A 57671-nucleotide genomic window follows, 5' to 3' on the forward strand; every position below is an offset into this window, starting at 1 on the left:
TACTGAGCGCGCTCCCTTCTTCAAGGCCGGCTTCGCGCACGTGACCGCATTGATAGGTGAAACTGAGGTTGCCTTCACGCAGCAAGTCGAGATAGACGTCGAAGTCAGCGGTTGATGAACGTGTGGCCCAGCGATTCAGGAGCGTGGCGGCGATTTCGGCGTCATACATTCTGCACCTCTCTGGACATGTGCCGTTTCTTGACTATAGCTGAAAAGTAAGCATTGTGCTGCACCGCACCATAGACTGTTCACACCATTCCTTTCTATGACACCTCGTGCTCCAAACCCTCATTCTCCGCGCATGTCTTGCGTCATCTGCGCGTATAACGAAGCGCCGCGCATCGGCACGGTGCTCGCGGTGGCCTGCGCCCACCCATTGCTTGGCGAGATCATCGTGGTGGACGACGGTTCGACCGACGGCACCGCTGAAATAGTCGAAAGCTTCGCATCCGTGCGGCTGATTCGATGCGCGGAAAACCGTGGCAAAAGCGCCGCTATGGCGACCGGCATCGCCGCGGCAACGGGCGAATGGCTCATGCTGCTCGATGCCGACCTGAAGGGCTTGACCGCCGAGTGCATCAGCGCGCTCGCCGTTCCCGTTTTGCAAGGCAAGGCGCAAGTCAGCCTGAGCCTGCGCCAGAACAGCCTGACGGTGTTTCGCGCCATCGGCCTCGATTTCGTCTCCGGCGAACGGGTGGTTAGAAAAGCGCTGCTAAGCGAAGTCCTGCAGGAGGTTCACGGCATGCCGCGCTTCGGGGTGGAAGTGTTCATGAACCGCCGCATCATCGAGCGCCGCCTGCCTATCGCCGTCACTCACTGGCCGCGCGTCACGCAGGCGCGCAAAACCGAGAAGCTCGGCTATTGGAAAGGCTTGCGCGCGGAATGGCGCATGATCGCGGACCTCTTCAAGGCTGTTTATCCGCTTGCGCTGATTTCACAGACCTTTCAATTGCTTTGCTTACGCATCGATCACGGCCCACGCGCGAGTTTCGCGGCACGCATGCGCAAAGTGCCCGATAGTCCACGCTGAAGCGTTCACGGAGCCGAGCCAGCCGCTCGTGCCCGCTTCGCAGCCGACTGCTCATTCCGCTGCCGGCAATGCGCTGCGCCCCCTCATTGCAAGCGCGACAAAACCCGCCGCGCCGAGCATCAATGGACAGTAGAGCGTCGCAAAGCGCCACAACACCAGTGCGGTCGCGATGCTCGCCCGGGGCACCCAGCTCGCGAACGCGGCAGCGAGCGCGATGTCGCCCGTGCCCCCTCCCGCGGGTACCCCGGTCCACAACGCGGCATGCAAGGCGACCGCCTGCACGGCCAGAACGAAACCCAAGGGCAGACGGTATCCGAGTTCGAGCAAAATATACCAAAGCGCGCCATAGCGAAGCAGCCACTGCAACGTGGTCAGCAGCAGCAGCGCGGCAAGCCGCCATTTCCGGCCGCCAATCAGTTCCCGCCATTGCCGGCCGACGCTCCGGCAAAAGCGCGACAACCTCGCCCGGCGCTCGTTCAGCCAACGGACACGCCGGCCCGTGGCGTCCAGCGCTGCCGCCACACGCTGACGGGTCAACCAGAAGACACCGGCCAGACACCCACCGCCTGCGAGTACAGCGAACACGAGCGGTGCGCTCGCGTGCGGCAGCAATTGCGTCAGCGGCCCAAAAGCGAACAGCAGGGAGACCGGCACGGCGGTCGCGAAGAACGCGAGATCGAGCGCCTGATCCGCACCGACGACCGTCGTCGCGAGCGACCAGGATGCCCCGGCGCGCTGAAGCAGGCCGATGTTCACGCCATAGCCCGCCGCACCTAGCGGCGAAGCCAGAAATGCAAAATCGGTCGCCAGCGTGATGGCGAAAGTGCGCAGAAAACTCACCTCGAATCCGAGCGCGGCCTGCATGAGATGCAGCTTGCCGGTCTTCGCCATCGCGCTGATTGCGGCGCTCACAGCAAGCGCGGCGAACACGTAGAGGGAGACATGACGCAACCCGGCGAACGCCGTGTGCGAATTGAGAACGAAAGGCGCGCCGGCGGCAAGGCCGATACCGGCAAGCGCCACCAACACTGCCGCTTTACGCGTATGAGATCTGATCAACAAAGGCCCCCGCAAGTGCAGCAAGGCCCTGCTTTCGCCGCGCAATGCAGCATGGAAGCGCTGTATCGCGTGTGAAATCGAGGCCGTCCGAGGCCTCATGATAACCACTCGACGCTGCGTTTTCGTGACTAGCGGCTAGCCACCAGCGGCGGTGGGGCGGGCGGAAACTGTCCCCATGCGGCCAGCACTTGCTGGATGCTTCTTGCATAGGCGTCGCGCTGCTTCGGCGATTCCGAGTGGTATGCGCCGATCGCGCGCCAGGTGTTGCCGTGTTTGACCATCTTCTGCTTCAGCAGCCAGGCGGCCACATAGACGTTCACGCACGGATCGGTCAACGCCCGATGCGGCACGCCCTCTCGCGCGAGGTCCCCGAAATGAATCGAATTGATCTGCAACTGGCCGACGTCGATCGAACCGTTCGCGTTCTGATGTATCGCGGTTGGGTCCCCCTTCGATTCGTACCATGCGACGGCGCGCAATACCCAGGGATTGACGCCCTGGTACGCGGCGGCCTGATTGAAGCAATCGTCCTCCGCGTGGGCCACAGCGGATATTGACAACCACGCCAGCGCAAAACAGAAGATTTTCAAGGACACGATTCATCCTTCCGCTTGATCACGATAAATCGCGATAAAAATTATTTGACCAGAGCCTGATCGATCTGCCTTTGCACGGAGTCGAGGTACGCATGCGAAGCATCGGACACGACGAGTCGGACGGGCGGCATTGGCGGCCCTCTGCGCTCCTGCATCTGGATCGGCACACGCGACTTCTTTCGATGCGTTGCCGGCCTCACCGGCAAGTCATCGTCCGCGCCGCTCGGCGGCGGCAGCATCGCGAGCGATGGCAACGGTGGATAAACCTTGTCCGCCGCGGCCGGGAGCGCCGCAGTAAGTGCACTGGCCGATTGCAGATCCGTTCCCGGCTGGCCCGCAAAGGCCGGCGCGGCCACCGTCAATAAGGTGGTCAACAAGGTGATCCGTAAGGTGATCCGTGAGCTGATTCGAAGCATCGCGATGGCCTCCTTCATTGCACCGTCCTGATCGACACGCTATAGGGCTGACCGAGGCCGGCGGTTCGATTTTCGAAGCTCACCTTCGACATGCGTTGCGCCGGTACGCCCTTCCATACCGCCTGGTTCACGTACGCGAAATCCTGCCCCAGCGCGGTGACCAGCACGACCGTGGACTGCTGCTGCGCGGCAGCCAATGCGCCTGCCCTGGCGAGCACGGCGGTGAGTTGCGGGTCGTGCGCGCCGAGCGCGTCCGGCGGAATCTCGAAGCTGATGACTTCGTTGGGCGCCTTGTCCGTGCGCGCGGCGTTCTGGGCAGGCATCTGTGCGCATCCGGCCAGCGCGAGAACGGCTACGAAAAACCACACCTGTCGCTTCACACCTGTCTCCAGTCAATCCCGTTGCTATAGCGGTGTTTTCGGCAAGCCAACGGGAAAGTTGATAGGCCGGAAACACGCCTGCGAAATTCAAAAAGAGTTACCTCAAGATCGGCGCAAACGATTGCTTCGGCGCTCGATGAAGCGTCGAACGAGGGGAAGTTGCCTCGCGTTTCGAGCGGTTTATTCGTAGGAGGATTGAGAGGCTGGAGACGCCGCGGAACACAATTCCGCGGGGGATGCGCGTATGAGATGGGCTGGCGGGCGTAGTGTGAGTCCACACCCCTTACTGTCTGTAAGCAAGCGGTTATCGGCTTACGTCGAAAGCGGCACGCGCTCCGGCTCGTCCGCATCGAACCACGCTGGATTGCGCTCGGCAATGGGACCGAGCGACACCAGAATCTCGCGCAGGTGGTTGCGCATCGCCTCTTCAGCGGCGCTCGGGTCATGCGCGCGAAGGCCGGCCAGAATCTTCGCATGCTGCCTGATCAGCAGATCGAGCGGCGAGACGTCAGGCAGGCTCAGATAGCGCACCCTATCCATCTGCGCCTTGATGTCCTGAATCGTTTCCCACGCCGCCGTGCAATCGATCGCCTGCGCAATCGCGTAATGGAACGCCTCGTCGAGCGCGAGGAAAGCAGCGGTGTCGTTCGATTTCGCCGCGAGCTTCTGGTCGCGAAGGTTGTCGGCGAGTGCTTGCAATTGCTCGTCGGAGATCGACACGGCGGCCTTGCGCACCACCGCCGTCTCGATCGCTTCGCGAATGAAGCGCCCTTCCCGCACCTGGCGCGGCGAAATGCGCTTCACAAAAGTGCCACGCTGCGGCAATACCTGAAGCACGCCCGCTTCGACCAACTTGATGAACGCCTCACGGACCGGCTGCCGCGACACCTGAAACATGTCGGACACTTCCTTCTCCGAGAGCGGCGTGCCCGGCACCATCTGACCGGCGAAAATCGCCTCGCGCAGCGCGCGGAAAATCTGTTTGCCGATCGGCTCGTGCGAGTCGAAAGAGACGCTAGCCGTCAGATCCGGAAGTTCGACGCGCGCGCCGGCCTGTACGCTCACGCGACGCCGTGTGCGAGGCGCGGCGAGTGCGGTATCGGAGGAGAGAGAAGACGCGTTGGCGCGGAGGTTCCTGGTCGGCATCGGGCAAAGCAGCGAATGAATAACAATGGAGTAGCGAGGGAAACGGCACACCGTGAATACTCACTCAGGTGCGCCGCACCATACTACCATGCACGTTTCATCTTCAACACCTCCACACGCGGCTCCCGAATCCACACCAGCGAACACACCGCGCCGAGCACGGCAATCGCACCCGCCAGCACGAATGCGCTGGTGTAATTACCATGCGTGGCTTCGACGATAAAGCCGGTCACCGCTGGTCCGATCACGCCGGCCAGATTCGCCAGCAAGTGTACAAAGCCACCCACGCCGCCGACGTGTTCGCGCGGCACGGTGTCCTGAATCACGGCCCAATACACCGCGCCCGTCACGTACAGGAAGAAGATCGACACCGACATCAGGGCGACCGCACTCTGCGTGCTGGCGACGCGCCCGGCCAACGCCACGCACACCGCCGCCGCGCCCAGACAGCTACCCAGCACGAGCTTGCGCGACAGCAGCGGCTTGCCGGTCAAGCGCAAGATGAAGTCCGAGATGAAGCCGCCCGCCGCGAGGCCGATACTGCCAAGCAACCACGGAATCACCGTGGCGAAACTCATATCGCGCAGACTCAGGTGATGCGCTTCGGTCAGATAGGTCGGGAACCACGACAGGAAGAAAAACAGTACGTAGTTGTATGAGAAGAACGCGAAGGCGGTCGCAAGAATGATTGGCTTGCGCAGGAAGTGCCGCAGGCCGAGCCTCTCGCCGTCGGCCGAATGCGCGATCGCCTGTTCGTCCGCCTGGCCGGCGCGGATGAGTTCGATCTCGTCAGGCGTGACGCGCGAATTTTCGTGCGGGTGTTCGGTCGTCGTTGCCGCCCAGAAGACGAGCCACAGAAGACCCAGCAGCATGATCGCGACAAAGGCCCAGCGCCAGCCGAACTGCACCGCCATGAAGCCGACCACCGGGCCCGCCAGCGCGCCGCCGAGCGGTGTGCCCGAACTGATCACGCCAATCGCGCTCGCGACTTCCTTGCGCGGGAACCAGTTGTTGACCATCTTGCTGTTCGACGAACTGAATGGACCTTCACCCATGCCGAACAACACGCGCAGCACGATCAGCGAACCGATGCCGCTTGCCAACGCGGTCGCGCCGCAGAATATCGACCACACGCCCATGGCGGTGCCGAATACGCGTTTCGCGCCGACCTTGTCCGACAGCACGCCGCCCACAAAATTGAACAGCGCATAGCCGATGAAAAAACTGCTGAACACAACGCCCATCTGCGCATGCGAGAAGTTCAGGTCTTTCTGGATCAGCGGTGCGGCAATCGACAGCGCCGCGCGGTCGAGGTAGTTGATGACGCCGGCCAGAAACAGCAGCGCGACAACAAACCAGCGTTGACTCTTGATCATCAGGTGTCTCCTTCGGGTCGCCTCTTGGCGGGCGTTCAAATAGCTCGAATAGTTTGATTGGTTTCGCCGGGCACTGCTGCCACGGCGGATATTCAGTCGAAAGTCAGATGCACCTTCATCGACTGAGAGCGGTCGAGCGCCACCTCGAACGCACAGTTCGCTTCGTTCATTGCGAACGCATGCGTCATCAGCGGCCTCAGGTCGACCTTGCCGGAGGCGATTTCATCGGCGGCGATGGCGTATTCATCCGTGAAGCGGAACGAGCCTTGATAGCGGAGTTCTTTCGACATCACCAGGTTCGCCGCCACCGGCGACTGGCCGGCCGGCAGATTACCCACCTGAATCACCGTGCCGCCCGCGCGCGCCGCACGCAACGCCGTATCGAGGCCGGCGGGACTGCCCGATGCCTCGATGACCACGTCGAACGTGCCGCGTTGTGCGTGCCATTGACCGACCGTCGAGCAGTCCACCGCGTTCACGGTCTGATCCGCGCCGAGTTGCCGCGCGACCTGCAACGCGCGATCCGAAAGATCCAGCGCAACCAGGCGATGCGCGCCGGCGCGGCGTGCCACGGTCAGCAAAATGCAGCCGATCGGCCCGCAACCCACCAGCAAGACGTTCGCGCCGACGAGCGAACCCGCCTGCTTCACCGCATGCAACGCGACGGCAAGCGGCTCGGCCATCGACGCCTGCGCAAAATCGACACCATCGGGCACAGGTATGCATTGCCGCGCCGCGACGACAATGTACTGACGGAACATGCCCTGCGTATGCGGGAACGTCGATGCACTGCCCATGAAGCGCATGCTCAGACAATGATTCGGCATCCCGACGATGCAAAAACGGCACGTCCCGCAAGCGAGTCCTGGATTCACGGCAACGCGCTGCCCAGGCGTCAGGCGGTGCTCCGCGCTCACACCCTCGCCGAGCGAATCGATCTCGCCGGCCACTTCATGTCCGAGGACGAACGGCTCGCGCACCGCGAAATCGCCGCTCCGGCCTTTGAAGTAGTACGACAGATCGGAACCGCAAATGCCGCCGGCACGCACGCGCACACGCACCTGGCCCGGACCGGGTTCGGGCGGATCGACTTCGTCGATGCGGATCAGTTTGGGTTCGTGAAGCACGGCTGCAAGCATGATGAACTCCGGTATGGCGAAGGTCGCGCGCTCAGTGCTGCGCAACGGAAGACGAAGATGAGGACGGGAACGCTTGCGCTGGGGTGCGCCCCTCCACCGGCTCGCCCCCGCTCCAGTCATGGAGATCGCCGCCGCGGCGCCGGGGCGCCGTTTCCGGCAAGGCAAAGAGCGAGGCGGCCGACACGATGCCGAGCACCGCCACGTAGAGGATCAACGCGAGCGAATTGCCATGCGTAGCCTGAATCAGTTTGACGGCCAGCAGCCCGAGCACGCCGCTGCCGAGCAACGAGCCGATTTGCCAGATCAGCGCGATACCACTGCAGCGCACGCGTGCCGGGAACAGTTCAGGGAACAGCGCCGCTTGCGGTGCATAGCAAAGACTGTGGCCCACACTAATGGCGAGAATCATCACGAGCTGGATTGCCGCGCGATTGCCGCTATCGATCGCCATGAAGAACGGCACCACCAGTGCCACGTGCAATAACGCGCCCGCAATGAAGGTTGGACGCCGCCCGATGCGATCGGACAACGCGCCAGCGAGCGGAATCGTCACAAGTTCGAGCGCCACCGCGACGATCACCGTTTCGAGCAGCATGCTTTGCGCGATGCCGTGTGCTTTGCCGTAGGCCAGCACGATCATCGTGTACATCGCAAAGGCGCAAGCCTCGATCAATTTGGCCCCGACACCTTTGACGATCGTCGGGCCGAACTGCCGCACTACTTCAACCACCGGGCGCGAAGCGACTGCCTTGGTCTGCTGGATCGTCGCAAAGATCGGCGACTCTTCGGTGCGCAAGCGGATATACAGGCCCACGGCGACCAGCAGCGCGCTGGCGAGAAACGGAATGCGCCAGCCCCAGTCGAGCAGTTGCGCCTGCGTCAAGGTTGCGCTCAGGAGCGCGAACAGACCCGAAGGAATCAGGAAACCGGCCGGCGCGCCGAGTTGCACGAGACTCGCGAAGAAGCCCCGCCGAGCAGGCGGTGCGTATTCCGCAGTGAGCAGCACCGCGCCCGCCTGCTCGCCGCCCACACCGAAGCCTTGCAGCACGCGAATCACGATCAGCGCGATCGGCGCCCAGATGCCGATCGACTGATAGTCCGGCAGCAAGCCGATCGCGAACGTCCCCAAACCGACAATCAGGATCGTCACGATCAAGGCCTTCTTTCGGCCGACGCGATCGCCGAAATGACCGAACACGATGCCGCCCAAGGGCCGCGCCAGAAAACCGACCGCGTAGGTGGCGAAGGCGGCAAGCGTGCCGATCAGCGGGTCGGCGGCGGGAAAGAATTTCTGGCCGAACACCAGCACGGCGGCGGTGCCGTAAACGAAGAAGTCGTAGTACTCAGCCGCGGTGCCAATGGTCGAGGCGAAGGCCACGCGGCGCAGCATGGCGGTGCTGGCCGGCGCGGCGGCTTGCGGACGTGCTGGGTTCACGCGTGTCTCCATGATTTTTTAGTAAGTTGGTTAAGGGTTGAGCGAAATCAGCTCACCAGTTCCACAGCGTCCCGTCTTCGAGACGCGCGACCGGCAGATAGGCCGGGTCGTAGGGATACCGCGCAGCCGCTGCTTCGTCGATATCGACGCCGTGGCCCGGGGCTTCGCCCGGATGCATCATGCCGCGATCGAAGCGCCATGCATGCGGGAATACGTCGAGTGCTTCCTGCGGGAAGCCCATGTATTCCTGCACGCCGAAATTCGGCACCCACAGATCGAAATGCAGCGCCGCGCCCATGCACACCGGCGACAGATCAGACGGCCCGTGGCAGCCGGTTCTCACCTGGTAGAGCGAAGCAAAATCCGCGATGCGCCGCAGATGCGTAATGCCGCCCGCGTGCGTCAAGGTTGCGCGGATATAGTCGATCAACTGCTCCTCGATCAACTGCTTGCAGTCCCAGATACTGTTGAAGACTTCGCCCACGGCGATCGGCGTCACGGTATGTTCACGAATCAGCCGGAAGCCGGCCTGGTTTTCGGCGGGCGTCGGGTCTTCCATCCAGAACAGACGATACGGTTCGACCGCTTTGCCCAAACGCGCGGCTTCGATCGGCGTCAAACGGTGATGGACGTCATGCAGCAAATGCGTATCGAAGCCGAACTTGTCGCGCACCGCATCGAAAAGCTTCGGCACGAAGTCGAGATACTTTTCCGACGACCAGCTCTGCTCCTCGACCGCGCCCTTGGTGGCCGGCTCGTACATGCCGCTGCCTTTCGACACGCCGTACACCGAGCGCATATTCGGCACGCCGCATTGAATGCGAATGGCCTGATAGCCGGCCTCGATGTGCTCGGCGTAACGGTCGAGCGCTTCGGGAATGTCGCGACCGGTGGCGTGGCCGTACACCATCACGCCGTCTCGTGAGGCGCCGCCGAGCAGCTTGTACAACGGCATACCCGTTACTTTGCCGAGAATGTCCCACAGCGCCATATCCACCGCGGCGATCGCCGTCATCGTGACCGGGCCGCGGCGCCAGTACGCGCCTTTGTAGAGGTATTGCCAGGTGTCTTCGATCCGGCCGGGATCGCGTCCGATCAGCAATGGGCAGACATGATCTTTCAGGTACGAAGCGACCGCCAGTTCGCGGCCGTTCAGCGTTGCATCGCCAATGCCGTGTACGCCCTCATCCGTGACGATTTTCAGCGTGACGAAATTGCGGCCCGGGCACGTGACGATCACATCGGCGCGAACGATCTTCATGACATCTTCCTTGCAGAAACAAGTTGTGAACCGCGTAAAACGGCGGCATGCGACTTGCTGTTTTTTCATGTCGGTTTCGAGCACGGGCTGAAGTTAAAAATCACCTTCATCGCCTGTCTCAAGCCGTTTGAACGATGCTACCATACAAGTATAGCGATACGTCAAATCAGGGTTTTCCCGCTGAACGGCGTCGTGCCGAAGCCTTTTTGGCTCTTTTCTTGTTACCTGGATTAGCTGGATTTCACGACATGATCTCTGCCGCCACCTTGCCCCGCCTCGTCCGCGAAGCACTGCCCACACTGCAAACCCATCTGCTGTCGCCGCAATGGCAGGAGCCGCGCATCGGTATCGTTCATCTGGGGATTGGCAACTTCCATCGCGCCCATCAGGCCCTCTATACGGAGGAGGCCATGATTGCCGCGGGCGGCGACTGGGGCATCTGTGGCGTCACACTGCAAGGCGACGTCGGCAAGCGCGACGCGCTGATGGAGCAGCAAGGGTTATATAGCGTGGTTGAACGTGGTCCGCATGGCGCCAGGGTGACGGTTGTGCGTGCGTTGCGCGAAGTGCTGGCCATGCCGCACGATCGCGCCGCCCTGTTCGCGCGCCTCGCGGATCCGCTAGTACGGATCGTCTCGTTGACCGTCACTGAAAAAGGCTATTGCCGCGACCCGAAAACCGGCGAGGTCGCGCTGGACGATCCCACCGTTGTGCACGATCTGACTAACCCGCTCGAACCGCGCACGGTGCCGGGCATTCTCGTCGCGGCATTGCGCGAGAGGCGCGACGGTGCGAACGGACAACCGTTCACGGTGCTCTCGTGCGACAACCTTTCCCATAACGGCGCCGCACTGCGCCAGGTAGTCTGTTCGTTCGCGCGGCAACTCGACCCTGAACTGGCCGACTGGATCGCCGCCAACGTTGCGTTTCCATCGACCATGGTCGACCGTATCGTGCCGGCCACCACCAGCGCCGAACGCGCCACCGTGGCCCACGCGATCGTTTATGAGGACGCCGCACCGGTGCCGTGCGAACCGTTCCGGCAATGGGTCATCGAAGATCGTTTTCCCGGGGGACGTCCTGCATGGGAAGCGGTTGGCGCGCAACTCGTCGACGATGTCACGCCGTTCGAACTGGCGAAGCTGCGCATGCTGAACGGCACGCACTCGACGCTGGCTTATCTGTCGATGCTCGGCGGCTTTGACACCGTCGACGCAGCGATCTCCCGCCCCACCATGCGCAATCTCATTCACGCGATGATGACGCAGGAAATCGCGCCGACGCTCACCATGCCCGCGTCATTCGACCTGCCCGCCTATCGGGACGCATTGCTCGAGCGCTATGCGAATCCGGCACTGAAACATCGCTGCGCGCAGATCGCGATGGACGGCAGCCAGAAGATTCCACCGCGCCTGCTCGCCACGATTGCGGCACGAATCGACGCGGGGCAATCGTTCACGCGTCTTGCGTTGGCGGTAGCGGCCTGGATGATGTTTTTGCGCGGCCATGCGGACGACGGCACGCGTTACGAAATCAGCGATCCGTTGGCCGCCAGATTGACGGTGCTCGCGGCATCCGCACAGGGCGAGCCGCAGGCGCTGATGGATGCATTGCTGTCGGTGCGCGACGTGTTTCCGGCCGATCTGGCTGCCCTTCCAGAGTTCAGAAAAACCCTTCGGCAGGCATTGCAGCTACTTCACGAAAACGGCGCACGGGGCGCCATTGCGGCCTCGCAATGACCGACTATTGTCGTGAGCGATTCAGGCCGTCGGCTCCGCCTCGCGGCCTTCCGTTGCCCCCTCGCTCGCCTGCTCCCGTTTCAGCTTGCGTGCTTCGATCACATCCCGATAGCGCAGATACGCACACCGTCCATCGGATTTGGCCGCATACATTGCTGCATCGGCATTGAGCAGCAGTTCTTCTGCCGTGGCGCCATCGTCCGGAAACTGGCTGATGCCGATGCTCGCGCCGACTGTCATGCTGTGTCCGTCGATCAGTAGTTCTTCGTTCAATGCGCCGATGATCCGCGAGGCAATCCCTGGTGCGGCCTCGGCGGAACGCGGCCCCTCGATCAACACGATGAACTCGTCACCGCCAAGGCGCGCGGCAACATCCGCCGAGCAAAGCACCTGCGTCAGCCGGTGCGCTACCGCGGCGAGCACTTTGTCCCCAATCGAATGGCCGAACTGATCGTTGATCTGCTTGAAGCGGTCGAGGTCGACGAACAGCACCGCCAGCCCTTCCTCACGCCGTGTCGCTTCCGCGATCGCCGCCTCGATTTTCTGCATGAACAACATGCGGTTCGGCAGGCCGGTCAGCCCGTCGTGAGTGGCGAGATGCACGAGCTCACGTTGCTTGTTATGCAGCACATCCATTTGCGACTTGATTTCGCGGCGCAGACGATCGAAACAGCGCGCGAGGATGCCGATCTCGTCGGTGCGTTTGAGCGGCAGCGTTTCCATCGCGTGCTCGGCGAACAGATGCGTCGCGGCGTACGCGAGAATGTGCAAAGGCTTGGTCAGGGCACGTGCGAACAGAATCGCCAGGAATAGCGCCAACACGCTGAAGATCAACACCATGCGGATGATTCTGTTGCCTAGCTGCGTGGCGCCGGATAGTACATCCTGGAGCGGTCTCGCGAGGCCAAGCACGATAAATCGGCTGCCCTCGGACGAGCCGAACGGCCTGCGCACGAAAGCGAGCACCTGGCCGGCCGCCTGCCCCGGCTGCACCAGACCGTTCAGCAGAACTTCACTTGTTGCCTGATCGAAGAGCGGCTTGGTGGCGGAAAAACTGTCCTGCATCAGAACGCGGCGCCCCTTGTCGAAACCGAACGTTTTCGAGGCGTCCGGATGGACCAGGAAATCGCCCCATTCGTTGGCGAGATAGAACCGATAGTCGCTCGGCAAATCGCTCTGCAACCGGTTGAGCAGGCCGGCCAGATCGATGTCGATAATGACGACGCCCACCACCGTTCCACTCGCGTCCGCGATCGGTGTGCCGAGCCGCAGTGTCGGTTTGCCCTCGGCGGCATGGGTACCGTACTCGTGATTCACCGTGATCGGCGAGGTGTAAATGCGCCCAGGCGAGAACGCCAGCGTGTCGAACACATACGCGAACTGCCCTTTTTCCTGCAGGCTGTTTCCCTCGACCCGCATCAGGCCGTCCGCGTCCCGGTCGAAACGGATCAGTTCGAGTCCGTAGTGCTTGCGGGTAATCAAGCGGATCTGCAGGTCCTCGGGGTGGTGAACCATGAAGCTGGCATACACCTGCGCCAGTTGTTCGCGCGGCGCATTTGCGCCAAGGCCGTTGTCGGTCTGCACGACGTTTGCCGTAGACGGCAGGCTCGCGAGCACCAGCGCGTCCGCGCCGACATCGTCGATCGCCGCGGAAAAGCGCTGGCCCAGCAGTTCCGTTGAAGTCAGCAAGCTTTGTCCGGCTTCGTTCACCAGCATCGTACGGTTGGCACGATACGTGTAATAACCGGTCGCGCCGGACGCGAGCACGCCAATGCATGCCAGCAGAATCGATAACTTGAAGGTCAAGCCGGGTCGTATCATCAAAAACGCTCCGACCTGTCGCCAGACACGATTCTGTTCCACAGTTCTTCGCGCCGTTGAATATCTTCCACCGGACCGATCCAGACGATGCGCGCCTTGTCGCCGTTTTCCGCCGGCGCCGTCAACGTGTTGGCGAGCCCCTGACGTTGCGTCAATAACGCGCTCACGTCCGGCTCCAGCATGTAATTGATCCACGCGAGTGCGAGCGGGCGATCTTTTGCGAAACGCGTCATCGACCAGCAGTCCAGCCAGGCGAGCACCCCTTCGTCGGGAATCACGTAGCCCACGTCGGCGCCGGCGCGACGCAACGATTCAACCTGCTGGGTGCCATAGTTGCCGAACATCAAGGCAACGTTATGCTGGATGAAGAACGCGGTCGCTTCTTCCGGCAGCGTGTAATAGGTCAGCAGGTTGCGGCGCAGATCGACGAGCTTGCGAGCGATCACGCGCATCTGCGTGGCATCGAGCTGGAACGGATGGGGATAGCCAAGCGCCAGCGCGGTGAACGAGAAATTATGCTGGGCGCTATCGAAGTCCAGAACCTTGCCGCGGTAACGCGGGTTCCACAATTCGCGCATCGAGCGCGGCGCAATAGCGATCTGCTTGCGGTCATAGATCAGTCCCATCGACGAATACGTGAATGGAATGGCGTACACATGACCTGCCGAGGTCAGCCCTTCAATCGACGACAGCGCCTGAAACCGCGGCAACTGTTTTTTCGTATTCGGCAAACTGGCAAGATCGAGCGGCGCCAGCAGATTCGCGCGGGTATAGCGCTCGATTTCAGCCGTATTCGCCGCGAGCACATCGAACTGCGGCGTACCCTGGGCATGCATCCGCGCCCATAGCGCCTCGTCGGAAGCGACCCACGTGACTTCGACCTTCGCGTTGTAGCGCGCTTCGAAAGTCTTGACGACATCGGCGTCCGCATAACCGGGCCATGCCAGTACGCGCAACACGTTGCCCGCTGCCACAACGGGTGCCGACGACAAAAGGCTGCAGCAGAAAACGGCGCTGATCAGCAGCGTCAAAAACCCGGAAACGCCGCGCCGGCGCAACGAATTCGCGCGTGTTGCCGCGACTGCAATTCGACGCGGGAGCGATGGTTTGAAACAGCGCATTTCATCTGCCATCGAAATCGTGTGCATATACAACACCACTTAGCAGAAGGCCATAAAGACGAACGCAAACAGGCGCGCGGTGATTAACCGTGCACGTCGTGCTCGATGACTTTGATCAGACAGATACGGATACGCCCGCCCGCTGCGAAGACAGGCATGCGGAGCGTAAATAATAGCGCCAAGCAATGCATTTTTGGTTCCGGCCCCGTCCCAATCGAGAAAAACAACTCGTCAGACCTGATTTAACAAATGCGCTCATCTGCATTTAACGGTAGTTCATGCGAAATCTTTAACTCATAGACAGCCAATTGAAACAATCGCGAACGTTGTAATAATCCGCAATAGGCGCTGGTAAATAGCGACATTTTCAATGCTGGTTTGGCCGCCACAACGCATCATGCGAAGTGCTGGGAAGTGCTGGGGCAAAAACGCCACCATTAGCCAACTTCATTACGACACCGTTACAAAGCAACAGGCAGCGTACCGGGGCCATGCAATCCGCATGACGGCGCCGTCGAATCCCCACCACATTCAAGCTTTAGAAGCTATTGCCATCCGCCATCCGGTGTTTCACTAGCTACCCAATCTTTTTGAACTGATAAGCTTGGCGCGCGCTGCTGGCCGCCCCGGCCGGCAGCTTCAACCCAAGCCTGGTCGTGAGTCGCGCCAGGTGTCCCGCAGCGGCACAACCGCATGCGGGAGTATTTGAACTACACCGAGGAGTTAAACAGTGAAAAAACTGCTAGCGGCTTTGACGGTTGCTCTGCTTGCCACCGTCTCGATTGGCGCACACGCTAAAGATTGGTCGACTATCCGTTTCGGCGTTGACGCCAGCTACCCCCCGTTTGAGTCGAAAGGCTCGGACGGCAAGCTCGCGGGCTTCGACATCGACCTCGGCAATGAAATCTGCACGCGCCTGAAGGCCAAGTGCGTGTGGGTCGAAAACGACTTCGACGGGATGATCCCGGCCCTGAAGGCGAAGAAGTTCGACGGCGTGCTGTCGTCGATGTCCATGACGCCGCAACGCGCAGAGCAGATCGCCTTCTCGGCGAAGCTGTTCAACACGCCGACGCGCCTCGTCGCGAAGAAGGGTTCGGGCATCCTGCCGACCGCCGATTCGCTCAAGGGCAAGTCGGTTGGCGTCGAGCAAGGCACGATCCAGGAAACGTACGCGAAGACCTACTGGGAACCGAAGGGCGCGAAGGTCGTGCCGTATCAGAACCAGGATCAGGTCTACGCAGACTTGCTGTCGGGCCGTCTGGACGCAGCACTGCAAGATGCGGTGCAAGCTGAAATCGGCTTCCTGAAGACGCCGCGCGGCGCGGGCTTCGACTTCGTCGGCAAGGACATCGACGATCCGAAGATCCTCGGCAACGGCGCAGGCATCGGCATGCGTAAGGAAGACACCGATCTGAAGGCGAAGGTCGACAAGGCAATCGCCGACATCATCAAGGACGGTACGTACAAGAAGCTCGAGAAGAAGTATTTCGACTTCGACGTGTACGGCAGCTAAGCCGGCGAGGCGCGTCTGACGGCGCGCTTGCGGGCTTGCAAAGAACGGGCTCCGCGTCATGCGGAGCCCGTTTCATTTGCGAAGCCGCTTTGCCGCGCCGCCCGGACGGCGATCGAACCGGACAGGACTGCCCGCGCGCCGCGCGCGATCTCCGACCTCCGATCACGCCGCATAAGACCACGCGCCGCCTCATATCGGCTAAGATCGTGCGACCGCGGCGCCGCGAACGAGCCCGCCAATGACCGGCCGTGAAGCACCCTTTCTCCCTGTAATCAACGACATAGCGTGGCACGCCCCACTTGCCCGCGAATTCGAAAACCATGCAAACCCAAACCCATCCGCTGATTGCCCCGACGCTCGGCACCGCCCGTAATCTGACGAGTTTTCACTATGGTCCTGGCGGCGGGCAGAAGATTTACATCCAGTCGTCGCTGCATGCCGACGAGTTGCCTGGCATGCTGGTCTCCTGGGCGTTGCGCCGCAAGCTCGCGGCGCTGGAAGCCGCCGGCAAGATGCGCGGCGAAGTCGTGATCGTGCCGGTGGCCAATCCGATCGGTCTGAACCAGCACTTTCTCGGCCATTTGACGGGCCGCTTCGAGACCAACAGCGCGCAGAACTTCAACCGCAATTTCTACGAACTGGCGGCGCTGATTCAGCCCGGCATCGAAGCGCGTCTGACCGACAACGTCGACGCCAATCGCACGGCCATCCGCGCGGCGATGCGTGAAGCGCTCGACGCGCAAAAGCCGGAAACCGAACTCGAATCGCAACGGCTGGCGCTGCAAAAGCTCTCCTATGACGCCGATGTCGTGCTCGACCTGCACTGCGACTGGGAAGCCGCGATGCACCTGTACACGAATCCGGACCTGTGGTCGGAAGTCGAGCCGCTCGCCTGCTATCTGGACGCCAAGGCGTCGCTGCTGGCGCTGAATTCGGTGGGCAATCCGTTCGACGAAATCCACAGCTTCTGCTGGTCGGATCTGCGCGGCCGTTACGGCGACCGTTTCCCGATTCCGAACGGTTCGATCTCGGTCACGATCGAACTGCGCGGTCAACGCGAAGTCTCGTACGAGTACGCCGAACACGACGCCCAGGCGATCATCGAGTACCTGACCATGCGTGGCGTGATCGACGGCACACCGGCGCCGCTGCCGGCGCTCGAATTCGCCGCGACGCCTCTGGCCGGCGCAGAGCCGATCGTCGCGCCGATCAGCGGCGTGCTGGTGTACCGCTGCGAAGTCGGCAGTTGGGTCGATGTCGGCCATGAGATCGCCGATATCGTCGATCCGTTGACCGATCGTGTCGTGACCCTGAAGAGCAGCGTGGCGGGCGTGCTGTACGCACGGCATTTGACGCGCTTCGCGACGGCCGGGCTGGAATTCGCGCGCATTGCCGGTGCGAAGGCGTTCAGAAGCGGGTCGTTGTTGAGCAACTAAGGAGCAGACGGCCGGCGCGTACAGCTTCGGCCTGAACGCCAACGACTTCGGCACGTCGGGCACGGCGAACAATTGGTGGGCGCCCCGGGTGGGCGCTCCGGGTGGGTGTGCGGCACCGGTTTTGAATCGCGTGCGACTTTGCGGGCAGCATGAGCGGCGCGGGTCACTTAGCATCACCCACGACAGTGATCCATGATCCAAAGTGAACTATGGATTCATGCCAGCCGAGAATCCGCTCAAAAAGACAATCGGCTCAAATCATCCGAATCGGCTCATATTTTCGAGCCGCTCATCGTGCCGATCCTGAGTTGTTTATCGTCGGCATGCGCAAACGTTGCCGTCAGCGAAACGGCGGCGATAGTGGGCAGATTCTGAATGATTTTGCGGCGTTGCATGCAGCCGATGCACCCGAAAACCCATCGTTTTTCACGCGTTCATATCCACGATCTGGAAAAAGCTTATGAGCGGCGTGCCTTGCGTGATTTCAACCAGCGACGCTATGTGAGTGTCGCGCCGGCGCTACAGATTCCAAAAATAAGCAAAGCTGTCACATACCTTACTCTGCATTCCCTTAAATTTCGGGCCATCGCACGACCTTGCCAGAGAGCCGGCGTGGCGATCGCTTAATTTTTAATCGGAGAATTGTCTTGAATAAGAAAGTATTTGCCGCCGCTACTCTCGCCGCCTTCGCCAGTGCCGCCCACGCGCAAAGCAGCGTCACGCTGTATGGCCTGATTGATGCCGGTATCAGCTACGTGAACAACTCGAAGACCTCGACCGGTCACGACAACCTCTTCAAGTATGACGACGGTGTTGCTCAAGGCAGCCGTTGGGGCCTGCGCGGCACCGAAGACCTCGGTGGCGGCCTGAAGGCGCTGTTCGTGTTGGAAAGCGGCTTCAACAGCGGCAACGGCACGCTCGGCCAGGGCGGCGCACTGTTCGGCCGTCAGGCATTTGTCGGTCTGTCGCAGAACAACGTCGGTTCGCTGACGTTCGGTCGTCAGTATTCGTTTTCGACGGATTATCTGGGCGGCAACTACTCGACTGGTGGCCAAACCGTCGCGGGTAACTACGCTTACCACATCAATGACGTCGACCAACTGACTTCGAGCCGCATCAACAACTCGGTCAAGTTCAGCAGCGCGAATTTCGCGGGCCTGACCTTCGGCGCGATGTACGGCTTCTCGAACACGGCTGGCGCCTTCGCCGGCGTGCCGGGCAGCGGCACGGCCGCGGCACCGGTCTCAGGTTCGTCGCGTGCATACAGCTTCGGCCTGAACTACGCAAACGGCCCGTTCGGCGTGGGCGCAGCGTACACGGACATCCGCTACCCGGGCCAGTCGACGCCGGCTTTCTCGACGTCGATGGCTAACGTGACGTTCCCGACGATCGGCACGGGCCAGATCCAGGATCTGCGCACGTTCGGCGTTGGCGGCCGCTACGCAATCGGCGCAGCGACGCTGTGGGCACTGTACACGAACACGCGCCTCGCACCGATCACGGGCAGCGCGACCACGTTCGCTGCATACGAAGCGGGCGCGAAGTACGCGTTCACGCCGGCGCTGACGGCGGGTGCAGGCTACACGTACATGCACCTGAGCGACGCCAACACGGGCCACTGGAACCAGGTGGACCTGAGCGTCGACTACGCGCTGAGCAAGCGTACGGACGTGTATGCACTGGGTATCTACCAGATCGCTGCTGGCCAGGTCGGCAAGACGAATCTGCAAGCGCAGATCGGTTCAAGCACGAGCTACTTCAGCACATCGGGCACGGGTGCGGACAACCAACTGGCGTTCCGCGTCGGTATCCGTCATAAGTTCTAAGCACGCTTTACCCTTGTCGGCGAAGAACGCGAGTTCCTTGCCGACCGGAGGTTCTGGAAAACGCCCTACGGGGCGTTTTTCTTTTGAGGATCGGTTTTTCAGGCACCGGTGTTGACGCAACCCTGTGTTGCGACGCCCGGCTACTTCCAGTGCGGCCACCGCATCTGGTACGCTGCGCCCTTTGCTACCGCTTGCATTGGACTCGATGGAAACCCCTTTCAACGACCGCGGCGTGTCGGTCACGCGTAACGCACTCTCGTCGGCCGGCCAGGTCTTTCCGCTTGGCGACATCGTCGACGTGCAAGTCGTCACCGTGCAGAAAAACAAACTCCTGCCGCGCGCAATCTCGCTCGCTGGACTCCTGGGCGCTATTTTCGGCGGGATATTTCGCTCCCCCGTCGGCATGGTATGCGGCACGATGCTGATCGTGGTCGGCTGGCTCACGTGGGCGACTCAGGACATCACGCATCGCTTGATGGTGCAGACCGGGAATGGCTTGCGCGAAGCGCTCATGAGCACCGACCGCGAATTCGTCGAGCGCGTCGCCGCTGCCGTGCATGATGCGAAGGCAGCCGCCGCGCGCCGCGCTTGAGTGGCGCCGTTCGCCGCGCGCCGCACGCCGCGTTAACACAATTTTGATTCGCGGCCCGGCAGCTTTTGCATGTCGTTGAGGCGCGCGCCTCTACAGTGGTTGGGTGTCAACAACGCGCGCCGCCTCGCCGAATCGGCGCAACCATGATGCTTACGTCCGTAGCAACGTCTCAAATCTCCGCCCCGCGCACGTCGCGCGAACCACGCATTCGCCGCCGCACGCATGTCGTCGTCCCGCTCGTCATCATCGACGTCACGGTGCCCGGCACTTCGTCGGCAAGCGGACGGCGCGCATTGCATGCCGCCCTCGGAGACGATCTGCGTCTCTATGTCGTTACCGTCGACAATCAGCACGAGCGCGTGGGCTTTCGTGTCGAAGTCACCTCGCGCTCGCTTGATGATGTAATCGGCCTGCTGACGGCCACCCTCGATCGCGCCACGCTCGGCCGCGCCCAGGCCACCGTGATTCGCCGCCCGCGCGACTATTGACGTAGATCAATGCTTGCACCGGCAACTTGCTAGCCGCCGCCCAAACCTTTACACATCTTTGCAATTGCCCGCGGGTGCCCGTGTAGAGTCGCCGCTCCTGTTATCGCGTGTTCCCTCCCGCAGGCTCCCGCAAGCGTCCCGGTTTCCCCGCCCACGCCGCGGCAATCCAGTGAGATTGCCGCCAGTGCTATCCGAGTTGTCCAACCCGCAGCTCAAGATGCATCGCCTTCGCCTGGGACCCGCCTTTTTGCAAAGCGTGATCCTATGTTCCTGTCGTCTCTCAATGCCGCGCGCCGGTGTGCCGGTCTTCATTTTCGTCTTCGTTTTTGTCGTCAGTTGCGTCGTTCAACCGCAGCGGCGCTGGTCACAGCCGGCGCGCTCGCCGCGCTGACCGGCTGCTCCGTTACCTTCCCCACCCCTACGCCGCCGGCCCCCAATGCCGCGCTGATCAACGGCGGCAACGACGGCCTGCTAATCCCGCTGCACGTGGAGCGTGCCGACGAAGATCACGCACGCCTCGGCCTGCCGGTCCAGCTCGACGGCAAGCCGGTGTACATGGCGTTCGACACAGGGACGCAAGGTGCGCGGGTGCTGAAGTCGGTGCTGCCGGGTTCGAACTATGCAAGCGCCGGCGGCGTGACTTCATTGTCATTCGCGAACGGCGTGGAGATTCTCGGCTCGGCCGTCAAGGTGCCGTTCAGCGTGGCCGGCACCACGCCAACGTCGATCGCCGTGCAAGCAGTGGACGTCGTGCGCTGCCTGCCGAACGCGCGGAAGTGCGTCGGCATGGACGGCTACACCGGTGAATTTGGCTGGGCATTTTCCGGCATTGTCGGCGTCGGCGCCGCGCAGCCGGACGATAGCTGCTGCACCCAACCGTTGCGCGCGTTGCCCGGCAACATCGGCCAACGTTATCTGGTGCACGCGAACTTCGCAAAGCCGTACGTGGTGTTGAGCCCTTCGAACGTCATCACAAAGGACTACACCATGGTGCCGATGACAATGTCGAAAGACGGCACGGCGCAATGGCCGAGAGGCTGCGTGAATGTGGGCGGCAAGATGACCTTCTGTGCGCCGCTGGTGTTCGCAACCGGCAGCACCGGCATGATTCGTATCGAGATGGACAAAGCACCCAACTGGGCCGGTGACGGCGATGTCGGCAGCGTGCTCGATCAGGGCAACTATGAGACGGCAATCGGCACGGGATCATGGGTGCACCGTTACGAGAAAGCCCAGATCACGATCGTCAAGGCCAAGCCGGACGCGAACCGGATCGTGGTCGGATTGATGGCCATGCAGAACATCGACGTGCTGTTCGATTTCCCGCGCGGGCAGTTCGGTTTGCATGCAGCACAGGAGAGCGAACGATTCGCCCCGTGATGTCCAGCTATCGATAAAAAAGGCCGTGCGAAAAATTCGCACGGCCTTTTTCATTTGAGCAAGCGCCTCAAACGCGCTCGCATCACTCCATACTGAGCGGATTCACATGCCAGATATCGCGCGCATATTCGGCGATGGTGCGGTCCGACGAAAACTGTCCCATGCCCGCAACGTTCTCGATTGCGCTCCCGGTCCACGCGCGCTTGTCGACGAAACGCGCATCCACCTCGTCCTGCGCTTTCGCAAACGCGGCGAAATCGGCGAGCACCATATAGTGATCGCCCCAATCCACCAACGTATGGAAGATGTCCGAGAAGCGCAGTGGATCGTCCGGCGAGAAGAAGCCCGTGCGGATCTGGTCGAGGGCCATACGCAGTTCGGGATTCTCCTCGTACACATGCCGCGGCCGGTAACCGGTGGCGCGCAGGCTGTCCACTTCGTCAGCGGTATGGCCGAAGATAAAAATGTTGTCGCGCCCCACCGCGTCGCAGATCTCGATGTTGGCGCCGTCCATCGTGCCGATCGTCAACGCGCCGTTCAGTGCGAGTTTCATATTCCCGGTGCCTGATGCCTCGGTGCCGGCCATTGAAATCTGCTCCGACAGATCGGCCGCCGGAATGATCAACTCGGCCACGCTCACGCCGTAATTCGGCACGAACACCACCTTCAGACGATCGCCGATCAACGGGTCGTGATTGACCTTCTCGCTCACATCGCCGATCAGCTTGATGATCGTCTTCGCCATGCGATACGCGGAAGCTGCCTTGCCGGCGAACATCACTACGCGCGGCACCCAATCGCGCTCCGGATTCGCGCGGATCTGGTTATAGCGCACGATCACGTGCAGCACGTTCAGCAACTGCCGCTTGTATTCGTGAATACGCTTGACCTGAAGATCGAACAACGCATCGGGATCGAAACTCATTTTGGTGTGATGCGCGAGCCGTTGCACGAGCCGCAGTTTGTTCTGCCGCTTCGCTTCATGAAAAGCGTCGATGAACGCGCTGTCGTTGCGCAGCGCGCGCAGTTGCTCCAGCTCGAACAGATTGCTGCGCCAATGCTTGCCAATCTGCTGATCGATCAGCGACGACAGCGACGGACTTGCCTGCGCCAGCCAGCGCCGCGGCGTGATGCCATTGGTGACGTTGGTAAAACGTTCCGGATAGAGGCGCGCGAAGTCGGCGAAAATATCGCGCGTCATGAGTTGCGAATGCAGCTTCGATACGCCATTCACCTTGTGACTCGCGACGATCGCCAGGTAGGCCATCCGCACGCGCCGCTGGCCATATTCGTCGACCAGCGAAATGCGGCGGATCATCTCGCCGTCATGTCCCGATTGCTCGCTGACGTGCTTGAGAAACCCCGCATTGATCTCGAAGATGATCTCCAGATGGCGTGGCAAAAGGCGCGCAAGCATCTCGACGTCCCACGTTTCGAGCGCTTCGGGCATCAAGGTGTGGTTCGTGTACGAGAAGATCTTTGTGACGTGCTGCCATGCCTTGTCCCACGGCTGATGATGAACATCCACCAGCAAACGCATCAACTCCGGAATCGCCAGCACCGGGTGCGTATCGTTCAGATGCACCGCAACCTTTTCGGAGAAGCGCCCGAACGTGCTGTGCGTGCGCTGATAGCGGCGAATCAGATCCTGCATCGTCGCTGAAACAAAGAAGTACTCCTGACGCAGCCGCAACTCGCGGCCCGCCGGCGTCGAATCGTCCGGATAGAGCAGCCGCGACACGTTCTCCGACATGTTTTTGGTGTCGACCGCGTTGCGATAATCGCCGCGGTTGAACGCGCCGAGGTCGAGTTCGTCGGTTGCGCGCGCGGACCACAGGCGCAGCGTATTCGTCGCACTGGTCGCGTAACCCGGAATCACCGTGTCGTAGGCCGTGGCGTTCACATGCTCGGTGTCGATCCACTCGACATGCTCGTTACGCTGCACCGTGCGCCCGCCGAAATGCACCATGTACTTGATCTCGGGCCGCGGAAACTCCCACGGATTGCCCGCGCGCAGCCAGTAGTCCGGCGCTTCGACCTGCTCGCCGTCGACGATCTCCTGGCGGAACATGCCGTATTCGTAACGGATACCGTAGCCGAAACCCGGAATGCCGAGCGTCGCCATCGAATCGAGAAAACAGGCGGCGAGCCGCCCGAGACCGCCGTTGCCGAGGGCCGCGTCCGGCTCGATATTGACCAGCATGTCCATGTCGACGCCGAGACTCGCGAGCGCTTCCTTCATCTGATCGTGAATGCCAAGCGCGAGCAACGCGTTCGTGAACGTGCGGCCGATCAGGAATTCCATCGACAGGTAGTAGACGCGTTTGACGTCCTGTTCGTACTGCAGGCGCGTGGTCTTCATCCAGCGCGCAACCAGCCGGTCACGCACCGCGAGCGCCGCGGCGTGCAGCCAGTCATGCGGGTGAGCCGTGACGGCGTCCTTGCCGACGCCGTACATCATGCGATTGGAAATTGAGCGCCGTAGCGCGTCGACGGTACTGTTGAGCTGGTCGAATTCCAGATCGACGGCTGTCATCGAAGCCTCCGGGGAAAAACGACGCGACATACGCGAACCGCATAGATGACGGACGGGAGGCGCGTGCCGGTCAGGCGGGTTAACAAACAGAGTACGACATTTTACGGCCCTCGGACATCGGCGAGCGCGAGCGGGTGCTCACGCACATGCCATGCCCGCCGACGCGCGGCGTTTCACGGGTTTTGCGCACGTGCGCGGTGCAAACGGCCTGCACGCAGCACTGCGCGCGTGCATCGGCGCGCAAAACAGGCAAACGACGTCAAGCGGTGAAAGCGGCCTGCATGGGAGAGATAGCACGATTATCTTGTTCGACGTGTGACCCGCCGATGAACAGGTTGACCGGTTCGATATGTGGTCAAATCGGCGCGCCTCATCTGCTGAACGGTCATGCCGAAGTGGCGCGCGATAGCGCGATCGCGCGACACCCCGACACCGCGCCGGTTCAAAGGCGCCATCCGGGCTTGACCGTTAGTTGCATTGTGAGCGCTAGTCAAAGCGCCCCGTCCTGCTGACCGCCCAGCACGATTTCCACGTCTCTGTAACAATCGCACCATTCGCCGCGCGAGCCGCCCTGCCCCCGGGACTCAGGCCCACGCGCTTCACGCCACACAACCCTGCCGCTTGCGCGCCGCGCTGTCCCTCCGCAGCGCCGGCGCTGCGGCATGCATAACCCGACGAGCCACGCCTTGTCCGACAAACCCAGCGTCACCGCCACCCCGACCTTTCCGGCGGACGGCCCGATGAGCGCCGCCAATCGCCGTGCGATGGTCGCGATCATGCTCGCGGTCGCGCTCGCCACGCTCGATACCGCGATCGCCAACACGGCCCTGCCCGCCATCGCCGCGGATCTGCACGCCGCGCCCGCGGCGTCGGTGTGGATCATCAACGCCTACCAGCTCGCGATGGTCGCGACGTTGCTGCCGCTCGCCGCGCTCGGCGATATCGTTGGGCATCGCAGGATTTATATCTGCGGCATTGCGCTGTTCACACTGGCGTCGCTGGCGTGCTCGCTCGCGTCCACACTGCCGATGCTCGCCGCCGCGCGCGTGCTGCAAGGTCTCGGCGCGAGCGCGATCATGAGCGTCAACACGGCATTGATCCGTTATCTGTATCCGCCGCATCGGCTCGGACGAGGCCTCGGCACTAACGCATTGATCGTCGGCGTATCGTTCGCGGTCGGTCCGACGGTGGCGTCGCTGATTCTGTCGGTTGCCGCATGGCCGTGGCTGTTCGCGGTCAACGTGCCGCTCGGCCTGCTGGCATTGACCTTCGCATGGCCCGCGCTGCCGTACACCGAGCGCGGCAAACACAACTTCGACCCGATTGCGGCGCTCCTCAACGTGATCACGTTCGCCGCGCTGATCTTCGCGCTCGGCGAAGCAGCCCAGCGTGCCTCGACCCAATTGGTGCTGAGCGCGGCCGCGATCGCCGTGACGTTCGGTGTATTGCTGATTCGCCGTGAAGCCGGCCACCCCGCACCGATGCTACCCGTCGATCTGTTCAGGCGGCCGGTGTTCGCGTTGTCCGCGGTGACCGCGGTGTGCTCGTTCGCCGCGCAAGGGCTGGCGTTCGTGTCGCTGCCTTTCTACTTCGAGGATGTGCTGCATCGCAGCCAGGTCGAGACCGGTTTTCTGATGACGCCATGGCCCGTGGTGGTCGCGTTGGCCGCACCGCTGGCGGGCAGTCTGTCCGACCGCTATCCGCCGGGCTTGCTCGGTGCGATCGGCCTTGCGGTGATGTCGGCAGGGATGGCGTCGCTGGCGTTGCTGCCGGTGCATCCGCATGTGCTCGACATCGGCATCCGCATGGCGGTTTGCGGCGCGGGCTTTGGCTTCTTCCAGTCGCCCAACCTGAAGGCTTTGATGGCGAGCGCGCCGCCCGAACGCAGCGGCGGCGCCAGCGGCATCGTCGCGACCGCCCGGCTGCTCGGACAGACCACCGGCGCTGCGCTGGTCGCGCTGAGCTTCGGCATCGCCGGGCGGCATGGACCGACGCTCGCACTCAGCGCCGGCGCCTTCTTTGCCGGCGCGGCGAGCCTCGCGAGCGGACTGCGGCTGTTCGCGCCGTCGCACCGCTCGAGCTTGCCCGTGAAAGCGTCGGCGGAATAAACAAAGCGAGCGCACTGTCACAGCAGTGCGCTCGCTTTTTTAACCGCTCCTGCAAGACTGGTTTTCAGCGCTGGCCTTCCCGTTGCGCCCAGCCCGCGTCCGCGCTGAATCCTGCCGTTCGATCGATCAATGCGCGGCGAAATACCCCTTCACTGCGGCGATAAACGTATCGATGTCCGCACGCGACACATCCTTATGCGTGACGAAGCGCGACGCGTAAAGCATTTGCGTGAGGATGCCACGCTCCTTGAGCCACGCTTCGAGCGGCGCGCAATGCTGCTGCGGAAACTGCACGAACACCATATTGGTCGCGATGGACTGCACCTTGACGTGGTCGATCGCTTCCAGACCGGCCGCCAGATGCGCGGCGTTCGCGTGATCGTCGGCGAGACGCTCGACGTTGTGATCCAGCGCGTAGAGGCAGGCCGCCGCCAGTACGCCGGCCTGGCGCATTCCGCCGCCCAGCACCTTGCGCCAGCGATGCGCCACATCGATCAGCGCCTGGCTGCCGACCAATACCGAGCCGACCGGCGCGCCCAGACCCTTCGAAAAACAGATCGAGACCGAGTCGAACAGCTCGCACAGCGCCGCGACCGGCTTGCCCGATGCAACCGCCGCGTTGTAGACCCGCGCGCCGTCGAGGTGAGCCGACAAGCCGTGCCGGCGCGCGAGGCCCACCGCCTCGTCGACATAACCGGCCGGCAGCACCTTGCCGCCGATGGTGTTTTCCAGCGCCAGCAGCCGCGTGCGCGCGAAGTGGTTATCGATCGGCTTGATCGCGGCGGCGATCTTCTCGAGGGGGATCGAACCGTCGGCGGCATTCTCGAGCGGCTGCGGCTGGATGCTGCCCAGCACCGCTGCGCCGCCGCCTTCGTACTTATAGGTGTGCGCCAACTGGCCGACGATGTATTCGTCGCCGCGCGCGCAATGCGCCATTAACGCCGCCAGATTGCTTTGCGTGCCGCTCGGGAAGAACAGGCCGGCTTCCTTGCCGGCGCGCTCCGCGACCGTTGCTTGCAGACGCAGCACGGTTGGGTCGTCGCCCCAGACGTCGTCGCCCACTTCGGCGGCCGACATGGCCGCGAGCATGGCCGGAGTCGGACGGGTTACGGTGTCGCTGCGCAAATCGATCATGGTGAGAACCTTGGGTGTCCCAGTTTGGGTAGAAATGGCATCATCCGCCGGACTTCGGCAGCCACGCAAGCGGATCGACCGGCTGGCCGTTCTGGCGCACTTCGAACTGGATCGACGCCACGCCCCGGCTGTCCACGCCGACTTCGCCGATGGTCTGCCCTTGCGCGACAGCGTCGCCTTCCTTGACCAGCAGTGTGCTGTTCTGCCCGTAGGCGGTAATCAGCGAGTCGTCGTGTTTGATGATGATGAGCGGGCCGTACGCTTCGATTCCGGTACCCGCGTAAACCACCCGGCCGGTGGCGGCCGCCTTGACCGGATCGCCCGGATGGCCGCCGATCACGATGCCGTTCGACCTGCCCGGCGCAAAGGTTTTCAGCACCGGGCCACGCAACGGCCACAGCAACACGCCTTGCTGCGCAACGCCGGGCGCACCAGGCGTCGCCGCACCATTCTGGCCGGCGACATTGACCGGCGGTGTCACCACGCTGCCCGACGCCATCGGCGGAGCCACCCGCAGCACCTGTCCCGGATTGACGGCCGCATTCGACGCAAGTCCGTTCCACGCCGCAATCTCCTGCGGCTTACGGCCGTACGCCGACGCAATGCCAGCCACCGTGTCACCCGGATTCGCGCGGTAGTAACCGGCCGGCACAGGGACCGTGGCAAGGGTAGTCGGGCGGGACGGCGCGCTGCTGTAGAACGGCGTACTTTCCCACGGCATTGTCGTACAGCCGCTGAACATCACGCCGAGTGTCGCCGAGATCAGCAACCGGGTCGCCGTGAAATGCCATTGTCTTGTCATGTGATTTTCCTCGACACTTTGATTCAATCGGATTCAATCAGCCCAAGCATGTGCCGTGCCGTCCGGTGCGGGCGTCACGGCGATATCCATTATGCCGCCGTGCGCATCGGCACAAGGCTTCGACGCGGCATGGGCCAGGAAACCGTCAGACACTGCCCTCGGCCTCGACCACCAGAATGCGCGCCACGCCAATCGGATGCGCGACATGTTCGGTGCCCACCGACGCGTAAAACACATCGCCCGTTTCCAGAATCGCCGACTGTTCAACGCCGCCTTCCCGGTAGCGCATCTCCACGCGGCCGTCGAGGACGGCGAACACCTCCTCGCCGTCGTTGACGTGCCACTTGTACGGCTGGTCGGTCCAATGCAGGCGTGTCGTAATGCCACGCATGTTGGCGATATCGAGCGCGCCCCAGGGACGCGTCGCGGTGAAGCTCTTGCTGCGAATGATCTTCATGGCGGATAACGGGTTGAGAAACAGATGCAGCCGACGACGCGTTATCCGTGCCGCATACCGAACTACCCGGCCCGTCGGGATTACGCGTTTCGACTGCGCCCATTATAGGTGCTGCGGCAGACCCAACCGCCGGTACGGGGCTGCGCGAGCGCATTCGTGTGACTATTGAATCCTTTGAACCCTCGCCTATACTCAGTCATGCTGCCGGAACGCGCCGTACGCAAACGCCTGGATCCTGCAAGGAGTTGGGAATGAACAAAGCCACGTTTCTGGCCGTGCAGCTCAATGTCGACGACGTTGCGGCGTCGCCCGGTTTGGTCGAGTTGCTGAACACGCACCTGGTTTTCGCGGCAGATGTTGCCGAAGCCGCCGACGCGCTGGTCCAGCTGGCCAGCATCGCGGGATTGTCGAGCGGCGTCGAAGCCAGCGTCGAGATTCCGGCTCTGGCGATCGAGCGGCTGCGCGAGGCGCTCGACAATCTCAGCGGTTACGACGAATCCTGGCTGCTTGCGCTGGAACCAAGCCGCGCGTTGTTCGACGAAATCGGCCGCCGGCATCGCACGCTGCATTAAAGCTGCGCTCGCGGACACGCATCCGCGCTGCGCGCACCCCGGCGCTCACCGCCAAGCGCCGCCGGTCCGCCACTTTTCGCTCACCGCCTGAACCGCCAGAGTGTCCGGCATGCTTGACCGTCGGCGCCGACTGAAGGTTTCGGGCGAGTCAACTGGAGGAACCGCCGTGAAAAGTCTCCTGAACCGCCGCAGCGTGCTGGCAGGCCCATCGCATCTCGTGCAGATTGCGCGAGAGCACGCCGCCGGTCCCGTATCGCCCGACGAAAGCGAAGAAGCGGCGCTGGCGGCGGCCGGGGTCACGCCCGCTGCCGCTCCTGCCGAACCCGCCGCGCCGAGCGCCGAGCCGGCGCGGCCGGTGACGACGCTGCGGCCGGTGCCGGTGGTGCCCTCGCCGGTGAGCGCGCGCGGCGTGCAGATGGCCGACACCGCCGAAATCGAATGGCTCGCCGAGGAAGAAGCGCTGACGCCGTTCCGCGTATTCCGCAGCTTCGCCTATTCGGTCAGCCTGCTGTTCCACGCGAAGGAACTGGCGTACTACGTCGCGCTGTATCAGGATGGCTCGCTGTGGCGCGCGCTCAAAGCCGCCGACCTCGAAGCCGCGGAAACGGCCTTCCATCACTTCGAGGAACAGGCGACGCGGCTCTCGGAGGGTGAAACGCGCCGTGCCCAACTCGAGGCGCAGAACGAACAGCTTGCGCGCATGATCGCGCGCTCCGAATCACAGGCCGAACGGCTGCGCACGGATCTGCAACGGCGCGGCGCGCAGGAACAGGCGGTGTCGAACCGGCAGCATCAGGTGCGCAAGGACGTGTCGCAACTGGAAGCGCAACGCGTGGCCGCGCAAGCGCATCTGAACAAGGCGCATCGGCAGATTCACCAGCTCAATCTCACCAGCAACGAAGGGATTCCCCATCTGCCGAACCGTTGATGCATGCCTTGCAATTCAATTGACGGCCAAGCAGCGCCGCACACGACAAAACGCCGCCCGGCAAAATCCGGGCGGCGTTTTTTTCTGTTTTTTTCCTTACCCGCCGCCAATCAGCCCGGCGGCGTTTCCATCAGCTTCGGCGCGAATTAGTTGCCGAAGTAGACCGAGTTACGGTCGTTGCCGCTCACCGGACGGCCGGCTTGCGAGCTGCCTGCGATCGGTGCGCCGTAGCCGCTGTTCACAGCTTGAACGGTGCCGTTCTGTGCATCGACACGAGCCTGTGCGGCTTGCAGGTTAGCCGGGTAGCTGATTTGATCGCTATTCGGGTTGTAACCCGCCTTTTCGAGTTGCACCAGTTGAGCGCGGACTTCAGCGCGCGTCACCGGCTGGTTCGATTGAGCAAACGAAGCAACAGGAGCAACCAGAGCTGCGGCGACGACAACTGCAGAGATAAGGGTCTTCATGATGTAAACCTCCAGAACTTGTATTTGATTCGCTTTGGGCTTCTTGTCCCGTAGCGCTTAAGTAGAAGTTTAGGAGCGTCGACATCTAGGGGAAACACCTAAAACAACGAAACTCTATTTCGAATTTCGCAACAGTAGACAGCCTGGTGGATTGGCTCGCTATCTGCCCAATAGTTTTCAGCAATAATTGCCCAGTCCGATTTCAATCGATCGCGCAGCCCGGTGCGCCTGACAACAAGCGCGCCGGGCCGCAATTCAAACGCTTAGCTCCAGTTCGCGTGGAAGCTGCCCGGCTTGTCGATACGCTCGAACGTATGCGCGCCGAAGAAATCGCGCTGTGCCTGCACCAGATTTGCCGGCAGCCGTTCCGAACGATACGCGTCGAAATACGCCACGGCCGAGGCGAATGCCGGCACCGGCACACCCGCATTGATCGCGGCAATCACGACCTCACGCAAAGCCGACTGATAGTTCTTCGCGATGTCGCGGAAGTACGGATCGAGCAGCAGATTGGCGATCGCCTTGTCTTTCGCATAGGCGTCCGTGATCTTCTGCAGGAAGCGGGCGCGAATGATACAACCGGCGCGGAAAATCTTGGCTATCGTGCCGTAATCGAGATCCCACTTGTACTCTTCCGACGCCGCCCGCAGTTGCGCAAAACCTTGTGCGTACGAGATCACCTTGCTGAAGTACAGCGCGCGGCGCACCGATTCGATGAACGCCTCACGCTCGGCGCCGAGCGGCTTGGCCGCCGGCCCTTCCAGCACTTTGCTGGCGGCCACGCGCTGATCTTTCAGCGAGGACAACACCCGCGCGAACACGGCTTCCGTGATCAGCGGCAGCGGTGCGCCGAGGTCGAGCGCGTTCTGGCTGGTCCACTTGCCCGTGCCCTTCTGCGCTGCACGATCGAGGATGACGTCGACCAGGTCCTTGCCGGTTTCCTCGTCTTTCTTGCTGAAAATCTTCGAGGTGATTTCGATCAGGTAACTATCGAGCTCGCCCTGATTCCATTCGGTGTAGACCTTGCCCAGCTCTTCGTTCGAGAGGCCGACAACCTGCTTGAGCACCGCGTAGCTCTCTGCGATCAGCTGCATGTCGCCGTATTCGATGCCGTTGTGCACCATCTTGACGAAGTGGCCCGCGCCGTCCGATCCCATATACGCCACGCACGGCTCGCCGTCCGGCGCCTTGGCGGCGATTTCGGTGAGAATCGGGGCAACCAGGTCATAGGCGTCGCGCTGGCCGCCCGGCATGATCGATGGTCCCTTCAGTGCGCCCTCTTCGCCGCCCGACACGCCCGTGCCGATGAAATGCAGGCCGGCTTTTGCCAGTTCCTGATTGCGGCGGATCGTGTCGGTGAAATGCGTATTGCCACCGTCGATCAGGATGTCGCCCTTGTCCAGCAGCGGCTTGAGTGAAGCGATGGTGGCGTCGGTCGGCTCGCCTGCCTTGACCATCATGAGAATGCGGCGCGGCTTTTCCAGCGATTCCACGAATTCTTCCAGCGTGAAGGCCGGCACCAGCTTCTTGTCCGGATATTCGGCGATGAGTTCGTCGGTTTTCTCGCGGCTACGGTTGTACACCGACACCGCGTGGCCGCGGCTCTCGATGTTGAGCGCCAGATTGCGGCCCATGACCGCCAGCCCCACCACGCCGATTGCCTGTTTGCCCATGTGAATTCTCCAGAGTACAAAAAATGTCGAGACGCCGCGCCGGAAGAAACGTCGGCGGGACGTCGAGGGTGAAAGGATAAAAGAAATGCCGGCTTGCCGCACGCTGGCGCACATTGGCGCTCTTCTGCAGTCGTTGACACTCAACGAGCGGAGCTTTTCACTGCGCGTGGCGCTTCGGGCTTCCACGAGCAGCCAACCGTTCTGTCTGACTCGCTCAACCCGTTAGCGTTTCCTGAACACCAGACTGAAATTGTTGGCCGGCATCGCGATCGGTTCGTCGCACACGAGCCCGACCGATGCGCCCAACGCTACCACCGCTTCCATGTCGCGCACGCCCCACTCGGGGTCACGGCTGCGCAACTGTTGATCGAACGCGTCGTTGCTCGGCGAGGTGTGCGTCCCGCCGCGTTTGTAAGGACCGTACAGATACAGTACACCGCCATCGGCCAGGCGTCGGCCCGCGCCGGCGAAGAGCGCTTGCGCCGCACTCCACGGCGAGATGTGAATCATGTTGATACAGACTATGGCGTCGAGTCGATCGAAACTATCGGCCATGGCCACGCCCCAATCCGCCTGATGCACGTCGAGGGCGAGCGGTGCTCGCACGTTCGTCAGCCCACCATGCGCGATCCACGCCGCAATTGACGCACGCGCATCCGCATCGAGATCGCTCGGTTGCCAGTCAATCCCAGGCAACGCGCTGGCGAAGCAGACCGCATGCTGACCCGTGCCGCTCGCGATTTCCAGCACGCGGCCGGTGGCGGGCAGCACCTCGCGCAAGACGGCAAGGATCGGTTCGCGATTGCGTTCCGCGGACGGCGAGTGTTGCCGCAGCGCCGGATGGGAGTCAGTCATGTTCGCTTTGTTTCAATACAGGGTCGTGCGCACGCGTTCGGCGAGTTCACGGTCATAGGTCAAGGCGTCGAATTGTGTGCCGTTGATGCGCCGATGGATCTCACCCGCGCTCGGCAGGCGCGAGCGTTCGACATGATGCACCGGGTCCCACAGTTTCGAGCGCACCAGCGCTTTCGAGCAATGAAAGTACACCGTGTCGACATCGATCAGCAGCACGGTGCGCGGCAGTTTACCTTCGACGGCGAAACTGTCCAGCCATTCCGGATCGTTGGAAATGCGGCCGCGCCCGTTCACACGCAAACTTTCGCCTACGCCCGGAATGACGAACAGCAGCGCCAGGTGCGGTTCGACGATGATATTGCGCAGACTGTCGACGCGATTGTTGCCGATGCGGTCCGGCAGCGCGAGCGTGTGTTCGTCGATTACGCGCACGAAGCCCGGCGCGTCGCCGCGCGGCGAACAGTCGAGGCCTTCGGGACCGGCAGTCGCGAGCACCACGAAGGGTGCGGCTTCGATGAGCGCACGATAGTCTTCGTTGACGTAGGGAATCTCTTTGCGCACGGAGCGCTCGTGGGGCTGACCGTAGATTGCTTCGAGCTGGTCGATCGTCGTCAACATCGGCGTTCCTTTTGCGTGGCGAGTGCTTTTTGTGAGAGCGGCGCTACGTGGATGAGGATTATCGGCGATTTACGCGGGCCGCGCGACTCGGGCCATGTGTTCAGTCCAGTGCCAAACGACCTGCGAGCGCGGTCAGCGTATCGGCACACGGTGCGGCGATTTTCAGCGAGAGCAACGGATCGGCGCGCGTGCGACCGAGATTGATCGCGACGATCGGCTTGCCCTGCTTTTGCGCCCACACGCAGAAACGGTAGCCCGAATAGACCATGAGCGACGAGCCGACCACCAGCACCGCGTCCGCCGCGTCGAGCGCCTGCGAAGCCGCCTCGACGCGCTCGCGCGGCACGCTTTCACCGAAGAAAACCACTGCGGGCTTCAGCACACCGCCGCAGTTCGTGCACGTCGGAACGCGAAAAGAGTCGAGATCGTGCCACTCCAGATGCGCGTCGCCGTCGGCGGCGGTTTCGGCGGTGACGTGCAGCAACGCGGGATTGTCCGCTTCAAGCGTCAGCTGGATCGACGCGCGCGAATGCTGCATCCCGCAGTCCAGACACGTCACACCGTCGATGCCGCCATGCAGTTCGATCACCTCGCGGCTGCCGGCCCGCTGATGCAAACCGTCGACGTTCTGCGTGACAAGCGTCGGCACATGGCCCGCTGCCTCTAGCCGGGCCAATGCGGTATGCGCGGCATTCGGCCGCGCGTCGGCCACCACCGGCCAGCCGACCATGCTGCGCGCCCAATAGCGCCGGCGCATCGCGGCCGTGCCGAGAAATTCCTGCAGCGTGATCGGCGGCGAGCGCTTCCATTCGCCGTTGTCGTCGCGATAGCCGGGAATGCCGGAGTCGGTGCTGATGCCCGCGCCGGTCAGAACGAATAGACGCGGATAGCGCTGCACGAAGGTATGCAGGTCGTCCAGCGTGTGCGATTCGTTGAAGGGTTCGATGTGCGCGGGCTGAGGGTCGGTCATGACGGGAACAATGGATGGCTGCGGCCCTGGTGCAGGACCTGAAACGCCGTTCAGCGGCGCGTGCGCGATTTGCTTGGCGGGGCACGCACCGTCCGCGCCGCCTGCCGCAGTTGCCATTCGGCGAGCGCCAACCGATAGCGCTCGAGCGCGTCATCGTAGAGATCGAATACGCACGGATTGCAGCCACTATGACAACAATCCTCGAGCTCGGGCTGCACGGGCGGCACCGGCTGCGGGTCGTCCTTCGGTGAGGCACGGGGCACGGCGAATCGCTTTTTCGAAAGGCGGGAAGCGCTCAGTATAAGTTGATCTCCTGCAACGCGCGCGGCGGTGCTTCGGTCTGAACGCTCGCCTTCAGCTCACGCCCCAAGCCCTTCCCTTCAACCCGCTCGCGCCGCGAACGCCCGGCGCCGCGCTCAATGCCTGCCGACGAACGGCATCTTGCTCGCCATGACGGTCATGAACGGCACATTTGCCGACAGCGGCAATTCCGCCCTATGCAGGACGACGTCTTTCAGCATGCTTTCATTGCTGGCCTTTCCTGCGCGCGGCTGCGTCGAACGGCGCATCAATGGTATCGTTTGCTGTTGCGCGTCACGCGCGCAATTCAAGGCCTTCCCAGGACGGGGGAAGGAAGACAGGAAGCACGCTTTATGAACAAACTCTTCACGCCATCACAAAGCGGCGAGGCCGCACCGCAGCGCCGCTGGCCGCGCACCGGCTATCCCGCGATGGTCACGGCCACCGCCGCGTGGCATGTATTCGTGCTGGCTGGATGTCTGCTGGTGCCCGCCGCGTGGCCATGGTGGCTGGCCGCGATCTTCGCGAATCACGCTATTTTCACGGTGGCCGGCCTGTTGCCGCGCACCTCGCTGCTCGGCCCGAACTGGACGCACCTGCCCGTCGGCGCGCGCAACGCGGACGCGATCGCCCTCACCATCGACGACGGTCCCGATCCGGTCGTCACACCGCAAGTGCTCGACCTGCTCGAGGCGTTCGACGTGCGCGCCACCTTCTTCTGTATCGGCGCGAAAGCGCAACGCTACCCGGAGCTCACACGCGAAATCATCGCGCGCGGCCATGCGCTGGAGAACCATTCGCAGGTTCACGTGCACACGTTTTCGGTCACGTTTCCGGGTGCACTCACACGCGAGATCGACGCGGCGCAGCGCACCTTCGAGGCTTTGAGCGGCGAGCGGCCGATGTTCTTCCGCGCCCCGGCGGGGTTGCGCAATATCTTTCTTGAGCCCGTGCTGCGCAAACTCGATTTGCGGCTCGCGGCGTGGACGCGGCGCGGCTACGACACGCGCGAACGCGATCCGCATGTGGTTGCGCGCCGGCTGCTCGACGGTCTTGCTCCGCGCGACATCCTGCTGCTGCACGACGGCAATGCCGCGCTCACCATCGAGGGCAAACCGCTGATCCTTGCCGTCCTGCCGCGCGTGATCGACGCGGCTCGCCAAAAGCATTTGCGCTTCGTTACGCTGCGTGAAGCGCGTCTCGACGACTAAACCCGATCCGTTGCGCGCGGCCCGGCCGCCGGTAGGCGGTGGGCCACAAACACCGCTGTTACACGCGGAAATCCGCTGCCATGTCGTCGTCCGTGCGCGCCTCGAGCTCGCCGCTGCGGCAGGCCTTCAGGAACACTTCGTAATCGCGTTCCACCTGGTCCGCGTAGCTGGTGGCATAGCCGGTGAGCGCTTCCGCGAACTGATCCCCACGGCCGATATACGCGCTGACTTCGATCGCCTGGCCACTTGCCTTGGCATGCGCGCGCGCCATGATCCAGCCGCAGAGTTTCGCGTAACCTTCCAGCAGATCGGTATCGAACAACTCGATGTTCGCCGACAGTTTCATGTCCCGCAGTTGCCGGAAGTAGAAATGGCGCCCTGACGGTCCGCTCGCCCAGCCGAGAAAGATGTCGCTCGCCGCCTGCAGCATGCGCTGCCCCCGAACCACCCGCTCGCCCTCATGTTTGAGCGCCGGCGCCTTGTGGTACTGCGCGATCACCGATGGCCGTGCTTCCTTGATCTGGATGAACAGCGGTTTGCCCATGTGATCGACGTTCAACAGCACGAGACAGCGCGTCCCCACGCTGCCGACGCCCACCACCTTGAACACCAGGTCTTGTGCCGTGAAATGACTGAGCAGCTCGCGCCGGTCGTGCGACAAGGTCTTCAGGTATTCGCCCCAGGTCCCCGCGATCAACTTGTCCCAATTGCCGATCGAGAACCAGTCGTCATCGGGCGAAAACAGCGAATTGGCGCCATGCACATGAAAGAGTCCGGGCGGCGCATCGCGAATCGACCAGCGGTTGCCATCGAACTCCGCCATTTTCTCCAGCAGGCTTTCGTGGGTACGGCCCGCGGCTTTCTCCATGCCGCGGCGCACAATGCGGCGGCGCTCGGGCGTCAACGCGGTTTCGGCCATCAAATCGAAGGTGATGCGGTCGTACCAGAGTTCAAGCGCGCCGCACTGCGCGTATTGCGCCATCCGGTCGCGATATTCGGTGGCTGCGGTCATCACCAGATGCTCGGCTGTGCCGCGGCTCAGGCGCATGTGACGCGCGGCGACCACGAGGCTCGCGGTCAGGCGTTTCAAGTCCCATTCGAAGGGACCTGTTGCGACTTCGTCGAAGTCGTTCAGATCGAATACGAGTTGACGCTCCGGCGTCGCGAAACCGCCGAAATTCATCAGGTGACCGTCGCCGCAAATCGGCATGGTGAGGCCGGTGTCGGGAACCCGGCTCAGGTCGTGAGCCTGAATGATCGCGGTGCCGCGAAAGAACGTGAAAGGCGAGACAGACATGCGCCCATAGCGCAGCGGCACGAGCTTTTCCACCCGCCCCTCGCTGCTCTGCTTCAGCAACTCGATCGGGTTGCGATGCAATTCGCCGACCGTACGGTGGCTCGATCGTTTCGAGTGCTCGCGGGCGGCACGGCCACGGGCCTCCCGCTCGGCGATGGTGCTGGCTCTCATGCTCTTCTCCGTTTTATTGTGTGAGTTTTTACTCTCGGGTCAAGAATTCACCAACGGTAACCCACGCCACCGAAAATCACATCTGAGTCGCGATCATAGCGTGTGACGACACGGTTCCATTCGATCCGCGCATCCCAGTGATCGGTCAGACGATAGGCGCCCGCGATCGTCACGAGGCCGGAAAACTTCCCGGCGCCCGGCCCAGGCGTCAGGCTGTTTTCGTTTTCGTTGATTGCGTAGTAGGCGCCGAGCCCGAGCCCGAGCGTTACCTTGTCGTTGAGGAAGGCACGCGTCGCCCACAGTTGGCTGGTGATACCGTCGCGGCGCGATACCTTGCTGCTGCCTTCGTGAAGATAGCCGACTGTCACATCGAGGTACTTCGCGAGGCCGCGACGGTACTCAATCGCAGCGCCTAGCGCGGTCGGCGAGCTGGTTGAATTGATGATGGTCTCGCCGAGGTAGACCGCCACTTCGTTGTTGGTGACATTGTGGGTGCTGCCGCTCGCCCAGTCGCGCGGACCGGGGCTGCCCGGCGCATCGAGCTGATAGCCGACGCCGAACATCACGCTTGTCGCATCCGGCCCGCGTTGCACGTGCACGCGATTCAACTGCAGTTGTGTGATCCACCGGCTCGACGTGTAGTACGCCGCACGCACGCTGTACACGACGCCCCAGCCGTGCGTGTCCGAATAACTGCCGCCTTGCACGGCGGTGGTGGTATCGAAGTAACGGTATGGGCCGACGCCCGCCTGCAGGACGAACTGAGGATTTCCCACCGGAATACGGCCCCATAGCTGGATCATCTGACCGTCGCGATGATGGTCCGGAATGTGTCCTTCATTGAGCCAGGTGAAGCTCGCGGCAAAGTATTGCCCGAGCCCTTCCTGATAGTTGATTGCCCACGTGTACGTATTCGTGTTGCCCGCGCGCGAGCCGCCGCCGAATAGCGAAAACTCCTGGGCGTGTGCTCCGTTGGATCCGGCGAGGAGCACAAGACAGGCCATGCCGGAAGCCGCCTTGATGGCCAGGTTACGGTTAGGAGCAGAATTCAAAACCCGCATTCAGTCGCATCTCCTGATTGCTCTCTGCCGCCGCTGGCGTTCGTGACCCGGCGGGATACCGATTGCCGGACCGTCCCTTGAACGCGCCGACCGGCGGCCGTTATAAATTGCTCACCATGCTAGCAGACCAATCGGTAAAAATGTTACAGATGCAATTTGAATAGACAATCCTTGCAGCGACGTCCCCAATCGCTGAGCCTGCGAAAACTGGCGAATGGTTGCAACTGCAACGACTGACGACCATGGAAACAGAATTGCGGAAAACCAAAAAAAAGATTGCCTGATGCACAGACCGAAAGACCACCCAACGCCTCGATGAAGTACGCATCGGCGCGCGCAGCGCCGCCGGAAGAATGACGCCCTTGTCACTAACGCCGAATGTGCGAAAACACAGATTCCAGATGCACCACTACCGCAACTGTGCGGGGGACCCGCTTATAGGCTAGCGGTGTGAGCCGCTTTCTTTTGCCTACTTTTCTTTGCGGCAGGCAAAGAAAAGTAGGTGCCGCCCCGCACAGGGGCAACGCTAATAGACCACAAAGAAAGCAAGGAAAGGCCAAAACCGCCGAGCAAACACCCCAACAGCGCCAGCCCAAAAAAACAAAAGCATCAAACCCCAACCCTCCGCGGCGCCAACCCCGACACCACAAAACTCACCACAATATTAACCACCAACGCGATCAACCCGATATAAAGCGGATAAGTGTCACCCCCGACATGCAAAGCAAACACCGGCTTGAGCCCTTGCGAAATAGCCAGCCCCGTCCCGAGAACGATCCCAACGAGCCACCCAAGAAACAACCCTGACGTATTCAATCGCCGCGTGTAAAGAGAAAACACAATAGCCGGGAAAATCTGCAGAATCCAGACCCCACCCAGCAATTGCAAATCAATCGCATACTGCGTAGGCAAAAACACAATAAACAACAGCGCGCCAAACTTCACAACCAGCGAAGCGATCTTCGCAGTCGATGCCTCAGCCTGAGGCGTGATAGTCGGCGAAACAAGCGGACGCCACAAATTCCGCGTGAACAGATTGGCCGCGCCGATCGACATGATCGCGGCGGGCACCAGCGCGCTAATCGCGATTGCCGCGGCCGCAAAGCCAACGAACCACGACGGGAACAGCGTATTGAACAGCGCGGGCACCATATCGGACGCCGACTTCACATGCACGCCGGCCGCAATGGCCATATAGCCGAGCAACGCAATCAACCCCAGCAACAACGTATACGCCGGCAGAAAAATCGCATTCTTGCGCACCGTGTTCGCCGACGCGGACGACAACACCGCGGTCATCGTATGCGGATACATGAACGCCGCGAGTGCCGAGCCCAATGCCAGCGATGCATAAGCGGTGAACTGCGCCGGCTTCAGAATGATCCCGGTTGCGCCGCCCTTCGCCTTGAAATACGTATCGGCCGCATCGAACACATGCGCGTAGCCGCCGAGCTTCGCCGGAATCAGCCAGACCGCCGCGATCACGACGATATAGATCATGATGTCCTTGACGAACGCGATCATTGCCGGCGCCCGCAAGCCGCTGGCATAGGTGTACAGCGCAAGAATCACGAAGGCGACGATCAACGGCATTTCGCCGGTCACGCCAAGCCCCTTGATCACCACCTGCATACCCACCAGTTGTAGCGCGATATACGGCATGGTCGCGACAATGCCCGTGATTGCGACCGCAGCAGGAAACCACTTGCCGCCGTATTCACCCTGCACGTAGTCCGCTGCCGTGATGTGGTTCTTCGCGTGCGCGATCTTCCACAGCTTCGGCATCACCGCGAACACGAACGGGTAGACGATGATCGTGTACGGCAGCGCAAAGAAGCCATACGCGCCCACCGAATACACCAGTGCGGGTACGGCGATCACGGTATAGGCGGTATAGAAGTCGCCGCCCACGAGGAACCACGAAATTACCGTACCGAACTGGCGGCCGCCCAGGCCCCACTCATGCAATTGCGTCAGGTCGCCCCGCTTCCAGCGCGCGGCAAAGAAACCAATCACGGTGACGAGTACAAAGAAAGCGATAAAGACGGTCATCGCGACCGGATTCACTGGATTGACATCGCTCATTTGACACCTCGGTACACAACGTAAATCAGTAGCGAGGTCAACGGAACCCACAAGAACTGATACCAGTAGAAGAACGGAAAGCCGGCGAACGAGGGGCGCGTGTCGTTATAGAACGGCAACCACAGCAACGCGATGTACGGGATCAGCAAGATAATCCACAGCCATGAACGGCCGGCGGATGGGGAGGTCTCCACGAACGTCTCCTAAGTCTATTATTGAAATTGCGCGCCATGACTCGTGGCCGGGCGCGCGGAACACCGGTTACCTGCCGGGCCGGCGTGAATGTCACAACCGTGCGCGCGGCAACAATACGCGTCGCAAGGCGCGATACGCCGTGGGGATGTAGTATTCGCCTTCGTGAGCGTCCTCACAAGCGCGCAACTACGTAAGCCAGCTACGTAATACTACGTAGCTCGTCGGCCGTCCTTCCTACGATGAAACTCAAAGCAAAGATTGTCCTGCTGGCGATAGTGCCCTTTCTGGCGGCCATCGCCAGCATCGAAATCGGCGTACGCCAGGAAGCCACGGCGCTCGCCGAAACGCAGCACGCGACCACCCAGGCCGCGTACATGGCCAGCAAGGAAATCGAACTCAAGCACTACGTCGAGCTCGCGACCACGGCGATCGCGCCGCTTTACGACGCCGGCCGCGACAACGCGCGCGACGACGCGATGCTGCGCACACGCGCGCTCGACATCCTGGAGAAGATGGACTTCGGCAAGGACGGCTACTTCTTTGTCTATGACATGCATGGCCGTTCGCTGATGCATCCGCGCGAGCCCGACCTCGTTGGACGCGATCTTTGGGCGCTGCGCGATCCGCAAGGCACGCCGACGATCCAGCAACTGCTCGCCGCGGCCTCGAGTGGCGGCGGTTATGTGCGTTACGTGTGGCATCGTCCGTCGACGGGTAAGCTCGCGTCCAAACTCGGCTACGTGGTGCCGCTCGAACGCTGGGGCTGGATGATCGGCACCGGCATTTATCTCGACGATGTCGACGCCACGCTCGCGCACATCGATCAGCGCGCGGCGGCCAACATCGATCGCACGATGCAGTGGATCGATGCCATCGCGCTCGCCGGACTCGCCGTGATCGCATTGTGCGCGCTGGTGCTCAACGTCACCGAATACCGCAGTGCCGATGCAAAACTGAAGCGGCTCGCGCAGCAGGTGGTCGACTCGCAGGAAAACGAACGGGCACGCCTGTCGCGCGAATTGCACGACGGCATCAGCCAGATGATGGTCTCCGTCAAGCTGCTGCTCGAATCGGCGTTGGCGCGCTTCGAACGCAGCGACGTGCGCGAGCCCGCAGCAGAAGCCGCACTATCGACCAGCGTCGCGCGCATTGGCGATACCTTGCGTGAAGTGCGCCGCATTTCTCATGCACTGCGTCCGTCCATGCTCGATGACCTCGGCGTAGCGGCCGCGCTGGAACAGCTCACGCGCGAGTTGAGCGAGGAGTCCGGTATCCAGATCGGTTTCACGCAGATCGCCCACACCCATGCAGCGTCTTTGCCGGAAGCCGTGAACACGGTGCTGTTCCGTATCGCCCAGGAAGCGCTGACGAATATCGTGCGGCACGCACACGCATCCAGCGCGGCGCTATCGCTCGAGATATCGAACGACGCCGTCACGCTGACGATTTCCGACAACGGGCGCGGTTTCGACGTGCCGCACGCACTCGTCAGTCCGCGCGCGGGCGTGGGTCTGCGCAATATGCGCGAGCGGCTCGACGCATTGGGCGGCAAGCTGTCGCTCAGCTCGCAACCCGGTCATACGATCGTGACCGCGCGCGTGCCGGTGGCGACGTCCGCGCCTCGATCGCCCGCCTTGCAGGAAATCTGACCATGAACGACATGTCACTTGCCACCGCACGTTTGATCCTGATCGACGACCACCCGCTGGTCCGCGACGGTTTGCGTGCCCGGCTCGAAGCCGTGCGCAACATCGAAATCGTCGGCGAAGCGGGCAATGCGCAGGAAGCGCTCGCGCTCGCCGCCAGTCAGGAGCCGCATCTGGTGCTGATGGACGTCGGCATGAACGGGATGAACGGCATCGCACTGGCCGGCATGTTTCACGAGCGCTTTCCGGCGATTCGCGTGCTGATGCTCTCCATGCACGACAACCTCGAGTACGTCACGCAGGCGGTGCGTGCAGGGGCCAGCGGCTACGTGCTCAAGGACTCGCCCGCCACCGAAATCATTCATGCCATCGGCGCGGTACTGGAAGGCAAGACGTTTTTCAGCGCGGGACTGGGCGCGCGATTGATTCAGGCATCGGCAACCCAATCGCCCATCGAACGGCTCACCCCGCGCGAGCGCGATATTCTCGAGGCACTCGCGGAAGGACTTTCGAGCAAGCAGATCGCTCAACGCAATGACCTGTCAGTGCGCACGGTGGAAACGCATCGGCTGAATCTGAAGCGCAAGCTCGATATCGAAGGTCAGGCCGAGTTGATCAAGTTCGCCGTCGAAAATCGGCGTAAGAGCCGGTGAGGTCCCGCGCCGCCGTTGCATAATCTCCACTAGCTAGTCGAGAATCAAAACCGTCGATCCGTCTTTCCCACGCTCAACATCCCGGAGCCCAAGACGATGAAACGCCTGATCCAACCGCACCTGGCAAGTCTGCTGATCTGCATGGTCACGGCGCATGCCCATGCCGAAGCGCCGCGCATCAACCACGGCCACGACCCGTTCTTTCAGATATCCAAAGCAATCAGCGAATGCCCGGTGCCCTTAGGCCCGCTCGAAACCGAGCAGGAATGGCTCGACGACAGCCATTACCGGATCGAGCGCGGCAATAGCTGCTGGGTGGAAGGCCGTTGCCGTCTGTCGAACGCGTATCTCTACGACGCGGAAATCGCCGACGCCGTCCAACGGCGGCTCGCCAATATCAACTACGCCACGCACTGGCGCGAACAGTCGACGCTATGGCTCACGTTGCAACGCCGCTTTATTTACGTGCAAGGCTGCGTCGCACCCGGATTCGACAAGAAGACGTTCCTCGCCGAGCTTGCGAAAACCGCGGACGTCGATCGCGTAATCGACGACACCACAATCAACCCGCATGCAGCGTCGCTACCCTATAAAACGCTTGCAGACCCGGACAAACCCGTGACCGATCCGGGCAACTAGCCACGCTATCTGAGTGGCGCAGCACGCTAACCTACTGAGCGGCACCACCGCGATCGCTGTTGTCCCGAATGATTTGCGCGATCAGTGCATCGGCGTCGCGCGAGACGTTATCGTGGACGCGGGTGCTTTGCGTGGCCGCCGCCGTATCGTTGCCGATCAGATGGCCGCTACGAACATGCGTATCCACCGACACTTGCATCGAGAGGCCAAGCCGCAGCGGATGCGCCGCGAGTTCGGCCGGGTCGAGCGAGATCACGATGGGCACGCGCTGCACAACCTTGATCCAGTTGCCGGCCGCGTTCTGCGAGGGCAGCATCGAAAACGCACTGCCCGTGCCGGCCGAAAAGCCTTCCACACGTCCCCGATACACGACTTGCGAGCCGTACACATCCGACACGATCCGCACCGGCTGCCCCACGCGCATGCTGCGGATCTGGCCTTCCTTGAAGTTCGCCTCGACCCACAGGCGCTCCAGCGGAATGATCGACATGAGGGCGAGCCCCGGCCCGACCTGCTGGCCGATCTGCACCGAACGCTGTCCGACCGTGCCGTCGATAGGAGAGACGACGGTGGTGCGCTGCAGATTCCGATAAGCGAGCCGCAATTGCGCGGCGGCTTGCAGAACCGACGGACTGGCTTCGACCGGAAATTTTCCGCCGAGCGCGCGGGCGGCGTCGAGCTGCACTTGCGCCGAAGCGAGGTTCGCTTGCGCCACGGCCACGGCTTCGCGGGCGCGCGCCAACTCCTCCGGCGACACGACCTCCACCGACGCATGATCGCGCGCCGCCAACGCGCGTTGCGCCAAGGCGAGTTCGGCGCGGCGCGCATCGATCGACTGCACGTAGAGCTGGCGCGAGATCGTCGCGTTCGCCACCTGTCGCACGGCGAGCGTCAGTTGCGCTTTAGCCTGCGCGAACGCGGCCGCCGCTTCGGCGTCGTCGAGTTTGACAAGCGGCTGACCCGCACGCACCTGCCGGGTGTTGTCCACCAGAATATCGGTGACCGTGCCGGGTATCTGTGCGGCGATCTGCACAATGTTGCCCGCCACGTAGGCATCGTCGGTCTCTTCGTAGAAGCGCGCGCTCAAACCCCAATACGTCAGCCACGCCACGCCGGCGAGCGCCACCACGCCGAAGAAAGCGGCAAAACGGCGCCGCCGCGCCGCCCGCTTCGCACTGTGCGCGTCGCTCGCTATGCCTGTCGGGTCTGCCGGGGTTGCCTGCCCCTGGGTCCAGCCGGCTGCATGCTGTGCCTGTTTATCGTTGTGCATTCAGTCGAAGTGCGTATCCGTGATGCGTGCGTGAGAGGAAAAGGTCGGCTGATAGTGAGAGATCGGCGCGCCGGCCATCTTGCGTACGTCGAAGCCGCCACCGAGCGCGCCGACCAGCGAGACCTGCAGCATTCGGCGGCGGCCCTGCAAATCGACCTGCTGCGCGCGTTCGTCGAGCAACGACAGGTCGGCGAGCGTCACGTCCTTCTGCATGCCGATCCCGCGACGATGCCGCTCCTCGGCGATGGCGACGATGCGCGAGGCCGCGTCCACCGCGCGAGTCTGTTCGGCCGCGAGCGTATCGACCGTACGCAGGGAAGTTAGCTGGCGCGCGACCTCGCCGAGCGCCTCGTCGACGGTCTTGTTGTAGAGGCCTATCGCGGCATCGACATTGGCGTAATCGCCGCCGAGTTGCGCGTGCAACCGGGTCCGGTCGAAGATCGGCAAGGAGATCGCCGGCCCCACCGAACCGGTCAACGCCGCACGTGAAAACAGCGCGGCGGGCGTCAATGCGGTCAACCCGGCAAAGGCCACCAGGTTCACGTCGGGATAGAACTGCGCGCGCGTGGCGTCGATGTTGGCGAGCGCGGCTTCGGCCCGCAAACGCGCCGCCACGATGTCGGGCCGGCGGCCCAGCAGGTCGACCGGCAGTTGCGCGGGCATCGGTGCGTCGGCCGCCGCAGCCAGTTGCGGACGATGCAGCGACAAACCCCGCTCCGCGCCGCGCCCCGTCAGCACGCCGATCTGCAGTTCGGTCAGTTTGACGCGCTCGTCGTTGAGCGCCTGCTGTGAAGCGAGCCGGCTTCGCTTGAGCGCGGCATCGGCTGAGTCGTACGCGTTATCGATGCCGCGCGCACCACGCTCGCGCAACACCGTATCGACGCTATCCGCAGCCTGTTGCTTTTGCAGCAGAATGTCCTGCATCGCAAAGGCGCGGTCGAGCTCGCAGTAAAGCGTCACGAGCGCGACCGTCAACGTGAGCCGCGCCTGTTCGGCATCGATTCGCGCCGCATCGCGCGTAGAGAGCAGGCTGCCCGTCAGCGCGGCATTCTTGCCCCACAGGTCGAGCTGGTAGCTCAACCCGGCGAACACCGCGGCCGGGGAGACTGTCGGATCGTTGAACAACTGCACGGGAATCTGCTGACCACCGACGGATACATTGGCCACGTCGTTCGGCTGCGGCAAACGGGCCTTGCTCACCGTCGCGCCCGCCGTGCCGGTGAGGCCGGTGAGCGAAGCAAACTGTTCGAGTTGCGCCTGCGCAGTACCCACCCTCGCCCTGGCGATCTGCAGGTCGGGATTGTTCTGCAACGCCTCGGTGGCCAGTTCATCCAGTTGCGGATCGCGATAGCGTTTCACCCAATCGGGCGCGGGCCATGCGCCGTTAGCGCCTGGCCCGATGGTCTGCGCGAGCGCGTCGGCGGATGGTTTGAGTGGCTTGACGTTCGTGTGCAGCCCCGAATCGCTCACGCAACCCGTCAGCGCCGCAGCAATCAGCAGCAAGGGCCAGGCGCGTAGCACGGGAAATCGCATAGGCCGCCTCATGAGTGCCAGGTACGAGGCATTGCGCGTTCTCCAGCCACTGGCGTATTTATATCGCCAGGCATCGCTGAATCAGCCGCATTAGCCGCATATTGCGCATTGGCGGTTCTGGTTACTTTGGCTGCGAGTCGTGGGCGCGTGCGTTCGAGCGGCCCCATTCGTCCGAAGAACCCATCGAACAGACCCAGCGCAATCGCTCTGAGCTTCGCCAGTTTGCCTTTTTCCAGCAGCACGATCTGCACGACTTGCCAGAGCGTCAGCACGTTCGGCACAATTGCCACCGGCAACCGCAGCCCATATTGCAGCGCCAGTTGCATCGCGTTCCGCGCGCTGTAGTAGCGGCGAAAACCGGGGTGATTCATCGTCGTCAATTCCAAAGGGCCCAGTTTGTGACGGCGCCGCGAGCCGATCCGATGCAGGAGTACGAGCGAGGGCACGACATACACGGGCACATTGCGCAGCAGCGCGCGCAAGCAGTACTCGGTATCGACGTGGTCGATAAACAGTGTTTCGTCGAAGCGGCCGAGCCGCGCGAACGCTTCGCGCGAAATGACACAGCCGGAGGAAATCAGAAAAGCGCAGCGCTGCAGCGCAGCGTCAGCGTGGATGGACAGTCGTTCGACCGCGAGGCCGCTTGTCGCGAGTTCGGGCAGGAAGCGTTGGTCGTTTTCATCGAAGATCCGCGGACCGGCCAGAAACGCCCGGCCGCTCATCGACGCGCACCGCTCACGCATCACGGCGAAGTAGTCAGCCGGCGCCTCGGAATCCTGGTCGAACAGCGCGACCGCATCCACCTCCGAGTCGAACAGGGCGCTCAAGCCGCAATTGAAAGCGCCGGCAATGCCATTGCGATTACCGTGATGCAGCAGCGTAACCCCCGCCTCACCCAGCCTCATCGCGGCGCGCGCATCCGGCAACGGCGAGTTGTCGACCACCAGCAGGCGATCACACTCCGCGCGCATCGCCACCGCGCGTGCGAGCTGCTCCTCGGTTGGATGAAACAGAATGATCAATGCGCCCAGGATCGTCATTGGATGCTCCTCAGTGACCTAAAGCCATCGCCGCGCCGCGCTTCGGGCGAGTGAGCCACATCATCGCGGCGAGCACGAGGCAGGTGATGCTTGCCATGTAGAACATGTCGCCGGTCGCCATCATGTAAGCCTGTTGCTGCACGATGTGATGCAAGGTGGTGAGTTCGCGTGCGCCGTCGATACCCATGCCATGCAGACTTTGAACGAAGCGCTGCGTATTGCCGGACGATTTCGTCACCGCTTGCGCGACAACATCGTAGTGATACAGCGCGCGGTTATCCCATAGCGTCACACTCATTGCCGTGCCGAACGCCGCCGATAGCGTGCGCAAGAAATTCGACAGGCTGGAGGCCGCGGCGAGCTTGTCGTCGGACACGCGCGAGAGCGTCGCCGCGGTCAACGGAATGAAGAAGCACGGCAAGCCGATGCCCTGGATCAGACCCGGCGTGATGATCTGCGTGAAAGTCATGGTCAGCGTGAAATGCGCGTCCCACCACAGCACGGCCGCAAACACGAGGAAGCCGAAAGTCGCGAGCACGCGCGCGTCGAAACGGGCGGCATAAATGCCGACCAGAATCGAAAACACCAGCGCAAGCACGCCGAGCGGTGCGGTAGCGAGCCCGGCCTGGTACGCGGTGTAGCCCATCACGGCCTGTAGCCAGAGCGGAAAAATCACGCCAACCACCGAAAAGCTCATCATGCCAAGCGAAATGATCAGCACACAAAACGAAAACGTGCGATCGCGGAACAGGCTCAGATCGATCACGGGATGCTTTTCACCCGCCTCCCAGATCAACAGCGACACGATCGCCAGCCCGGCGACGATTGCCAGCGTCAGGATCAACGGTGAATCGAACCAGCCGCGATCGTGACCGAGATCCAGCACCGTCTGCAGCGAGCCGACGCCGACCACCAGCAGAAGAATGCCGGGCAGATCGATCGGCGCCGCTTTGGCTGCAGTTGCGTCCGGGCGCAGCAGCGTCATGCATACCGCGAACGAGAAGATGCCGATCGGCAGATTGATCAGGAAGATCCACGGCCACGAAAAATTGTCGATGATCCAGCCGCCGACCACCGGGCCGAAAATCGGCGCGAGCAGGACTGTCATCGCCCACAGTGCAAGCGCCACCACGCGCTTATCAGGCGGAAAGGTACGCAGCAGGATAGTCTGGGAGAGCGGCACCATCGGCCCGGAAAAGAGCCCCTGCAATGCGCGGCATACCACCAGAAGGTGAAAGTCGCCGGCCACGCCGCATAGCAGCGAGGTCAACGTGAAGAGGATCACCGCGCCGAGGAATAGCCGCGTTTCGCCGAGCCGCCGCGATAGCCAGCCCGTCAAAGGCACGGCGATGGCCGCGGCCACGGAGTACGAGCTGATCACCCACGTGCCCTGACTGTTGGACACGCCGAGGCCGCCTGAAATAGACGGTACCGCGACATTGGTTACCGTCGAATCCAGGACTTCGATGAAAGTAGCCAGCGACAGTGCGAACGTCAGCAACGCGAGCTGCACGCCGCGCATGCGGGGGACGTTTCGCTCGCCGGCAGGATCCACGCCCGCGCCGACGCCATGCGCCGCGTCGGCCGACGCGGCGCGCTTCGGCAACGGCGTGGCGGTGCTCATGCGCTGTGCCCACTGCCTGCCAATGCCGGCAAAAACGTGCTTCCGACGGTTTGCGTGTGCACGCCAGTCCGCATGACACCTTCGATATAGCGTGCGGCTGCCGTGCAGCCGTCCGGCGACGCCCCGAGGCGGTCCTGGACGCGTCCACACTGCGTCGCGATCGACGGGCTGCCAAGTACGTGCCTCAATGCACGCGCGAGAGCGTGCGGTTGCAGCGGCCTGTCGAGCCGAACGCCGCAGCCGCTCATGACTACGCGCTGCGCGTTGTCGAACTGATCGTGCGCGAAGGGCGTCAACACTTGCGGAATGCCGGCGGCATACGCAAGCGCTGCCGTGCCGATGCCGCCGTGATGCACGAGCGCCCGGCAACGCGGCAGCAGCGTCTGCAGCGGCACGTAGCGCCGCTTGAGCAGCGCGCCCTGCGCGTCTGCGCGTCTATCCGCTGCGGAGGTCGAATCGATTCGTGGCGCATCTGGCGTCAAAAGAATGCCGCGCAGCCCGCCTTCCATCAGCGCCGCGCTCACGGCATTTTCATAGCGTTCCTGATCGATCAAGGTTGAGCCCGCGGTGAAAACCACCGGCCGCTCGCCTGCGGCGAGAAAAGCGTCGAGTTGCGGATCCGGCGCGGGCACGCTCGTGTCGTTGAACAGCGGAAAACCGCTGAGGCAGTGCGGCGTCGGCCAATCCGGCTGAGCCTGCGCGAACCACTCCGGAAAGAGGCACAGCACGCCATCGGTCGAATGCAGCCACTCGCCGAAAATGCGCCGCACCGGTGCGAGCGCCAGTTCCGCGCGCAACGCATTCAATGCGGGGCCGCAGACCTTGTCGAGCGCCTGTCGCTCGATCAGCCGCAGCAGCGCCGTTTTTACAGCCAGCGGCAAGCCGCGCGGAATCGTCAGCCGCGGGTGGGTCGGCGGCGCATGCGCGGAGAGCAGGGTCGACGGCGATACCTGCACCGACACGAACGGCACGCCGTACAACTCCTGCATCAACCGTGCGGCAAAAGCCCATAACGTGCCGACCAGCACGGTGTCGCTATCGGCCAACGCGGTCAACGCGGTCAGCGTGTCGAAATGCGTTCGCAGCGTCGGCGCAATCACCGCCCATAGCGTACGGAACGACGTGCGCGGATTCCACAGCGCCGGGTTCGCCATCGCCTCCTCATAGTCGGCGGCGGTGCCGATCGGCACGAATGCGAAGCCCTGGCGCGAGACAGACTCCTCGAACGGCGGATGCGTGCAGAAGACGATCTCGTGGCCGCGCGCAGCCAGCGCCGCGCCGATGCCGAGCAAAGGATGTACGTCACCCGCCGAGCCGATCGCAGTGATGATGACTTTCGTCATTCAGATAGCTCAGAAAAGACCTGGAATCAGCGCGGCGACGTCGCGACGATACTGCGAATAGGCGCGGCCGAAGTGACCGGTCAGCCAGCTCTCTTCGACCCGGACCTTGTACGCGAGCGACGCGAAAATCAGCAATAATCCGGCCACGCCACGCCATTGCGCGCCGATCATCACGCCCCCCAGGAGCGCCAGCAGGCAACCGGTATAGATCGGATGACGAACCAGTCCATAAGGCCCGCTGCGCACCAGCTCGTGCCCTTCCTTCAGCGTGACCGATACGCTCCAGTTGGTGCCCAGATGCAGCCGCGCCCAAACGGAAAACGCAAGGCCCGCCAGTAGCACAGCGAAGCCGGCGAGCTGCAGCGGCCCGAACGCATGCGGATCGATGGACAACGCCGCTGTGTTGAAGTCCGGCAGCACGATCAGCGCGCCCCCGCCAATCAGCGGAATCGACTGCAAGGTGCGCGATAGCGATGCCTCCTTGCGCGCAGTCTCCTTGACGCGGTTCGATGTCGCGACCCAATACAGCAGCCACAACGCCCACGGTACGACAATGGCGATGCTCTGAGCGATATTCACGGTAGTTCGACCTGTTGGAACGAGTGATCGGCGGTGGCCTGCAACGCAACGTTGGCAATGGCGGGTTGCTGCGGCGGCATGATGGGCGAGCGGGCGGCGAACGCGTCGAAGCAGTCGAGCGCACGGCCCGCCGCCTGCACTCGCGCGGCGCCGAAGTAATCGAAAATCGCCGTCCTGACCTGACGCAACGCGGGCCGGCCTTCGAGATCGAGGAAATGCCCGGCCTGCTCGACCGTGAGAAACTCGGCGCGCTTCAGATGCGCGCTGAGCGAGCGGACGTCCTCAGGCGTGGTGTAGTCGTCGAGTTCGCCGTTGAGAAATTTCAATCCGCAATCGATGTTGCGAAACTCGTGCAGATAGTCTTCCGGACGAATGGCCAGAATCTGGTCGACGTGAAAGGCCACCTGGTCCTGCTCATCGCGCGGCAGTGTCGAGAGGTAGCGGTAGTTGTAGAGCTTCATGATGCGCGGCAAATGCCGGCCAACGGTATCGTTGAGCAGTTGCGCGGCCTTCAGATTTTCGCCGGCGGCGATGTGGTCGCGTGCCGCTGTCACGTAGGCGGTCATCGCCTCGTTGAGCCGCGGCGAGAACGACGCAATCACCGCGCGCCGCACACTGGTGCGCGCCCGCGAGAGGGCAAGCAGCGACGCTACTCCGCCCCATGACACCGACAACAGGAAGCTCGGCTCGAATAAGCCTATTAGATGCAGCAGAATGTCGACTTCATCGTCTTTTGTGAGCACGAAGTCGCACACGTTATGCGCTTTCGATTGACCCGCATAAGGTAAATCGAAACAAATTGGGTTGTAGCGTTCGCCGAGGTATTTGATTGTCTGTCCGAACGACGCCGTGGTGGCCAGCGCGCCGTTGATCAGAATGACGCTCTCGAAGGCCGGATCGAATACGTGACGTTCAACGTAGACTTTCAGGCCCGCCGGTAGCGGAACAAGGAGTTTTTCGATGGGCATGGCGTATTCGCATGCACTTGCGCAACGCAAATGCGTACCGATACCGCGCCCGCTCTAGCGGACGCCTTGCGGCCGTACTACCGGGGATCAGGCCCATGCGACTTGCCTTTACGCCGGCAAGTCCGATCCGCGACGACCGCTGCTGCACCGAAAACATGTACCACTCGATGTGATACCTGCCAACGCTTTTTGGTGCGTGCCTGAACTCAGGCGCGCTTCAATCGAGCGTTCGATGCCTCGTAATATATTTATATGTAATTGGGAAAGCTTTGCTTCAATCTCTGCCGCACGCCATTCGTAGACGCCAGTCTGCCCTCACTGCGTGAAGACTTGATGTCAACATACGATGACGAAAAGGTTTTTAACATATTTCAAAAATAAAAACTAAAAAAGTCATTGAGCATACGTTCGAAATTGGCGAGGAAAATGTTATTGAAAGGAAACAGCATCGCGTTGCGCAGTCATTGCATCGCAGCCGCATATCCCGCAGCGGCGCAGGCCTCTCGACGTACTTCGTCCGCAAGACCGCAGTTGCTACGCTGAGTGCCGGGTGATCGACGAGGTGTGAATCGGATAGCCCGAAACGCTGCACAAGCGAGCGTTTGGGCGATAGGACAGGACTGGAAACAAGCAGCTACACCGCACAGCATCAACCACCGGCACGCTAACGAACCAGTGAGAACGCTTCCCGGCTGGCAATCTCACCCGCGCCGTACACGCCGACCACCGTATAGTCCGACGCCACGCATTCGAACGTGGAGCCCTGAAACGTGATGACAAAATGGCGCCGTGCAGGACCAGGCGAAGTGACGGCCGAAATCTCGGCGGCCAGCGACGAATTCATGACTTCATGAACCGAGTACCCACTGAGCCCTTGCGACGCAAGCGGATGGATCTCGAGATCGACATCGCCCGGCGGTCCCAGCCGATGAAACTCGGCGTCGGGAAACAGCACCGTGCAAAATGGATCGTCGTCGGAATCGAACGGTCCGAATCTTTCGAAGTCGGATTCAGCAATCGGATAAGCCAGGATTACCCGGCGATCGCTCGCGACAATGAACGGTTCGGCGGCGTCGGCTGCCGGATGAGGAACGGAGTCCAGCAGGACGACATGGTCTTCCTGCTGGGGTAAGTCGAGCGTACTAGTCATCTACTTCACGACTCCGTTGCGCTCACGCGCCGGCTTGCACCGTCGAGGTTTGCGGTGCTGCGGCAGCGCTTGTCGCGCCGGCTTTGCCTTTGCCACCCATCTTGCGACCCGGTGCTTTCTTTACCGCAGCGGTCTTCTTTGCGGCGGCTTTTTTCATAGCAGGCCTGCCGACGCTTTTCTTGGCCGTGGCCTTTTTAGTCGCCGCAGCGCCCTTCTTCGCAACCGTTTTCGACGCGACTGCTTTTTTCGCCGTTACTACTTTTTTGGCGGCGACCGCGCCGGTTGCCGCAGCGCTATCAATCAGAAACCTGCTTCGGTCTTTGACCGATGCGAGCCATGCCGGCGCCGGACCGCGTCCGCTCCAGGTAGCGCCGGTTTCCGGATTGAGGTACCTGGCCGGCTGTGCGCCTTTAGGCTGACCTTTTTTCCCGACTTTGGCGCGAGTGACCGATGCCTTCGACACGGATTTCAACTCACTAGCGCCTTCAATCAGAAATAGCGTCCGGTCTTTGACGGCCGCAATCCAGGCCGGTGCACGCCCGTGGCCGGTCCATGTCGCGCCGGTTTTACTGTCGCGGTACTTCGGAATCGACTTGCCTGCGGCGGCTTTTGCCTTGCCACTTGCAACACGTCCATTCAATGCATGCGCGGCGCGTTTCGCCTTTGCCTTGGCTTCGATATCTGCGGTAGTCAGACCGTGCTTGATCATCAATTCGCGAATCTGGTCGACCGCGGCTTGTGCTTTCCTGGCAATAAGGACGTCAGCTTGCGCCTGGAGCTTCTTAAGCTTTGCCTGGATTTGCTCTAACGTGGGCATTTGATTGCTCCTTATGTGGTAATCGATCGAACTATGCCATGAATAGCGCCAGAAAGGCAGATCTATGCGGCTATAAAGGCAACAGACCGGCACGGGAAACGCATCCCGTGGAGTACGAATCTTTCAAGTCCACTATCCGGCAGCCGCATTCTTTCGCTTTCCCAATTGCCGGCCGGCTACTTAAATCGGCGTAAAGACAACAACCTGGCGGTCGGCGATATACCTCACACTGCGCATGAAGCGGTATTGTTGATCGTCGGCGGTTATCCGGTTGAGTCCCAACTGCGTCAAAGCCAGCATCTCTTCGGCCTCAAACGCGGCCACTACGCCGTGATCCGTCAAATCCTCCAGCGCGCCGGACGGATCGCCCACGTAAACACTGCGCACCTGCGTACCGATCCGCATCAGAACCACGCTCGCGCCTTCGTCGAGTGCCAGCTCGAGATAGCCGGCAAGCGTTCGTAATGAATCCGGCGTGCAAGTCTGAGCCTGATAGATCGCAGCATTCGATTGCGTCATGTCCTTTCCCCGTCACCCACGTCGAGAGAAGCCGGCCGCTGTGCAATACGGCAATAACCGCTTCTACTATAGGCAAGCATTGGTAATTTCAAAGGGCGGTAGTTCTTTTTTTTGCCGGTAACCCCGCGTTACCAATCTCGCACCGCTGTTTCACCTGTGTCCGGACCCTCCTCCTACACTCCGAACCGTATTCAGCAGCAGAGCAATGGCAACCCGGTAGCAATTGGATGCATCGCACTGGATGTGCAAGGAGAAGGAAGATGAACAAGAAGATCATTGGCGCGGCATTTGGCCTGACAATTCTGGCGGTATCGTCTGTGGCATCGGCACACGTGAACGTAGCCGTCGGAATCGGTGTGCCGGTCGCCGTCTATACGCCGCCACCTCCCGTTTATGTTGCACAGCCGGTCGCCTACGGTCCGGCACCGGTCGCGGTTGCCTACGGCGGCTACGACGACTGGCGCGCGCGCGAGTGGCGCAAACGCCGCGAATGGCGTGAACATGAATGGCGCCGCGAGCAATGGCGCGAGCACGAATGGCATGAACGCGGCCGCTGGGGTGGCTATTGAATTGACGCGCGAAACCATCACTTTCGAAAGACGCAATAGCAAGGTACGTTCAGATGAACGCTAGATCTATCAAGGTTGCCCTCGCGGCAGTTGCACTGAGTTCGGCCGCAGCCGGCACGGCGAACGCGGCCGGTTGTATGAAAGGCGCGGTGGTGGGTGGAGTCGCCGGCCACTATGCCGGACACCACGCGGTAGTGGGCGCGGTGGGCGGCTGCCTGATGGGAAGACATCTGGCGAAGAAACAGGCGGAAGAACGGGTCGCGCAACGTCAGCCGATGAGGATGGAATAGACGGGACTGTTCACGCGATCCGCAATCCGCACGCCGGCAGAATCTCCTGCGTCGTCACGAAACGGTGCTCCTTGACGGCGTCGTGAAAGCACCGGTAATCGCTTTTCTCAAAGACTTCGCTCCAGCGGGGCCGGTCCCCGCTGTCGTCGTCGGACTGCAATCCGGTGGCTTTGTATTTCCAGGAGCCTGGCCCCTTGGGCACATAGTCCGGAATCGACTCCGACAAGCCTGGAATGGCGCCGGTTTTCACCGCTTCGCAAATGCTCTGCAGGCGCTTGTTGTCGTCCGGGTTTCGATTGGTGTCGAGAAGCGCTGTCAGCGCGGCTTTGACATCTTCCGGCAGACCGGGCTGGTTTTCAAAATCTTCCCGTCCTGCAACGTAAGCGCGCACCGCGCGGCAAGTCATCTCAGCCGCCTGCATGAACTCAGGCAGATTGTGCCTATTGACGCGCACGTTTCTGCCATCGACGTAATGCCATTTCGCCCACGGCTGATCGGGATAGTGCAAGGCGGCACCGTGACCGACGGGCAGTGCAAGCGTCAGCACATCTTCCTCAATATGCTCGACCAGATGCCGTGTGGCGCGCGTAAGGCGAGCAAGCCAGCCTTCCCGCGTGCAATCTTCCGCCTCCAGAAAATGAACGCGGTTCGTCGGACTTTCGATACCGGCGAAGCCCTGGTGGGCCCACGTGTCGACGTACGTGTGAAGCGTCACGCCCAGACGGTGCAACGCCGTGTCGGCGCCCCGCTGTCTGATCGCCCGGCGGACCACCTCGCGGGCAACGGCACTATCGGCCCGGCACACCGCCTTGTCTTCGAGGGTCTCCCCGACACCGGCGGGCAGAAAATGGAATGGTGCCCATACCAGCCGGTTCTGGTCGTTTTCCGTGTTGGTATAGTCGAATAGCTTGTGAGCGGTGGCGAAGCGCTCGAAAGTCTCACCGCCAGAAAACCGCAGTATTCCTGACGTGGTCGCGTCGTCGACGTACTGGCAGGCATGCGCCACGGTGAGTGCCTCGCCGGCCGACATCCCGCCGGTACGGGCGACGATGTAGACCACACCGTAGTGAAAGTCGATATTCATGGCAGGCGCTCCCGACGCGCAACGAATGAATGCCAGTGATTCCGGAATGCGCGAGGCGGCGGCTGCAGCGCGGCGCACGCGTAGAACGTAAACGACCGAGTGCAACAATACTTTAAAAAAGCGACTGCCGTTGTCGCGATCTTTACCGCCCTGTGTAATCGGTCGCGAAGCTGGCCCCACTGCCGATTACGCCGATCCTGTCTGGAAGTGAATCCGGCAGATCGATCCCCATAGCCGATCCGATATGGGTTGCGCCACCGAATAGCGCTGCGTCAACCAGACGCTGAAATTTTCCGGCTTATGGTTTGCACCTTCCGGCGGCTCATATATGCTTCGAATAATTGAAAAACCAGTCGCAATGCGAAACGACACGCTTTGTCGCATTGTCTCTAATTCGAGCCTTCGAGCCACTAACACGCTAGCGAATGAGGAACCTGCAATGAAACTCAGTGAATGGAGAGCGGGCGCAAGTCCGGAGCGGCGTAGCCTGATACGCAGCAAGATTCACGTCTGGCTGGCTACTATCGGCACGCTATCTTCTGTAGTGGGTATTGGCGTCGCCATCAACGGTGGCCTTGAATTCAATCGCACCAAAGTCTTTGTCGGCGTCGGCATTATCGTCGTTTCCACTATTGTGTACGTATCGATGCTTTTCGCGCCGTCCGAGTAAGACCAGAACCGCTCTTCCTTTACGATCGAATAGTCGTGAGGCTTGATCGAGGATGGGTTGCAGGGCACAAAAAGCAGTGCCCGTAA

At 62.1% G+C, this 57671-nt stretch carries 55 protein-coding genes and 2 pseudogenes (1 of these 57 cut by a window edge); 18 read left to right on the forward strand and 39 right to left on the reverse strand.

Features of this window, described 5'->3' with window-relative positions:
• Positions 1-169, reverse strand: partial view of a hypothetical protein gene (locus tag KHO23_RS16365; protein WP_211612271.1) — the 5' portion only. Its footprint begins 122 nt before the window's first position; 169 of the gene's 291 nt are visible here — the first part of the coding sequence; the start codon lies at positions 167-169; the stop codon falls past the left edge of the window.
• Between the two features lie 132 nt (positions 170-301).
• On the opposite strand from KHO23_RS16365, the gene KHO23_RS16370 reads away from it, so the two are divergent.
• Positions 302-1030, forward strand: a complete 729-nt coding sequence (locus KHO23_RS16370; protein WP_211612272.1) for a glycosyltransferase family 2 protein — start codon at positions 302-304, stop codon at positions 1028-1030.
• Between the two features lie 51 nt (positions 1031-1081).
• Here KHO23_RS16370 and KHO23_RS16375 read toward each other — a convergent pair whose 3' ends face one another.
• The 9 genes from KHO23_RS16375 to manD form a co-directional block, all read right to left on the reverse strand.
• Entirely contained in the window at positions 1082-2089 is a 1008-nt protein-coding gene (locus KHO23_RS16375) for a lysylphosphatidylglycerol synthase transmembrane domain-containing protein (protein ID WP_211612273.1), read from the reverse strand.
• Positions 2090-2217: 128 nt separating this feature from the next.
• Positions 2218-2679 (reverse strand): lytic transglycosylase domain-containing protein, encoded by a 462-nt coding sequence (locus KHO23_RS16380; protein ID WP_407946059.1) that lies wholly within the window; start codon positions 2677-2679, stop codon positions 2218-2220.
• A gap of 47 nt (positions 2680-2726) precedes the next feature.
• Complete coding sequence (locus KHO23_RS16385; RefSeq protein ID WP_211612274.1) at positions 2727-3101, reverse strand: hypothetical protein; 375 nt, start codon at positions 3099-3101, stop codon at positions 2727-2729.
• 14 nt (positions 3102-3115) lie between these two features.
• A complete protein-coding gene (locus KHO23_RS16390) occupies positions 3116-3424 on the reverse strand; it encodes a hypothetical protein (protein ID WP_236066889.1) in 309 nt (102 codons plus the stop codon).
• A 369-nt stretch (positions 3425-3793) separates the two neighbouring features.
• Entirely contained in the window at positions 3794-4627 is an 834-nt protein-coding gene (locus tag KHO23_RS16395; RefSeq protein WP_211612275.1) for a GntR family transcriptional regulator, read from the reverse strand.
• Between the two features lie 83 nt (positions 4628-4710).
• Positions 4711-6003, reverse strand: coding sequence for an MFS transporter (locus KHO23_RS16400; protein WP_211612276.1), 1293 nt, complete (start codon positions 6001-6003; stop codon positions 4711-4713).
• Positions 6004-6095: 92 nt separating this feature from the next.
• The gene (locus KHO23_RS16405; protein ID WP_211612277.1) at positions 6096-7142 is read right to left on the reverse strand and encodes an L-idonate 5-dehydrogenase; all 1047 of its coding nucleotides are present in this window, start codon (positions 7140-7142) and stop codon (positions 6096-6098) included.
• A 31-nt stretch (positions 7143-7173) separates the two neighbouring features.
• Positions 7174-8577: an MFS transporter gene (locus KHO23_RS16410; RefSeq protein WP_236066878.1), complete on the reverse strand. Its 1404-nt coding sequence runs from the start codon at positions 8575-8577 to the stop codon at positions 7174-7176.
• Positions 8578-8629: 52 nt separating this feature from the next.
• Entirely contained in the window at positions 8630-9838 is a 1209-nt protein-coding gene (manD, locus tag KHO23_RS16415) for a D-mannonate dehydratase ManD (RefSeq protein ID WP_211612278.1), read from the reverse strand.
• A gap of 248 nt (positions 9839-10086) precedes the next feature.
• Between manD and KHO23_RS16420 the strand changes: the two genes are divergently transcribed.
• Positions 10087-11577, forward strand: a complete 1491-nt coding sequence (locus KHO23_RS16420) for a mannitol dehydrogenase family protein (protein ID WP_211612279.1) — start codon at positions 10087-10089, stop codon at positions 11575-11577.
• 21 nt (positions 11578-11598) lie between these two features.
• On the opposite strand, the gene KHO23_RS16425 is transcribed toward KHO23_RS16420, so the two are convergent.
• The gene (locus KHO23_RS16425; protein ID WP_211612280.1) at positions 11599-13398 is read right to left on the reverse strand and encodes a diguanylate cyclase domain-containing protein; all 1800 of its coding nucleotides are present in this window, start codon (positions 13396-13398) and stop codon (positions 11599-11601) included.
• Positions 13398-14546 (reverse strand): extracellular solute-binding protein, encoded by a 1149-nt coding sequence (locus tag KHO23_RS16430; RefSeq protein WP_236066879.1) that lies wholly within the window; start codon positions 14544-14546, stop codon positions 13398-13400. The genes KHO23_RS16425 and KHO23_RS16430 overlap by 1 nt, the downstream gene beginning before the upstream one ends.
• 703 nt (positions 14547-15249) lie before the next feature.
• Here KHO23_RS16430 and KHO23_RS16435 point away from each other — a divergent pair.
• Positions 15250-16032, forward strand: a complete 783-nt coding sequence (locus KHO23_RS16435; protein ID WP_211612281.1) for an ABC transporter substrate-binding protein — start codon at positions 15250-15252, stop codon at positions 16030-16032.
• Positions 16033-16352: 320 nt separating this feature from the next.
• On the forward strand, positions 16353-17468 hold the full coding sequence (locus KHO23_RS16440; RefSeq protein WP_211612282.1) for a succinylglutamate desuccinylase/aspartoacylase family protein: 1116 nt from the start codon (positions 16353-16355) through the stop codon (positions 17466-17468).
• 272 nt (positions 17469-17740) lie between these two features.
• Here the strand turns inward: KHO23_RS16440 and KHO23_RS35420 are convergent, their stop codons facing one another.
• On the reverse strand, positions 17741-17863 hold the full coding sequence (locus KHO23_RS35420) for a hypothetical protein (protein WP_268963895.1): 123 nt from the start codon (positions 17861-17863) through the stop codon (positions 17741-17743).
• 252 nt (positions 17864-18115) lie between these two features.
• Between KHO23_RS35420 and KHO23_RS16450 the strand changes: the two genes are divergently transcribed.
• From KHO23_RS16450 to KHO23_RS16465, 4 genes are all read left to right on the forward strand, one after another.
• Positions 18116-19294, forward strand: a complete 1179-nt coding sequence (locus KHO23_RS16450; protein WP_211612283.1) for a porin — start codon at positions 18116-18118, stop codon at positions 19292-19294.
• A gap of 205 nt (positions 19295-19499) precedes the next feature.
• The gene (locus tag KHO23_RS16455) at positions 19500-19886 is read left to right on the forward strand and encodes a DUF6232 family protein (protein WP_211612284.1); all 387 of its coding nucleotides are present in this window, start codon (positions 19500-19502) and stop codon (positions 19884-19886) included.
• Between the two features lie 143 nt (positions 19887-20029).
• Complete coding sequence (locus KHO23_RS16460) at positions 20030-20374, forward strand: hypothetical protein (protein WP_211612285.1); 345 nt, start codon at positions 20030-20032, stop codon at positions 20372-20374.
• Between the two features lie 264 nt (positions 20375-20638).
• Complete coding sequence (locus tag KHO23_RS16465; protein ID WP_211612286.1) at positions 20639-21754, forward strand: hypothetical protein; 1116 nt, start codon at positions 20639-20641, stop codon at positions 21752-21754.
• A gap of 82 nt (positions 21755-21836) precedes the next feature.
• On the opposite strand, the gene KHO23_RS16470 is transcribed toward KHO23_RS16465, so the two are convergent.
• Positions 21837-24290 carry a glycogen/starch/alpha-glucan phosphorylase gene (locus KHO23_RS16470; protein ID WP_211612287.1) on the reverse strand — a complete coding sequence of 818 codons (2454 nt, stop codon included), beginning with the start codon at positions 24288-24290 and terminating at the stop codon, positions 21837-21839.
• Positions 24291-25030: 740 nt separating this feature from the next.
• Between KHO23_RS16470 and KHO23_RS16475 the strand changes: the two genes are divergently transcribed.
• A complete protein-coding gene (locus KHO23_RS16475; protein ID WP_211612441.1) occupies positions 25031-26398 on the forward strand; it encodes an MFS transporter in 1368 nt (455 codons plus the stop codon).
• Positions 26399-26524: 126 nt separating this feature from the next.
• Here KHO23_RS16475 and ltaE read toward each other — a convergent pair whose 3' ends face one another.
• The 3 genes from ltaE to KHO23_RS16490 form a co-directional block, all read right to left on the reverse strand.
• Positions 26525-27532 carry a low-specificity L-threonine aldolase gene (ltaE, locus tag KHO23_RS16480; protein WP_211612288.1) on the reverse strand — a complete coding sequence of 336 codons (1008 nt, stop codon included), beginning with the start codon at positions 27530-27532 and terminating at the stop codon, positions 26525-26527.
• Between the two features lie 40 nt (positions 27533-27572).
• Positions 27573-28334 (reverse strand): peptidoglycan DD-metalloendopeptidase family protein, encoded by a 762-nt coding sequence (locus tag KHO23_RS16485; RefSeq protein WP_211612289.1) that lies wholly within the window; start codon positions 28332-28334, stop codon positions 27573-27575.
• Positions 28335-28479: 145 nt separating this feature from the next.
• A complete protein-coding gene (locus KHO23_RS16490; protein WP_028198297.1) occupies positions 28480-28791 on the reverse strand; it encodes a cupin domain-containing protein in 312 nt (103 codons plus the stop codon).
• A 251-nt stretch (positions 28792-29042) separates the two neighbouring features.
• Here KHO23_RS16490 and KHO23_RS16495 point away from each other — a divergent pair, with 251 nt between their 5' ends.
• Positions 29043-29363 carry a hypothetical protein gene (locus KHO23_RS16495; protein ID WP_054041885.1) on the forward strand — a complete coding sequence of 107 codons (321 nt, stop codon included), beginning with the start codon at positions 29043-29045 and terminating at the stop codon, positions 29361-29363.
• Between the two features lie 166 nt (positions 29364-29529).
• Positions 29530-30291, forward strand: coding sequence for a DUF2968 domain-containing protein (locus tag KHO23_RS16500; RefSeq protein WP_211612290.1), 762 nt, complete (start codon positions 29530-29532; stop codon positions 30289-30291).
• A gap of 146 nt (positions 30292-30437) precedes the next feature.
• On the opposite strand, the gene KHO23_RS16505 is transcribed toward KHO23_RS16500, so the two are convergent.
• From KHO23_RS16505 to KHO23_RS16535, 7 genes and pseudogenes are all read right to left on the reverse strand, one after another.
• Positions 30438-30755 carry a DUF4148 domain-containing protein gene (locus KHO23_RS16505; protein ID WP_211612291.1) on the reverse strand — a complete coding sequence of 106 codons (318 nt, stop codon included), beginning with the start codon at positions 30753-30755 and terminating at the stop codon, positions 30438-30440.
• Between the two features lie 263 nt (positions 30756-31018).
• Entirely contained in the window at positions 31019-32428 is a 1410-nt protein-coding gene (gene gndA / locus KHO23_RS16510; RefSeq protein ID WP_211612292.1) for an NADP-dependent phosphogluconate dehydrogenase, read from the reverse strand.
• 222 nt (positions 32429-32650) lie between these two features.
• Positions 32651-33283, reverse strand: coding sequence for a DUF938 domain-containing protein (locus KHO23_RS16515; protein ID WP_211612293.1), 633 nt, complete (start codon positions 33281-33283; stop codon positions 32651-32653).
• Between the two features lie 12 nt (positions 33284-33295).
• Positions 33296-33901 carry a pyridoxamine 5'-phosphate oxidase family protein gene (locus KHO23_RS16520; RefSeq protein ID WP_211612294.1) on the reverse strand — a complete coding sequence of 202 codons (606 nt, stop codon included), beginning with the start codon at positions 33899-33901 and terminating at the stop codon, positions 33296-33298.
• 100 nt (positions 33902-34001) lie between these two features.
• Positions 34002-34871 (reverse strand): NAD-dependent protein deacetylase, encoded by an 870-nt coding sequence (locus tag KHO23_RS16525; protein ID WP_211612295.1) that lies wholly within the window; start codon positions 34869-34871, stop codon positions 34002-34004.
• A 50-nt stretch (positions 34872-34921) separates the two neighbouring features.
• Complete coding sequence (locus KHO23_RS16530) at positions 34922-35134, reverse strand: oxidoreductase-like domain-containing protein (RefSeq protein ID WP_211612296.1); 213 nt, start codon at positions 35132-35134, stop codon at positions 34922-34924.
• 153 nt (positions 35135-35287) lie between these two features.
• Positions 35288-35383: pseudogene (locus KHO23_RS16535) on the reverse strand (3-oxoacyl-ACP reductase); the annotation flags it as partial.
• A 141-nt stretch (positions 35384-35524) separates the two neighbouring features.
• Here KHO23_RS16535 and KHO23_RS16540 point away from each other — a divergent pair.
• Positions 35525-36382: a polysaccharide deacetylase family protein gene (locus KHO23_RS16540; RefSeq protein WP_211612297.1), complete on the forward strand. Its 858-nt coding sequence runs from the start codon at positions 35525-35527 to the stop codon at positions 36380-36382.
• A gap of 58 nt (positions 36383-36440) precedes the next feature.
• Here KHO23_RS16540 and KHO23_RS16545 read toward each other — a convergent pair whose 3' ends face one another.
• From KHO23_RS16545 to KHO23_RS16560, 4 genes are all read right to left on the reverse strand, one after another.
• On the reverse strand, positions 36441-37850 hold the full coding sequence (locus KHO23_RS16545; RefSeq protein ID WP_211612298.1) for a DUF2252 domain-containing protein: 1410 nt from the start codon (positions 37848-37850) through the stop codon (positions 36441-36443).
• A gap of 47 nt (positions 37851-37897) precedes the next feature.
• The gene (locus KHO23_RS16550; RefSeq protein ID WP_211612299.1) at positions 37898-38911 is read right to left on the reverse strand and encodes a hypothetical protein; all 1014 of its coding nucleotides are present in this window, start codon (positions 38909-38911) and stop codon (positions 37898-37900) included.
• Between the two features lie 609 nt (positions 38912-39520).
• Positions 39521-40996 carry a monocarboxylate uptake permease MctP gene (mctP, locus tag KHO23_RS16555; protein ID WP_211612300.1) on the reverse strand — a complete coding sequence of 492 codons (1476 nt, stop codon included), beginning with the start codon at positions 40994-40996 and terminating at the stop codon, positions 39521-39523.
• The gene (locus KHO23_RS16560) at positions 40993-41190 is read right to left on the reverse strand and encodes a DUF3311 domain-containing protein (protein ID WP_211612301.1); all 198 of its coding nucleotides are present in this window, start codon (positions 41188-41190) and stop codon (positions 40993-40995) included. The genes mctP and KHO23_RS16560 overlap by 4 nt, the downstream gene beginning before the upstream one ends.
• 240 nt (positions 41191-41430) lie before the next feature.
• Between KHO23_RS16560 and KHO23_RS16565 the strand changes: the two genes are divergently transcribed.
• From KHO23_RS16565 to KHO23_RS16575, 3 genes are all read left to right on the forward strand, one after another.
• A complete protein-coding gene (locus KHO23_RS16565; protein ID WP_211612302.1) occupies positions 41431-42840 on the forward strand; it encodes a cache domain-containing protein in 1410 nt (469 codons plus the stop codon).
• Positions 42841-42842: 2 nt separating this feature from the next.
• Positions 42843-43490, forward strand: a complete 648-nt coding sequence (locus KHO23_RS16570) for a response regulator (protein ID WP_211612303.1) — start codon at positions 42843-42845, stop codon at positions 43488-43490.
• 96 nt (positions 43491-43586) lie between these two features.
• The gene (locus KHO23_RS16575) at positions 43587-44129 is read left to right on the forward strand and encodes a hypothetical protein (protein WP_211612304.1); all 543 of its coding nucleotides are present in this window, start codon (positions 43587-43589) and stop codon (positions 44127-44129) included.
• Positions 44130-44160: 31 nt separating this feature from the next.
• Here the strand turns inward: KHO23_RS16575 and KHO23_RS16580 are convergent, their stop codons facing one another.
• The 10 genes and pseudogenes from KHO23_RS16580 to KHO23_RS16625 form a co-directional block, all read right to left on the reverse strand.
• On the reverse strand, positions 44161-45399 hold the full coding sequence (locus tag KHO23_RS16580; RefSeq protein ID WP_211612305.1) for an HlyD family secretion protein: 1239 nt from the start codon (positions 45397-45399) through the stop codon (positions 44161-44163).
• Positions 45400-46932, reverse strand: coding sequence for an efflux transporter outer membrane subunit (locus KHO23_RS16585; protein WP_328821980.1), 1533 nt, complete (start codon positions 46930-46932; stop codon positions 45400-45402). It abuts the gene before it with no gap.
• Positions 46933-47075: 143 nt separating this feature from the next.
• A pseudogene (locus KHO23_RS16590) lies at positions 47076-47972 on the reverse strand (glycosyltransferase family 2 protein); the annotation flags it as partial.
• A gap of 10 nt (positions 47973-47982) precedes the next feature.
• The gene (locus KHO23_RS16595) at positions 47983-49596 is read right to left on the reverse strand and encodes a DHA2 family efflux MFS transporter permease subunit (protein WP_211612308.1); all 1614 of its coding nucleotides are present in this window, start codon (positions 49594-49596) and stop codon (positions 47983-47985) included.
• Positions 49593-50939, reverse strand: coding sequence for a glycosyltransferase (locus tag KHO23_RS16600; protein WP_211612309.1), 1347 nt, complete (start codon positions 50937-50939; stop codon positions 49593-49595). Before KHO23_RS16600 ends, KHO23_RS16595 begins: the two co-directional genes overlap by 4 nt.
• 9 nt (positions 50940-50948) lie before the next feature.
• Positions 50949-51518, reverse strand: coding sequence for a methyltransferase family protein (locus tag KHO23_RS16605; RefSeq protein WP_211612310.1), 570 nt, complete (start codon positions 51516-51518; stop codon positions 50949-50951).
• Positions 51515-52486, reverse strand: coding sequence for an alpha/beta fold hydrolase (locus KHO23_RS16610; protein WP_211612311.1), 972 nt, complete (start codon positions 52484-52486; stop codon positions 51515-51517). The genes KHO23_RS16605 and KHO23_RS16610 overlap by 4 nt, the downstream gene beginning before the upstream one ends.
• 664 nt (positions 52487-53150) lie before the next feature.
• On the reverse strand, positions 53151-53636 hold the full coding sequence (locus tag KHO23_RS16615; protein WP_211612312.1) for a hypothetical protein: 486 nt from the start codon (positions 53634-53636) through the stop codon (positions 53151-53153).
• Positions 53637-53658: 22 nt separating this feature from the next.
• A complete protein-coding gene (locus KHO23_RS16620; RefSeq protein WP_211612313.1) occupies positions 53659-54453 on the reverse strand; it encodes an H-NS family nucleoid-associated regulatory protein in 795 nt (264 codons plus the stop codon).
• Positions 54454-54633: 180 nt separating this feature from the next.
• Positions 54634-54972 (reverse strand): hypothetical protein, encoded by a 339-nt coding sequence (locus KHO23_RS16625; protein WP_211612314.1) that lies wholly within the window; start codon positions 54970-54972, stop codon positions 54634-54636.
• 260 nt (positions 54973-55232) lie between these two features.
• Between KHO23_RS16625 and KHO23_RS16630 the strand changes: the two genes are divergently transcribed.
• Together KHO23_RS16630 and KHO23_RS16635 are read left to right on the forward strand one after the other, a co-directional pair.
• Positions 55233-55541, forward strand: a complete 309-nt coding sequence (locus KHO23_RS16630; protein WP_211612315.1) for a hypothetical protein — start codon at positions 55233-55235, stop codon at positions 55539-55541.
• Between the two features lie 53 nt (positions 55542-55594).
• Entirely contained in the window at positions 55595-55831 is a 237-nt protein-coding gene (locus tag KHO23_RS16635) for a hypothetical protein (protein WP_211612316.1), read from the forward strand.
• 10 nt (positions 55832-55841) lie between these two features.
• Here KHO23_RS16635 and KHO23_RS16640 read toward each other — a convergent pair whose 3' ends face one another.
• Positions 55842-56915 (reverse strand): DUF6765 family protein, encoded by a 1074-nt coding sequence (locus KHO23_RS16640; RefSeq protein WP_211612317.1) that lies wholly within the window; start codon positions 56913-56915, stop codon positions 55842-55844.
• Between the two features lie 439 nt (positions 56916-57354).
• Here KHO23_RS16640 and KHO23_RS16645 point away from each other — a divergent pair, with 439 nt between their 5' ends.
• Positions 57355-57585, forward strand: coding sequence for a DUF2964 family protein (locus tag KHO23_RS16645; protein ID WP_211612318.1), 231 nt, complete (start codon positions 57355-57357; stop codon positions 57583-57585).
• Positions 57586-57671 lie beyond the last annotated feature (86 nt).

It is taken from the genome of Paraburkholderia haematera (genome assembly GCF_905220975.1).
Taxonomy (GTDB): Bacteria; Pseudomonadota; Gammaproteobacteria; order Burkholderiales; family Burkholderiaceae; genus Paraburkholderia; species Paraburkholderia haematera.

Bases quoted from the DNA above. Each gene is read 5' to 3' on its own strand.
- KHO23_RS16490 (WP_028198297.1), bottom strand. From the start codon at position 28,791: ATGAAGATCATTCGCAGCAAGAGCTTCACCGCGACGCGTCCCTGGGGC.
- KHO23_RS16505 (WP_211612291.1), bottom strand. From the start codon at position 30,755: ATGAAGACCCTTATCTCTGCAGTTGTCGTCGCCGCAGCTCTGGTTGCT.
- KHO23_RS16570 (WP_211612303.1), top strand. From the start codon at position 42,843: ATGAACGACATGTCACTTGCCACCGCACGTTTGATCCTGATCGACGAC.
- KHO23_RS16385 (WP_211612274.1), bottom strand. From the start codon at position 3,101: ATGCTTCGAATCAGCTCACGGATCACCTTACGGATCACCTTGTTGACC.
- KHO23_RS16425 (WP_211612280.1), bottom strand. From the start codon at position 13,398: ATGATACGACCCGGCTTGACCTTCAAGTTATCGATTCTGCTGGCATGC.
- mctP (WP_211612300.1), bottom strand. From the start codon at position 40,996: ATGAGCGATGTCAATCCAGTGAATCCGGTCGCGATGACCGTCTTTATC.
- manD (WP_211612278.1), bottom strand. From the start codon at position 9,838: ATGAAGATCGTTCGCGCCGATGTGATCGTCACGTGCCCGGGCCGCAAT.
- KHO23_RS16545 (WP_211612298.1), bottom strand. From the start codon at position 37,850: ATGAGAGCCAGCACCATCGCCGAGCGGGAGGCCCGTGGCCGTGCCGCC.
- KHO23_RS16580 (WP_211612305.1), bottom strand. From the start codon at position 45,399: ATGCACAACGATAAACAGGCACAGCATGCAGCCGGCTGGACCCAGGGG.
- KHO23_RS16600 (WP_211612309.1), bottom strand. From the start codon at position 50,939: ATGACGAAAGTCATCATCACTGCGATCGGCTCGGCGGGTGACGTACAT.
- KHO23_RS16440 (WP_211612282.1), top strand. From the start codon at position 16,353: ATGCAAACCCAAACCCATCCGCTGATTGCCCCGACGCTCGGCACCGCC.
- KHO23_RS16575 (WP_211612304.1), top strand. From the start codon at position 43,587: ATGAAACGCCTGATCCAACCGCACCTGGCAAGTCTGCTGATCTGCATG.
- KHO23_RS16645 (WP_211612318.1), top strand. From the start codon at position 57,355: ATGAAACTCAGTGAATGGAGAGCGGGCGCAAGTCCGGAGCGGCGTAGC.
- KHO23_RS16455 (WP_211612284.1), top strand. From the start codon at position 19,500: ATGGAAACCCCTTTCAACGACCGCGGCGTGTCGGTCACGCGTAACGCA.
- KHO23_RS16640 (WP_211612317.1), bottom strand. From the start codon at position 56,915: ATGAATATCGACTTTCACTACGGTGTGGTCTACATCGTCGCCCGTACC.
- KHO23_RS16615 (WP_211612312.1), bottom strand. From the start codon at position 53,636: ATGACTAGTACGCTCGACTTACCCCAGCAGGAAGACCATGTCGTCCTG.
- KHO23_RS16625 (WP_211612314.1), bottom strand. From the start codon at position 54,972: ATGACGCAATCGAATGCTGCGATCTATCAGGCTCAGACTTGCACGCCG.
- KHO23_RS16460 (WP_211612285.1), top strand. From the start codon at position 20,030: ATGATGCTTACGTCCGTAGCAACGTCTCAAATCTCCGCCCCGCGCACG.
- KHO23_RS16485 (WP_211612289.1), bottom strand. From the start codon at position 28,334: ATGACAAGACAATGGCATTTCACGGCGACCCGGTTGCTGATCTCGGCG.
- KHO23_RS16400 (WP_211612276.1), bottom strand. From the start codon at position 6,003: ATGATCAAGAGTCAACGCTGGTTTGTTGTCGCGCTGCTGTTTCTGGCC.
- KHO23_RS35420 (WP_268963895.1), bottom strand. From the start codon at position 17,863: ATGCAACGCCGCAAAATCATTCAGAATCTGCCCACTATCGCCGCCGTT.
- ltaE (WP_211612288.1), bottom strand. From the start codon at position 27,532: ATGATCGATTTGCGCAGCGACACCGTAACCCGTCCGACTCCGGCCATG.
- KHO23_RS16620 (WP_211612313.1), bottom strand. From the start codon at position 54,453: ATGCCCACGTTAGAGCAAATCCAGGCAAAGCTTAAGAAGCTCCAGGCG.
- KHO23_RS16495 (WP_054041885.1), top strand. From the start codon at position 29,043: ATGAACAAAGCCACGTTTCTGGCCGTGCAGCTCAATGTCGACGACGTT.
- KHO23_RS16595 (WP_211612308.1), bottom strand. From the start codon at position 49,596: ATGAGCACCGCCACGCCGTTGCCGAAGCGCGCCGCGTCGGCCGACGCG.
- KHO23_RS16405 (WP_211612277.1), bottom strand. From the start codon at position 7,142: ATGCTTGCAGCCGTGCTTCACGAACCCAAACTGATCCGCATCGACGAA.
- KHO23_RS16430 (WP_236066879.1), bottom strand. From the start codon at position 14,546: ATGCACACGATTTCGATGGCAGATGAAATGCGCTGTTTCAAACCATCG.
- KHO23_RS16465 (WP_211612286.1), top strand. From the start codon at position 20,639: ATGTTCCTGTCGTCTCTCAATGCCGCGCGCCGGTGTGCCGGTCTTCAT.
- KHO23_RS16550 (WP_211612299.1), bottom strand. From the start codon at position 38,911: ATGCGGGTTTTGAATTCTGCTCCTAACCGTAACCTGGCCATCAAGGCG.
- KHO23_RS16420 (WP_211612279.1), top strand. From the start codon at position 10,087: ATGATCTCTGCCGCCACCTTGCCCCGCCTCGTCCGCGAAGCACTGCCC.
- KHO23_RS16515 (WP_211612293.1), bottom strand. From the start codon at position 33,283: ATGACTGACTCCCATCCGGCGCTGCGGCAACACTCGCCGTCCGCGGAA.
- KHO23_RS16470 (WP_211612287.1), bottom strand. From the start codon at position 24,290: ATGACAGCCGTCGATCTGGAATTCGACCAGCTCAACAGTACCGTCGAC.
- KHO23_RS16610 (WP_211612311.1), bottom strand. From the start codon at position 52,486: ATGCCCATCGAAAAACTCCTTGTTCCGCTACCGGCGGGCCTGAAAGTC.
- KHO23_RS16395 (WP_211612275.1), bottom strand. From the start codon at position 4,627: ATGCCGACCAGGAACCTCCGCGCCAACGCGTCTTCTCTCTCCTCCGAT.
- gndA (WP_211612292.1), bottom strand. From the start codon at position 32,428: ATGGGCAAACAGGCAATCGGCGTGGTGGGGCTGGCGGTCATGGGCCGC.
- KHO23_RS16540 (WP_211612297.1), top strand. From the start codon at position 35,525: ATGAACAAACTCTTCACGCCATCACAAAGCGGCGAGGCCGCACCGCAG.
- KHO23_RS16475 (WP_211612441.1), top strand. From the start codon at position 25,031: ATGAGCGCCGCCAATCGCCGTGCGATGGTCGCGATCATGCTCGCGGTC.
- KHO23_RS16370 (WP_211612272.1), top strand. From the start codon at position 302: ATGTCTTGCGTCATCTGCGCGTATAACGAAGCGCCGCGCATCGGCACG.
- KHO23_RS16520 (WP_211612294.1), bottom strand. From the start codon at position 33,901: ATGTTGACGACGATCGACCAGCTCGAAGCAATCTACGGTCAGCCCCAC.
- KHO23_RS16635 (WP_211612316.1), top strand. From the start codon at position 55,595: ATGAACGCTAGATCTATCAAGGTTGCCCTCGCGGCAGTTGCACTGAGT.
- KHO23_RS16525 (WP_211612295.1), bottom strand. From the start codon at position 34,871: ATGACCGACCCTCAGCCCGCGCACATCGAACCCTTCAACGAATCGCAC.
- KHO23_RS16390 (WP_236066889.1), bottom strand. From the start codon at position 3,424: ATGCCTGCCCAGAACGCCGCGCGCACGGACAAGGCGCCCAACGAAGTC.
- KHO23_RS16630 (WP_211612315.1), top strand. From the start codon at position 55,233: ATGAACAAGAAGATCATTGGCGCGGCATTTGGCCTGACAATTCTGGCG.
- KHO23_RS16585 (WP_328821980.1), bottom strand. From the start codon at position 46,932: ATGCGATTTCCCGTGCTACGCGCCTGGCCCTTGCTGCTGATTGCTGCG.
- KHO23_RS16565 (WP_211612302.1), top strand. From the start codon at position 41,431: ATGAAACTCAAAGCAAAGATTGTCCTGCTGGCGATAGTGCCCTTTCTG.